A 51362-nucleotide genomic window follows, 5' to 3' on the forward strand; every position below is an offset into this window, starting at 1 on the left:
GTGCGTGGAGACACCGGATCAGCGAGCTCGTGCCCGGTACGCCCCCGGCGCAGTCCCACAGGCACGGGTGAAGTGCACGTAGAAGCTCGACTGCGACCCGAAGCCCGCGGCGTGCGCGATCTCCGAGGTCGTCATCGACGTCGTCGCGAGCAACCGCTGCGCCTCGGCCACCCGGCACCGAGTCAGGTACTCGACGATCGTGGTGCCGACGTCCTGTCGGAACACCGACATCGCGTAGTGCGGGTGCAGGTGTGCGGCCGCTGCGACGTCAGCGACCTCGATCGGTTCGCGGAACCGGTCGACCACGAACCGCACCATGTCGATCACCCGGTGCATGGCATCCGCGGTGCCGTGCCCGCCGCCAGGCCGCAGGTCCACGGCGTCGCGATGGTGCCGGAGCAGGCGACGCACGAGCGCCTGCGCCTCGAGGTTGGCGATGATCTCCGCACCGTCGTCCGCGAAGTCCCGCTGCCACGACCCGAGCATCGACTCGACGTCACGGCCGGCAGCTGCGGTCGGCACGACGACCGGGCGGTTCAGGAGCATCGCTCCGAGGTCGTGGTCGGGTAGTCCCCACGCCAGCACCTCGGCCAGGGGGATGTGCACCCAGCGGAACTCGCCGGTACCGGTGCCGTCACCCACGAGCTGGTGCGGGGTCCAGCCCCAGAACAGTGCGATCTCGCCCGCGTGCACGCTGACCGGCGCCCCGCCGAACCGGTAGTCCAGGTGCCCGTCGAGCACCAGGTTCATCTCGAGGTCGTCGTGCCGGTGGGAGGACGCCATGAGCGGGGCCGGGCCGCGGTGGCTCCAGTACGCCGCTTCCATCGTCTCCACGTCGAGCACGTTGCTGAGCCTACGTCAGCGAGCAACCTCCCCACACAGGACCTCCGTCAGGGGGTCGCTTCACGAGACCAGTAGTCGGCCCTGATGATCAGCAGTTCTCCGTCCACTTCTGCGCTCAGGTTGACGGTCCGCGGGTCCCACAGCGTCCCGCGTTGCCGCGCCTGGGGTGTCATCCCCAGGCTCGTTGCGAGATCCTCCGGGCTCGTTCCGTTGGGCGGTCGGACCGAGAGCACGGCCCAGCACCCACCAGAAGCGCACTCCTTCTCCTCCGCGATCAGCTCGCTGCCCGCTGGCAGTGAGACCGAGGCAGCGGGTGGTACATCCCCCTCGGTCGCGAACACGGACAGCGACACGAGGCGGACACCAGCGAGCAACGCGATGAGCGCAAGCGTCACCACGACCGTCACCACGACCGATCGCTTCCGTCTCCCCGTGGCCGTCACGAGCGCCACCCTACGGCTTCGGCGCAGCAGCCTGTCCTGGTACTCACTCGACGACGTGGAGCACTTCGATGCTGACGGGCACATTCCCAGAGCACGTCGTCCGGAGGAAGCTAGAGCGTCGCGCCTCGCGTCGCGAGGTCCACGCGGCGGCCGTCCTCGAGCACTGTCCGAACGTGCTGCACACCGTCGTCGAGGGTGCTCTGCCACGCCCACGGCTCACCTCCGAGGAGTGTCCGCGCGGCGACGTCCGCAACGAGATCGAGCTCGACGTCGAGGTCGCTCCACCGGTCCAGCTCGTCGGGCGTGAGGACGGAGCCGTACGGACGGACCGCGCCGACCGCCGGTGCCGTGCGGAGCCGCTCGAGGAGTGACTGCTGCCAACGCATCACCGAACCCTCCGAGCGTCGGCGACCGCGAGGTGACGGACGAGGTCGGCCGGATCAGTGCACATGGCCTCGAACAGTCGGTAGAGCGTCTCCGAACGTTCAGCCGGCCCCACGGCGTAGCAGGACTTGCCGAGACCGTAGGCGATCCCGGTCTCGATGTGCGCCGCTGCTCCGGCAGGGAGGACGAGCACGAACCGGTCGGCGGAACGGAGCGCTGCGAGGTCCTGTTCGAAGAGACTCCGGATGCCAGGTTCACCGAGCCGTGCTGCGTCGGCGCCACCGGGCACTGCGAAGGCCAACGCCTCGTCGTCGTACTGCGCTCGAACGAAGCTGTAGCACTGCGCGCCTGCACCGTCGAGCGCATCCACGACCTCGGCGACCGCGTCCCGGTTCCGCCAACTCCCTGCGACGAAGAAGTCCATCAGGCGAAAGTACTCGTCGGTAGCGTGGTGGGATGGTGTACACCCCGCACGAGCCGTACCGGACGAGCATGATCGCCGTGGACGGTGGGGCATCCATCTCCTGCGAGGAATCGGGCACCGCGGACGGCGTTCCCGCGCTCTGGCTCCACGGCGGGCCCGGAGGATCACTCGGCAGTGGCTGGTACCGCACGCACTTCGACCCCGCCCGCTACCGACTCGTGGGGATCGATCAGCGCGGAGCCGGGCGCAGCCGCACCCCGGAGGACGACCTCGCCGAGGCACTGGTCCGGCAGACCACGCAGCAGCTCATCGACGACATCGAGGCGGTCCGCACCACGCTCGGGATCGACGCCTGGGTCGTCGCGGGCATCTCGTGGGGAACCACACTCGCCCTCGCGTACGCGCAACGGCACCCCGAACGTGTTCGCGCGCTCGCGCTCGTGGCCGTCACCACGACCAGTCGCAGCGAGGTCGACTGGATCACGGAGGGCATCGGCCGCCTGTTCCCCGCGGAGTGGGACGAGTTCGAACGTGCGAGCCACCGGCGCCCCGACGAGCGCGTCGTGGACGCGTACGCCCGGCAACTCGCGTCGCCGGACGCCCGCGTCCGCGAAGCCGCGGCGGCGGCTTGGGATCATTGGGAGAACGTGCACGTCTCGCTCGACCATCCCGAGCTCCGTGGGCACGGACACGTCGGGCCGGCGCGACGCGAGGCGTTCGCACGGTTGGTGACGCACTACTGGAGCAACGATGCCTTCCTGCCCGGCGACCAAGCGGTCCTGGCACGCCTCGACCGGATCCGTCACATCCCCACCACGCTCATGCACGGACGGCGCGACGTCAGCGGTCCTGTCGTGACGGCATGGCGTCTCCACGCTGGCCTCCCGGAGAGCACGCTGACGATCGTGGAAGACGAAGGACACGGCGGTCCGGAGCAGAGCGACGTGCTCAGCCGAGCGCTCGACCAGCACGCCGACAGGACTTGGACCGCTCCGGAGGCGTCAGCCGTGATCTGACGACCGGTCCGAGGATCCTGGAACCCCACCGTCCGAAGCCGGAGGACCGCACACCCCCGCGCTTCCTACCGTCGACACATGACCAAGATCACCATCATCGGCGCCGGCGGCTTCGTCTTCCCCTTCCGCCTCATCGGCGACCTCGTCTCCTTCCCCGCCCTGCAGAATGCGACGTTGCACCTCATGGACCTCGACGCGGGCCGGGTCGCCCGCACCGCGACGGCCGCCCGCGAGCTCGTCGCCCACCACGGCCTCGGCGTCGAGGTCCTCGACACCACGGACCGGCGTGCGGCCCTGGCGGGTGCGGACGTCGTCATCATCACGTTCCAGGTCGGCGGCGTCGAGTCGTACAAGTGGGACGTCGAGATCCCGCGCAAGTACGGCATCGACCAGGCGGTCGGCGACACCGTCGGCCCGGGTGGCGTCTTCCGCTTCCTGCGGTCGGTGCGCGCGTACGAGGACATCGCCCGCGACGCGCTCGAGCTCTGCCCGGACGCCCAGTTCATCAACTACGCGAACCCGATGGCGATGGCCACGGCGTTCCTCAACGCGAAGGGGCTCCGGACGGTGGGGCTCTGCCACAGCGTGCAGGGCACGACCCGCATGCTGGCGCGCACGCTCGGCGTGCCGTACGACGAGGTCGAGTTCGTCAGCGCGGGCATCAACCACCAGGCGTGGATCCTCGAGTTCACGCGTCGCAACGGCGAGGACCTGTACCCGCGTCTGCGCGAGGTGATGACGGCGAAGCACCAGCGGGGCGTCGCGGCGTCCGACCTGCACGACGACGACGGCGACCACAGCGAGGCGGCTGCCGCGGCGAGCAACTACGAGGGCGGCAACGAGCAGGTCCGCACCCAGCTGATGCGCTCGTTCGGGTACTTCGAGACCGAGTCGAGCCACCACGCCAGCGAGTACGTGCCGTACTTCCGCAAGGACCCGGAGACGGTGCTCGAGTACATCCCGGAGCGCTGGGACTACTACGAGATCTGCCTGGCGCACGACGAGCAGGGCGACGTGGACACGCAGCTCGAGAAGCTCAAGGCCGACCTGACGCCGAGCGTCGAGTACGGCGCGAGCATCGTGAACGCGATCGTGACGGGCGTCCCCGCGGTGGTCTACGGCAACGTCCCGAACGCCACGGGGGTCATCCAGAACCTGCCGTCCGACGCCTGCGTCGAGGTCGCGTGCCTGGTCGACGGCAAGGGGGTGCAGCCGACGTCGTTCGGTGAGCTCCCGCCGCAGCTCGCCGCGATCAACCGCACGAACACGAACGTGCAGACCCTGGCGGTGCGCGCTGCGCTGACGGGCAACGTCGAGCACGTCCACCACGCGGTGGCTCTGGACCCGCTGACGGCGGCGCACCTGACGCTCGACCGCATCGCCGAGATGACCGACGAGCTCCTGCACGCCCACGCGGCGCTGCTCCCCGAGTCGTTGCGTCCGGCGGACGCGGTCACCGCGGCACCGGTGACCGACCGGGAGGCCCGCCCCGCGCTCGTCTGAACCGTCGCGCCCGACGTGGGGTCGGGTCCAGGACGCGACCCCACGTCGGACGCGCGGCGCCCCGTGTGCGCACCCCGCGCCTCCCGGCCGACCTGAACGGCACCACGACCTCAAAGGAGAGGACCATGCCGACCCGTCCATCCCCCCAGCTCGCCAGACGGGGGTTCCTCGCCCTCGCCGGCATCTCGCTGACCGGCGCACTGGCAGCGTGCGCCGGCGGCGGAACGACCGGCCGCGGCGGGACGAAGCACATCCGCCTGTCCACCTGGAACATCCCGACGGACATCACGAGCTACCAGGCGATCGCCGACGAGTTCGTCGCGGCGCACCCTGGCACGAGCGTCGCCGTCGAGGTGACCACCGGGCAGTTCCACCAGTGGTTCATCACCCGGCTCGCCGCCGACCTGGCGCCGGACGTCATCCGGATCACCCCGCAGCAGATCGGTCGGTACGCCGCGAACGGCAGCCTGGTCGACATCTCGGGGTCCGTCCCGGCGGACTACCGGCAGGACTACAGCGACCCGTTCTGGGCGATCGGCGCGCGGGACGACGGCGTGTACGGCGTCTTCCAGCACACCGACAACTTCATCACCTACTACAACCGCGACGTCATGGAGCAGATCGGCGTCACGCCACCGCAGGCCCTGGCCGACGCGTGGACGTGGGACGATTTCCTCGACGTCGCGCAGGAGGTCAAGCAGGTCACCGGCAAGTACGCGTTCGGGTACGGGTGGTCGTCGCCCGAGACGGCGTACCGGTGGCTTCCGCTGGTCCACCAGAACGGCGGCGCGTTCCTCGGCGAGGACGGTGCCACCCCGTCGATGGACACCCCGGAGGCGATCGACGCCCTGGCCTTCGGCCGGAAGTGGTACGCCGACGGACTCGCGACCACGGGCAACCTCAGCAAGAGCGGCGGCGGCGACGTCTCGCGGAACCTGTTCCTGACGGGGCAGATCGGCATGATGCTCAACAACCCGGAGTCGATCGCGCAGCTCGACACCGACATGCCGGACAACTGGGGCACGGCCCCGATGATCCGGAACGTCGGCGAGGCGAGCGACCTGGGCGGCAACGCCCTGGCCGTCACGAAGTCGAGCAAGCACCCGGAGCTCGCGGCCGAGCTCGTGGCGATGATCACGTCCCGGTCGAAGATGCAGCAGTTCTGCCACGACGGCAACTGGCTGCCCGCCCGGAAGTCCCTCGACGCGAAGGACATCGGGTACGCCGCGAACACCGACACGATGCAGCGGTTCATCGACCAGGGGACGACGATCCCGCTCTCGATGGTGAAGGCCGAGAGCGGCGAGTACTTCAGCTCGCTCAACGCGGTGTTCGCCGACTACCTCGACCTCTGCCTGCTCGGGCAACTGAGCCCGAAAGAGGCCTCGAACCAGATGATGGAGGCGATGCGCAGTGTCACTGCGAACTGAGACCGCGCCGGTCCGAACGACGGCGTCCACCGCCCCACCGACCGGCGGGCTCCCCGCTGGCGGCGGCGCCCGCCGGAGCCGGGGCCGCTTCGTCCCGTACGTGTTCATCGGCCCCGCGGCGCTGCTGTTCCTCGGCTTCTCGCTCATCCCGATCATCACGGCGATCGCGCTGAGCTTCCAGGACTCCAGCACCTCGCTCGGCGACGGCACCTGGGTCGGCGGGAAGAACTTCGTCGACATGGGCTCCGACCCACTCATCGGCACGGCGCTGCGGAACACGCTCGTGTTCACGCTCGGCACCGTGCCGACCTCGATGGCGATCGGGCTCGCCCTGGCGGTCGCCCTGAACCGGCCGCTGCCCGGGCGCTCGGTGTTCCGTGCCCTGTTCTTCGTGCCGATGGTCGCGGCCGGCGTCGTGGTGGGCGTCATCATGTCGTGGATCTTCAACGGCGACTACGGCGTCGTGAACAACCTGCTCGAAGCGCTCGGGATGGGGCGCGTGCCCTGGCTGACCGCTCCGGGGTGGGCGATGGCGACCCTGGTGGTCGTCGTGGTCTGGACCCGGATCGGCTTCTGCATGGTGATCTACCTCGGCGCGCTGCAGTCCGTGCCCGCCGAGCTCAAGGAGGCCGCGGCGATCGACGGCGCCTCGCGATGGGTCCGGTTCCGGACCATCACGTGGCCGCTGCTCCGCCCGACGACGTCGATCCTGCTCATCCTGAACGTCGTGTTCTCGTTGCAGGCCTTCGACGTCATCTACGTGATGACCGGCGGTGGCCCCGGCTTCTCGACGACCGTGCTGATCCAGTACGTGTTCCGGTCCGCGTTCATCGATGCCCGGATGGGCTACGCCGCGGCGCTCGGACTGGTGCTCGTCGCGATCCTGCTCGTGTTCACGCTGCTCCGGCAGCGCGCCAACCGCAAGGCGGAGGAGATGCTCTGATGGCCGTACTCGATGTCCGCGGTCCCCGCCGCCGTCCGGCTGGAGCCCGCTCCCGGCGCCGGCCTGGTCGTTGGGTGCTCGTCGCCGGGCTCACCGCCCTGGCGATCCTGATGGTGTTCCCGCTGTACTGGATGGTCGTCTCGGCACTCACCCCCGGCGGGCAGTCGCAGAGCGGCACGTTCTCGCTGTTCCCGACGCGGCCGACGTTCGAGAACTACACGCAGGTGTTCAGCACGCAGCCGGTCTGGCGGTGGCTCGGCAACTCGGCGCTCATCACCAGCGTCGGCACCGCGTTGAGCGTCGTCGTCTCGCTGATGGCCGGGTACGCCCTCGCCAAGTTCCGGTTCATCGGACGGGGCCTGCTGTACTCGGCGTTCCTCGTCACGATCATGATCCCCATCCAGGTCACCCTGGTGCCGAGCTTCCTGGTCGTCGCGAAGATCGGTCTGGTCGACTCCCCCTGGGCGGTGATCCTGCCGACCGTGTTCGACGTCGTCGGGATCTTCATCGCCCGGCAGTTCATGCTCGGGGTGCCGGACGCCCTGATGGAGGCCGCTCGGCTCGACGGCGCCGGAGAGTTCCAGACGTTCTTCCGCGTGGTGCTGCCCTCGTGCGGTCCCCTCATCGGTGTGCTCGTGATCCTCGGCTTCATGACGCGGTGGAACGACTTCCTCTGGCCGCTCGTCGTGCTGCAGGGCAACGAGAACCTGACCGTGCCGGTGGCCCTGTCGACGTTGACGAACAACCCGGCGTTCAGTTCACCGTGGGGTGCCGTCATGGCCATCGCGACCGTGACCGTGCTGCCGCTGCTCGTGGTGTTCCTGGCGTTCCAGCGCCAGTTCGTGCAGGGCATCGCGTCGACCGGGATCAAGTAGCGCGGCGGCGGGCGTTGGTCGCGGCGGCGGGCGTTGGTCGCGGCGGCGGTCGGAACCTTGCACGTGGACGCCGTCGGTTGATATGTTGGCGGCGATCCACGCGGGGGGGGACATGGGGGATCTGCAGGTCGACACGTCGGCGCTCGACGCCTTGACGCACGCCCTCACGCCGGTGCCCCAGGCCGTCCGCCTGGATCGATCGTTCCGTGATCCGCGTGAAGACGCCCTCGGGTCGGCGGACGTGGCCGGAGCTCTCGGTGATGCGGGCTCGACCGTGACGGACCGCGCCGAGGTACTCGCACAGTCCCTCACCGCGATCGGTCAGTACCCCTTCCAGGTCGCGACGCAGATCTCGGCGACCGAAGACGACCTCGCCGGACAGGCCGGTGGTCGCTGATGACGTGGACCACGACCGATCCGGGCGCCGGCGACACCGCCGCCGTCACGGCACTGGCGACGGCCCGACGCACCAGGGCCGACGAGCTCCGCGACGTCGAACGGACGCTGCGTGGTGTCGCGGGTGACGGTCAGAGCGCCGATTGGAAGGGTCGCGCCAAGGAGCCGTTCATGGCGAACATCGGCGACTTCACCGCGGACACGATGACGCTCCGCACCGCGCTCGACGAGCAGGCAGCAGCGCTCGAGCAGTACGCCAGCGACCTGCACGCCGTGCAACAGGAACAGCAGCGGCTCGAGACGGCCCGCGCATCGGCCGCCGAGGCACTGGCGACGGCGCAGTCGGCCCTCGACACGGCCCGTTCCGAATCGCGCGCAGCCGCATCCGACGACAGCGCGACACCCGAGTCGCGAGACGCGCTCCGCTCGGCGGCGAACCAGCACGAGGACTCGGTCTCCGCCGCGGTCACCACCAGCCGTGCGCTCGACCTCGAGTGGGACGCCCTCGTCGAGCAGCGTCGCACCGCGGACCGGAAGTGCTCCGACGCCCTGAGCGGCCGCGTCGCCAACGGACTCCCGCGCACCCTCTCGCAGTCGTCGATCGCCGGCGCCACTCCCCTGACCCTGCTCGCCCTGCTGCAGGGCATGACCGCCGACGAGGCCGCGGCCTTCCTCGAGAAGCACCCCGAGGTGGCCGAGACGATCGAGCAGGCTGATCCCGGTGCCGTCCGCGCCTGGTGGCAGTCCCTCGGCACGGGCGACGACTCGGTCCTCTCCCCTGAGCAACTGGCGCTCGTCGGTTCGATCCCGAGCGTGCTCGGAGCGCTGAACGGCGTCCCGCCGGCTGCTCGTGTCGCCGCCAACCGGAACCTCGCCGGCGACCGGCTCTCAACGGTGCAGTCGCGGCTCCAAGCCCTCCGCATCGCGCAGGGTCTGTCGAAGTCGCTCACCGGTCGGACGGACAAGAAGACCCAGGACGAGATCGACAGCCTGGCGCTCGAGGAGAAGTACCTCCTGCGCGTCGTGGCAGAGCCGCCGAAGACGCAGCTGTACCTCTACGACCCCGCCGAGAAGCGCATCATCGAGATGATCGGGACACCCTCGCCGGACACGAAGCACGTGATCACCTACGTGCCGGGGACCTTCAGCAACATGGAGTCCTTCTACGGCGGTGGCGTCCAGCAGGTGGCCGAGTACCTCCACGCCTACTCGCCCGACGACACCGTCGCCTTCGTCGCGAAGGACGGCGTGTTCCCGGGCGAGGAGACCGCGGGTCCGGCTGGCGTCAACGAGGCGAACCAGCCGGAGTTCGCGCTCGGCCCCGCCGAACGGCTCCGGCAGCTCGCCGCGGGCCTCGATGTGGACCCGGACCTCGCGAACGCCCGGACCACCGCGATCGGGCACAGCTGGGGTGTGGCGAACATCACCACGTCCGAGACCCTCGGCACGCAGTACAACCAGGTCGTCTCGCTGTCCGGAGCCGGGATGCCCGAGACCTGGAAGCCGAACCAGCTCACGACCTACACCGACTACTCGTACGTCGACATCCTCCAACTCGGTCAGGCGACCGGTCAGGTCTGGGACGGCAACAATCCCCGGTGGAACCCCGCCTTCGCCCATGGCGAGTACTACGGCCCGGCGCCGGATGACGTCAACCCGTACGATTTCAGCAACCTCATGGAACAGCACAACAAGGTTGCCCGCATCGAAGGGAACCAGGATGTCCTGGACGACCTGGTAGGAGAGATCTACCCGTGATCCGCCGCTCGCTCACCACCCTCACCGTCGGGGCGTCCATCGTCCTGGCCCTCACCGCTTGCGCCGGAGGACAACCCATGGCGGAATCACCGACACCGACGTCGAGCTCGAACCAGGCAGCAGCGCGATCCGACGCCGAGCGCCACACCGGCGAGGTCCAGCGGCGGATCGCCGACACCTTCGCGTCCTCCGCCGTGGCCTCGGAGACCACCCGCGACTGGGTGCTGCTCGCCTGCGCAGCCGATGCGGTCCAGTCGGCCGGCGGCATCACGCTCCGGCTCGCGAAGTCGGTGCCGGTCGACGAGGCGTACGAGTCGATCCGCGGAGCGTTCTCCGACGAGCCGTCGTTCACGACGAAGACGGACCAGACGTCGAAGGGTCTCGATCGGCTGTCCCTCAGCAACGGCGCCGGCGAACGCTACCTCGTGACGATCGACGATGACGGGGGGATCGTCCGCATCGCCTCGTTCTCGCCGTGCTTTCCCGGATCCCTGGCCGACCGGTGAGGTGTCCGCAGCCGCGCGAGTGACAGGACGGTCCAGAACGGTCATCGCGAGCCTCGTGATGTCCCTGCCCCTGTCACTCATCGCGTGCGCTGGAGGACCGTCGATGACCGAGACACCCGATTCGAGCACATCGCCCTCGATCACTCGCGCTGCTGCTGAGGAGCAGACGACGTCGATCCTGGACCGTGTCATCGCTTCATTCCCCGACGGCGCGGTCGCGAGCCGTCGAACGATCGACTGGACGCTGCTCGCGTGCTCGGACACCGAAGTCTCGGCTGCCGGCGGCGCATGGCTGACGCTGGCACGGGACGTGGACGTGGACGCCGCGTACGACGCGATGATCGCGGCTGTGCGCGACGACGGCTACACCGCGACCACGGACACGACCGGCAAGCGGGTGGAACGCTTGACGATCACCGGCGCGGACGACGACCAGTTCCTCATCACCGTCTACAACGACACGCAGAAGGTCCGGATCTCGTCGTTCTCACAGTGCTTCCAGGGGTCCCTCACCGACGGCTGAGCAGGGCCGTTCCGAGGGCGGCCCCCGGACCCGATCAGACCGCGGCGCGGAGCACAGCCCTCACGACCCGTGCGGGCTCGGGCAGCGGCTCGTTCGTCGCCGATGCTCGGAGGGAGTCGAGTGCGAGCGCAGCGAACCGCCGCGCCGCGCCGAGTCGCTCGGCCTGGTCGTCTCCCCGGAGCCCCCGCGCCGCGAACAGCACGAGGAGCAGGTCGTCGACGACGAAGTCCGGCCGCAGCCGTCCCACGGCCTTCGCTCGGAGCGACAGGGCAGCGATCGCGTGCAGGAGCTCGGCGCGGTGCCGGGCGAGCCGGTCGGACACCTGCCCGGCGGCAACGAGCGCATCGACGAAGCCCTGGTTGCGGGCGTTCAACTCGACGGTGCGCTCGACGACGGAGCGCAGGCCCAGCCAGGGGTCGGGGTGCGCGGCGCCCTCGAGGACGATGCTCCGACACAGCTCGAGCTCGTCCTCGAACGCGGCGTCGACCAGGTCCCGCCGCGTCGGGAAGCGTCGGTACAGCGTCGCCGGGCCGACCCCCGCGTGCCGGGCGACGTCGCGCATCGTCACGTCGAGACCGCGCGAGCCGAACAGGTCACGCGCCGCCTGCAGCACACGGTCGCGGTTCTCCTGCGCATCAGCCCGCAGGTGAGGCATCTGGGCGGTCATCCGTACCACTTTAGTCAAGTGGACGCAGGCGTCCGTTAGCGTCGCAGCATGCTCGCAGTCACCATCCAGTCCTTCGGACCGCCGGACGGCCTCGTCCCCACCGACCTCCCAGAACCCGTTGCAGCGCCCGGCCAGGTCGTCATCGACGTCGAGGCGATCGGCGTCGGCGGTGTCGACGCCGTCATCCGGCGCGGCACCCTCGGCCGCCCGGGGATCGACCCCGGGTACGTCCCCGGCAGCGAGGTGGCCGGTACGGTCGTCGCCGTCGGGAACGCCCTCGACGACGCGTGGCTCGGCCGGCGGGTGTGGGCGTTCACCGGGGTCGGCGGGGCCTACGCCGAGCGGGTCGTCGCGCGGATCGCCGACCTGACACCGCTCGACGACGGATTCGGCGCAGTGGAGGCCGTCGCCCTCGGGTCGGCGGCCCCGGTTGCGCGGTTTGCGCTCGCGCACGCGCACCTGGACGCCGGCGAACGGGTCCTGGTCCGCGGCGCCGCCGGCAGCATCGGGATCGCAGCGGTCGAGCTCGCCGTGCAGGCGGGGGCAGAAGCCGTCGCGGTGACGACCGGTTCGGCGGAGCGCGGCGAACGGCTGCGCGGACTCGGCGCGACGCACGTGCTCGACCGGCGGGGCCTCGGCGACGGCCCCGAGGCCTACGACGCCGTCATCGACATCGTCGGCGGCCCCGCGATGCCCGACTTCATCGACCGCCTGGCACCCAACGGGCGGCTCGTGATCGTCGGTGCCGTCGCTGGGATGCCGCCGGCGGACTTCGGAGGGCACCTGCTGCGCGCGTTCCAGCAGTCGCGGTCCGTCGCGACGTTCAGCCTCGACTCGGTGCCGCGCGGCGCGCTGGCCGCGGCCCGTCCGGAGCTGTTCCGCGCCGCCGCCGCAGGCGAGCTCACCCCGGTCGTCGACGACGTGCTGCCGCTCGCCGAGGCAGCGGAGGCGCACCGACGCATGGACGCGGGCCGGGTGTTCGGACGGATCGTCCTGACGCCCTGAACCTCGACCCAGGCCGGCTCGCGCGTCCCTGGCGTCATCGGGCGTACCAGCGCAGTGGACATGGGAAAGAAACGACGGGAGGCACGGTGCCAGCTGGCACCGTGCCTCCCGTCCGTCGTCCGTGTCAGCGGATGATCGAGATGTTGTCCGCCTGCGGGCCCTTCTTGCCGGGGCCCACGTCGTACTGCACGTGGTCGTTCTCCTCGAGCGACCGGTAGCCGGTCGTCGCGATGATGCTGGAGAAGTGGGCGAACAGGTCCTCGGACCCGTCGTCGGGGTGGATGAAGCCGTACCCCTTGGCGTGGTCGAACCACTTCACGGTGCCGGTCGGCATGGTCGACAGCACGGCGTCAGTGGATGCGCAGTTGCGCGACCATCGGGCAGGCGAACGGATCGCGGGCAGCGAGCCCGACGCGGTTCAGGTACCGGACGACGATGCCGTAGGAGCGCAGCAGGGTGGTCTCTGTGTAGGGCACTTCGAGTGTGTCGCAGTGGTCGCGGACGAGCAGGCGGGCCTGCTTCAGCGCCGGACGCGGCATCGACGGGAACAGGTGGTGCTCGACCTGGTAGTTCAGCCCGCCCATCAGGAACGAGACCCACCAGCCGCCGCGGATGTTGCGCGACGTGCGGACCTGGCGCGAGAAGAAGTCGACCTTGGCGTCGTGCGCGATCGTCGGCATGCCCTTGTGGTTCGGGGCGAACGAGGCGCCCATCATCACGCCGAACACGGCGAGCTGCACACCGAGGAACGCGCAGGCCATGCCGAACGGCAGGAACCAGAACACGACCGTCAGGTAGATGCCGAAGCGGGCGACGAGCAGCGCGGCCTCGAGCCAGCGGTGCTTCACGTCGGCCTTGGTGCCGTTGCCGGTGACGATGCTCTGCACGGCGTACCGGTGCAGGTTCAGGCCCTCGAGCGTCAGCAGGGGGAAGAACAACCAGCCCTGGAACCGCATGAACGTCGTCATGAGCGGGCCCTTGACCGCGGCGGCGTCCTCCGGCAGGAACTGGATGCCGTCGGGTGCGATGTCCGGGTCCTTGCCGACGGTGTTCGGGTTGCCGTGGTGGCGGGTGTGCTTGTTCATCCACCACGAGTAGCTGAGGCCGACCAGGAAGGTGCCGAGCCAGCGGCCGGCGTGGTCGTTCCACTTCTGCGAGGCGAAGACCTGGCGGTGCGCGGCCTCGTGCGACAGGAACGCGAACTGCGTGAAGATCACGCCGAGCGCGCCGGCGACGATCAGCTGGAACCACGAGTCACCGAGGAACGCGAACGCGACCCATGCGAGCGCGAAGGTGACGATGAGTGTGCCGAACAGCGACCAGTAGAACCCGGTGCGGCGGCGGAGGAGTCCGTTCTCCTTGACCTGCGCGAGCAGAGCGGAGTAGGTCGAGGTGCCCTTGGGGCTTCCTGTTCCTGGACGAGTACGTGTGTAGCCCGGAGCGAGCGGAGTGGTGGTCAAGTGGACCGACCTTCCGGTGCGGACCGGCCCTTCGACCGGTTCGTGGTAGTTCACGCGATTGCGCTTGGTGCGACCCTAGGGCCTGAAGGTGCGATTCCACCTGGCAATCAGCCTGCCCACTACGGTGATCGGATGGGCAAGGTCACGCTGCAGGACGTCGCCGTGCACGCCGGCGTCTCGATGAAGACCGTGTCCAACGTCGTGCGCGGCTACCAGCACGTCAGTCCGCCGATGCGCGACCGGGTGCAGGCCGCGATCGACGAGCTCGGGTACCGCCCGAACGTCTCCGGCCGGTCGCTCGCCACCGGCCGGTCGAACATGCTCGCGTTCGCGTTCCCCGACCTCCGGCGGCCGTACTTCGCCGAGCTCGCGCACGTGTTCTCCCGCGTCTGCGCGCAACGCGGGTACCAACTGCTGCTCGAGGAGACCCTCGGCGAGGCCGACGGCGAGCGCTCCGCTGTGCGCGGTCGCGAGGCCGGGGTGGTCGACGGCGTCGTCATCCACCCCCAGGTCCTGACCCCCGAGGCGATCGACCGGATCCGCGGGGACACCGCCGTGGTGTTCCTCGGCGAGGACGTCCGCCCCCAGTACTCCGACCAGGTGGTCATCGACAACGCGGCCGCGGCGGCGCAGGCCGTCGCGCACCTCGTCGCGCTCGGTCGCCGACGCATCGGCTTCTTCGGGCACGAGACCGGCCCGGAGTCCAGCACCTCTGGCGTGCGGCTCCACGGCTACCGGGCCGGGCTGGCAGCCGCCGGTCTGCCGGTCGACGACGCGCTCCTGGTCCCCCGCGAGGTCGGTGACGCCGCAGGTGCCGAGACCGCGTTCGGTCGGGCGCTCGATGCCGGGCTCCGGGTCGACGCACTGCTCTGCCGCGACGACCTCGCTGCCCTCGGGGTCCTGCGCGCGATGCGGTTGCGTGGGCTCGACGCTCCGCGGGACATCGCGGTGGTCGGGTGGGACGCGATGGGACTCGGTTCGAGCCTGGTGCCGAGCCTGACGTCGGTCGCGCCGGACACCGTCGCGCTGGCGGACACCGCCCTCGACCTGCTGCTCGAGCGGATGGACGGCTCGGAGGTACCGGGCCGGCTGGTCACGGTCGGGCACCGGCTGCTGGTGGGCGAGAGCGCGCCGTTCCCGGACGGCTCCGTCGACCGCGGGCAGGCGCAGGGCCAGGGCCGAGTCTCGGCCTGAGCGACACTCCTCGTGGCGATCCGCTCGAAGAGTGTCGCCCAGCGCGAGTCTCGGGGCCGCTCCTCCGCGCGTCAGCGCTCGCCCGGGTGCACGCTCCCCAGCAGCTCGACGACGACGGCACGCAGCGCCTCGGGCAGGTCGACGGTGCCGAGTTCGACGATCCGGTCGGCGCGCGGCAGGTCCTTCGACACGATCTCCCACGCGGTGAGCTTCTCGGCGTTGCCGGCCTGCGCGCGTTCGAGGGCGCGCCGGACCGCTTCGCGGGCGTCGACGCCGACCACCGGCGACCCGCTCAACGTGACGGCTCCGCCCGCAGTCGAGTCCACGGTCAGGTCGACCGAGAACCGGGCCTCGCCACGAGCGGACACGACCTGGCCGTCCGCGGGGGCGGCGAGGAACGTGATCCGCCAGTCGCGACGGGCCGGAACGACGTCGACTGCGCCCGTGGTGGCGTGCACGCGGAACTCGGCGAGCGCCGCGTCCCACGTCAGACGGGTCTCGGCACTGCGGCCGGTGTCGCCGGCGGGGTCCTCCTGGTCCTCGACCAGGGTGAACGACCCGGAGGCACCGGGGGCGACGAGGACCTCGAACGCGGTCGGGTTCGCGGTGGCGTCGAGTTGGTCCTCGGTGGCGAGGGGCAGCAACCCGCCCTCGCGCAGCAGCACGGGCACGGTGTCGAGGGTGCGGTGCAGGTCGACGAACCGGTCGCCGGCGTACACGGTGCCGGTGAACACGTCGGTCCAGGTCCCCGGCGGCAACCAGGCCCGTGCGGTCCCGTGCAGGGTGACGGGGTCGCGCGGTTCGACGATCGGGGCAACGAGGAGTTCTGACCCGAAGGCGTACGTGTTCGGCACCCGGTACGCCTCGTCGCGCCGTGGTTCCAGGTGGTACAGCGGGCGGACGAGCGCGGTGCCCTCGGCGGTCCGGTGGTTCATGGTGTGCAGGTACGGCACCAGGCGGTGACGGAAGCGCAGGGCCTCCCCCATCGCGGTGCGTGCCTCGGCCGGGAACACCCACGGTTCCTTGCGGATGAACGGGTTGTTGGCGGAGTGCAGGCGCGTGATCGGCGAGAACACCCCGAACTGCACCCAGCGCGTGGCGAGTTCGTCGTCGCGGACGCCACGGGTGTGGCCGCCGATGTCGTGACTCCACCAGGGGTAGCCGATGTTCGCGGCGGTGGCGGTGAACTCGGGCTGGAACGCCAGCGACGCCCAGGACACGACGGCGTCGCCGGAGAACCCGACGGCGTACCGCTGGCTGCCGGGGCCGGCGTAGCGCGAGAAGGTCATCCCCTGACCCCCGGAGCGCGCCGAGTCGAGCAGGTGGAAGTGGTTCAGCAGCCACAGCGGGTCGACGCCGGGCAGACCGCTCTCGCTGCCCTGCTGCCAGTCGATCCACCAGAAGTCGACGCCCTGCGCTTCGAGCGGTCGGTGCAGCTGGTCGAAGTACGCCTGCAGGAACCGTCGGTCGGTCGGTTCGAACGGGATCGGCTGCTCGGTCGCCGGGTCGATCCCCATCGCCGCGGCCACCGCGGGGTAGGCGTCCTCGAACGCCCGGACGCCGTCGGCGGGGTGCAGGTTGAGCGTCGTGCGCATCCCCCGCCGGTGCAGTTCCGCCAGGAAGGCCTGCGGGTCGGGGAACAGCGAGGGCTCCCACGAGTAGCCCGTCCAGCCGTCACCGAACTGCGGCGGAACGGAGTCGACGCGGTGCCAGTCCATGTCGATGACCGCGACCGAGAACGGCAGGCGTTCCTCGGCGAACCGGTCCACGAGTGCCAGGTACGAGGCATCGCTGTACGGGTGGTAGCGGCTCCACCAGTTGCCGAGAGCCCACCGGGGCAGTCGTGTGGGGGCGCCGGACACCTGGTGGAAGGCGCGGAGGGCTGCGTCGAAGTCGCGGCCGTGGGCGAACACCGTGACGTCACGGCGGCCGGGCACGCGCGTGCCGATCCAGCCGTCGTCCTCGAACAGGAACGACTCGCTGTCGTCCAGCGCGGTGATGCCGTCGCGGGCCAGGATGCCGGGCTCGAGCGGCATCCGGCCGTCGACGTCGTCGAGGGTACGGCCGGTGCCGCCGAGGTCGCGGGGCTCCTGCCCCCAGCGCCAGCGGTTCGCGTCCGGGCCGATGGTCTCGACGACCAGGCCGCTCGGGCTGAACGGACGGCCGTCGTACCGGAGCCGGGCCCGTTCGGTGGTGACGACGAGGCCACCTTCGCCGACGCGCTCCACGGTGAACCCTGGCACCGGCAACCGCCGCCGGATCGCGAACGTCGAGGCGCGGTCTTCGAACCCGCCGTCGTCGCTCCACTCGATCCGGAACGCGCCGGCGTCGAGGACGGTGATCCGCCAGTACTCGCCGGTGACGACGGCTGCGGGGTCGGCGACCGGGTCGGATCCGGGGAACGGCCGGATGGTCGGGAGTGCGGTGGTGGTCATGGTCACGTCGTACCCCTCAGCTCTTGACCGCGCCCTGCGTCACGCCGCTGATGACCCAGCGCTGCGCGAACAGGTAGACGATGATCGTCGGCGCCATGGCCATCAGGTACGAGGCGAAGGCGACGTTGTAGTTCGTGCCGAACTGGCTCTGGAAGATGTTCTGCACCACGGGCAGCGTCTGCAGGCTCGGGTCGGCGGTGATGAGCGACGGCATCATGAAGTCGTTCCACGACGCCAGGAACGCGAAGATCCCGACGGTGGCGTTCATCGGTCCGAGCAGCGGCAGGATGATCCGCCAGAAGATCTGCCACGTGCTCGCGCCGTCGATGCGGGCGCTCTCCTCGAGCTCGACGGGGATCGACCGGAGGTACGCCGAGTAGAGCAGCACGCTGAACGACAGTTGGAACATGGCGTGCAGGATGCCGACGCCGATCGGGTTGTCGAGGCCCATCTGGGCGGTGAGCTTGATCTGCGGCAGTGCCACGACCGGGAACGGCAGGAACATCGCCGCCAGCAGGTAGACGAACGACCACCGGAAGAACCGCTTGTGCCAGTTCCGGACGATCGCGTACGAGGCGAACGAGCTGAGCAGCAGGGTCGCGACGACGGTGAGCGCTGCGACGCCGAGCGACACCGAGAACGAGACGGGGAAGCGCGTGAGCTCCCAGGCCGACGCGAACGAGCCGGGGTTGAACGGGAACGGCAGCGACAGGGCGTTGCCGTCGACGGACTGTTCGCTCGTCTTGAACGCCATCGCGACGGTGACGTACAGCGGGATGAGCACCGTCAACGCGGCGAGTCCGAGCACGACGGTCAGGGTCCAGTTCGTGCCGCCGAGGCGTCGCCGGTGCCCGCGGCCCGGTCGTCGCGCGTCGCCGGTGGTCACCGCGCGGGTGTCGGTGGGTGGGCGGGTGTCGATGGCGGTCATGCGAGTCGCAGGTTCCTTCCGCGGGTCGCCGCGAGCTGCAGCACGGAGATGAGGACGGTGATGATGAAGAACACGGTCGCGTTCGCCATCTGGTAGGCGTAGTCGCCCCCGGTGAAGCCGCCGAAGATGGTCATCGCGACGCTGCTCGTCGCGCTCCCCGGCCCGCCGTTCGTCAGGCCGACGATGACGTCGTAGGCGCCGAGGTAGCCCTTCACTCCGAGCACGGTGTTGATGACGATGAAGCCGCCGAGCAGCGGGAGCGTGATCGCGCGCAACTGTTTCCAGCCGGTCGCGCCGTCGAGCGAGCTCGCTTCGTACAGCTCCTCGGGGATCGAGGTGAGCCCGGCGGTGTAGATGAGGAGGGCACCGGGCACGGTCTGCCAGGCGGAGACGATCACGATCGCGACCCAGGCCAGGTTCGGGTCGCCGAGGATGCTCTGCTCCAGCGGTCCGAACCCGACGCTCGTGGCCAGGGCCGGCACGGTGTTCGAGAACAGGAAGTTGAACACGTAGGCGACGATGATCCCGGAGATCACCATCGGGATCACGAAGATCGACCGGAGGCCCGCGGCGAACCGGATCTTCTTCGCCAGCGCGATCGCCAGTGCCAGCGCGATGACCTGCGTGACGATCACGGTGACGACGGCGAACCCGAGGGTGAAGCTGTACGACGCGAGGATCGCCGGGTCGGACACGAGCGCCCGGTAGTTCTCGAGCCCGAGGAAGTTCCACTGCCCGAAGCCGAGGTAGTCGGTGAAGCTGTAGAAGATGCCGACGCAGGCGGGTGCGACGACGAAGGCGGTGAACGCGATGAGGGCGGGCACGAGGAACAGGTAGTACATGCCCTCCGTCCGGTGGAGGGAGCCCGGGCGACGCGAACCGGCGGCGCGGTGCGTGCGGGCGGCCGCGGTGGCCGGCCCGGGCGTCGCCGGGTCGGTGTCGCGGGAGAGTGGGGTCTGCATGGTCATGGTGGCTCCTGGAGTCCTGGTCCGGCTCAGACCGTCGCCGAACGGCCGGCGAGACGCCGCCAGTCCGAGTCGAGCCGCTGCAGCATCGAGGTGAAGTCCCCGCTCCGGATCGCCGACTGCAGGTAGTTGCCGAGCGGGATCGAGGTGGGGATGAAGGTGCCGGCGCCCTGGTAGAACGCGGCGTCGTCGACGTACTGCTGCAGGCCGGCGAGTCGCTCGTCCTGCTGCGGCGGCGCGTCCTTGGTCGGCGAGTACGCCAGGTTGTCGCGGTTGTACGCGTCGATGACCTCGGGCTGCATGAGGAACTCGACGAGCTCCTTCGCCTCGTCCGGGTGCTGCGACGCGGTCGGGATCCACAGGCCGAGGTCGATGTTCACCCGCGCCTGCCGGTCGCCGGGATCGTTCGACACCGGCAGTGCGAACGTGCCGACCTCGAGGTCCTTGTTCACCAGCGCGATCTGTCCGAGCGCCCACGGCCCCTGCAGGTACATCGCGGCCTCGCCCTTGCCGAACGCCAGGTTCCCGTCGGCGTAGGCACGGGTGGCGTGGTCGGGGTTGAAGAACGTCGAGATGGTCTTCGCGCGCTCCATCGGCACCGCGAAGTCCTTCTCGAACGACACCGCGGAGTCCGGGCCGACGTCGGTGCCGAGGGCCTTCATCTTCGTGAAGAACGAGCCGGTGTCGACCAGGCTGCCCACGGAGTAGTCGAACAGCCCCTGCCAGAGCGTCCAGGTGTCGCGGTCCGTCGCGTAGATCGGGGTGATGTCGGCCTTCCGGAGCGTCCGGCACACCTCGACGAACTCGTCCCACGTCGTCGGCACGGGCAGGTCGTGGTCGGCGAAGATCCGCTTGTTGTAGATGACCCCGGCGGCAGCGAGCGAGTACGGCAGCACACTCGTGCGGTCCTCGAACCTCGCGTACTGGTTCGTCAGGGTGTCGATGTCCGGTCGGACCCGGGCCGCCGAGGGCAGGTCGCCGAGGTCGCTCAGCACACCGCGGGAGATGTAGCGCGCGAGTTCCAGGTTGTCGTTGAAGCAGCCGACGTCGGCCGGCTCGCCGCGGACGAACTGCGGCGCGATCGCCGTCGTGCTGTCGTGCACCACGGACAGCCCGGAGTGCCCCTGCTCGAACCGCCGCAGGAGCGCATCGAAGTAGGCGATGACCTCCTGCTTCTGCTCGTAGAACCGCAGCGTCGTCGCACCCCCTGCCGCGGCGCGCGGTGCCGCGCACCCCGCGAGCGCCATCGTGCCGAGCGCGATCCCGCCGGCTGCTCCGGCGAGGAACCCCCGCCGGCTCACGGCCGCGCTGATCGTTCCGGTCCTGCTTCCCACCATCGGGCAACTCCCTCGTGCGCGTCGTCGCGCAGGTCCTATTTACAGCGCTGTAAAACGGAAGTCAACGTTGTAATCGCACCTGACGGGGTACGCGCGCCCACGAGCGGACGGGAGGCGCGGGTCGCCCCCGCCCCGCGCCTCCCGTCCGCCGCTCGCCGGCCCGACCGCTTCGCGCACCGTGCGCACATCACCAACCGGTGCACCGTTGGTCGCTCCGTGCGCGCCTACGGCGCCGCACCGAGCACGCAACCCCGCACGGATCGGCCAAGGCTGCACGGTGCTCACCCGAACGACACGCCTGAGCGAACGCACAGAGCCGCCGCCAGGCACCATGGAGTGCATGCCAAGCACCACCTCCGCTCCCCCGCCCGGCCCCCGCACGACGACCTCGGAGGTCCGGCGGTGGGTGTTCTGGCCCGCCGCCGTCCTCGTGCTCGGTTTCGTGGCGTTCACGCTCGTCTCGCCGTCGAGTGCCGAGGCGATGTTCGTCGGCCTGCAGGACGGCATCGTCCGGAACTTCAGCTGGTACTACGTGCTCATCGCGGCGTTCTTCGTCGGCTTCTCGGTGTTCGTCGGCTTCAGCAAGTTCGGCGACATCAAGCTCGGCAAGGACCAGGACGAACCGGAGTTCTCGACGGGCTCGTGGTTCTCGCTGCTCTTCGCCGCCGGCATGGGCATCGGCCTCGTCTTCTACGGCGTCTCGGAACCCCTCAGCCACTTCGCCTCGCCGCGCCCCGGCGTCACCGGTTCGGAGAGCGAGCTCGCGCAGCAGGCCCTCACCCAGACGTTCCTGCACTGGGGTCTCCACGCGTGGGCGATCTACGTGGTGCTCGGCCTCGCGCTCGCGTACGCCATCCACCGCCGGGGCCGCCCCGTCTCGATCCGCTGGGCCCTCGAGCCGCTGCTCGGCAATCGTGTCCGCGGCGGCTGGGGCAACCTCATCGACGTCCTCGCCCTGGTCGGCACCGTGTTCGGCGTCGCGACCTCGCTCGGCCTCGGAGTGATCCAGATCGGCGCCGGGCTCGAGAAGGCGGGCATCGCCGACAGCGGCATCGTCAGCCAGATCGTCATCATCGCCGCGATCACCGCCGTCACCATCGTCTCGCTCGTCACCGGGGTGGCGAAGGGCATGAAGATCCTGTCGAACTTCAACCTGCTGCTCGCCGCCGCGCTGCTGCTGTTCGTGCTCATCGTCGGTCCGACCCAGTTCCTGCTCCGCGACTTCGTGCAGTCGATCGGTTCGTACCTGCAGAACGTCGTCGGCCTGTCCTTCAACGTCACCGCGCAGCAGGGTGCCGAGGGTGAGGCCTGGCAGGGTGCGTGGACCACGTTCTACTGGGGCTGGTGGATGTCGTGGGCGCCGTTCGTCGGTGTCTTCATCGCGCGCATCTCGAAGGGCCGCACCGTCCGCCAGTTCGTCTTCGGCGTCCTGCTCGTGCCGACCGTGCTCACGTTCCTGTGGTTCGCGGTCCTCGGCGGTGCGGCGATCCACCGCGAGACCGACGGCTCCGGCGGCCTGGTCGGCTCGGACGGTTCCGTCGACGTCGAGGGCTCGCTCTTCACGTTGCTCGGCGACCTGCCCGCCGGCACCGTCCTGGTGTTCGGCGCGATCCTGCTCATCGGCGTGTTCTTCGTGACCTCGTCGGACTCCGGCGCCCTCGTCATGGCGATGATCGCGTCCGGCGGTGACATCGAGCCGAAGAACTGGCTGCGGGTGTTCTTCGCGTTCGTCTCCGCCCTGCTCGCCGTCGCACTGCTGCTGAGTGGCGGACTGGACGCCCTGAAGACCGCGGCCATCACCACGGCCTTGCCCTTCAGCGTCGTGCTGCTGCTCACCTGTTGGTCGACGATCATCGCCTTCACCCGCGAGCGGCGTGCGTACGACAGGGCCGAGCGCGAGGTCCTGCTCGAACACGTCGGCGCGTACTACGGGCTCGAGGTCGAGGGGCCGTCAGAGCGCGCGCCGCGGTCCGCGTTCGGTCGGCCGTGGGCAGCCGTCAAGAAGCGGGTGCGCGGCGGGCAGGTGCCACACTCCGCCGCGACGGCCGTCGACGACTTCCCGATCCGGACGCAGACGGTGTCACCCGACCCCGCGGTCGACGCGAGCCTCGATGACGCGCCGGCTGCGGAGAGCGCGTCGCGCCCGACGGACGGATGACGACCGAGTCAGAGGTGCTTCTCCATGCAGTAGCTCGTCGGGTCGTCGGCGTACGGCCCGAACCGCGGGATCTGCCGGTACCCGAGCTTCTCGTACAGGGCGATCGCCGCGACCTGCGGCAAGCCCGTCTCCAGTTGCACCGTCGAGATGCTTCGGCCAGCGCATGCGCTTCGAGCGCCTGGAGCAGGGCACGGCCGACGCCGAGTCCTCGAGCGTCGTCGGTGACGAACATGCGCTTGACCTCACCGGTTCCGTCGCCCCGATCGACGAGCGCCGCCGTGCCGACGGCCACACCACCCTCGCGAGCGACGAACAGCGAGACCCCCTCGGACTCCAGGGCGTCGACGTCGAGGCCGTGGTAGTTCTCGGCCGGGTACAGGGCCAGGGCGAAGGCGTCCCCCTGGCGGAGCAGGCTGAGGACGTCGTCGCTGCGAGGGCTCTCGATCTGGATGGAAGGCACGGCCGATCGTACGAGTTCAGTTGGCCACTGGGCGTCGTCCCGCCGAGGACTGGAACCGCACCAGGTACCCGTCCGGATCCTGCACGAGGAACTGGTCCACGCCGGCCTGCTCGCTCCCGACGTCGTACCACTTCGTCTCGGGCTGCATGAAGAGTTCGATCCCGGCACGGAGCAGGGCGGCGGCCAGCGCGCGGCTGTCGGGCACGGTGATCTGGAAGTTCACGCCTCGGCCGAGCGGGCGCTCGAGCGGACCGGTGATCCAGTTCCGACCGACCCCGGCCTGTTCGAGCATCAGGTGTGCGGTGCCGAGGGCGATGTACGCGAAGCACTCCTCGGGCCGCGAGTAGCGGACCTCGAAGCCGCACCGGCCGCACCAGAACACGAGGCTCCGGTCCAGGTCGGCGACGAGGAGTTCGGGGACGAGTGCGGGCTCGGGGGTCGTGGTCACCGCACCATCGTGGCATCGGAGCGCCGCGGCACCCGCTCGGCGGGAGTCAGATGCCGGGACAGGAATACGTCGATGTGGCATCGTGCGAGGATTCGTCGACCACGTCGACGAAGGGCCAGATCATGACCACCGCGCGCACGTTCCACCTGATCAGCACGCTGCTGCTGGCCGTCGGGTTCCTCGGCGTCGGCGCGCTGATGGCCGACGTCTACTACGGACCGGAGGGTGGGGGTGCCAACATCGGCCTCGGGCTCGTGATGCCACTGTGCCTCGGCTCCGGCGTCGTCGGCATCGCGATGGGGATCGCGGCCCTCGTGACGACGTGGTCGGCCGGCCGCGCCGCACGCTCGCGCCAGCCCGTCCGTTGATGCGGTGCCCGAACTGCCTGGTGCGAGGTTGCACGCATGGTGCGGCCCTGATGCGTCGCACCATGCGGTCAACCTCGCACCGAGCGGGCTCCCACCGCGATCAGCGGGCAGCCAGGCTTCCGGTCACCAACCCGGCACCGCCACCCGCACCGCGCTGATCCGCCCCGCACGCGTCTGCGCCGTGGTCGCCGGGTCGTAGCTGTCCGCCGTCGCCAGGTAGAGCGTGCGGCCGTCCTCGCCCCCGAGCGCGCAGTCGATCGCACACAGCCCCGGGGCATCGATCCGGTCCGTGACCTCGCCGCCCTCGAGCACCCGGAGGAACTCCCCCGTGTCGACCGAGCAGACCCAGACGGCGCCGTCGCGGTCGACCGTGCTGCCGTCCGGCGTGACACCACCGGGCAGCGCTGCCCACTCGCGCCGTCCGGTCAGCGAACCATCGGGCTCGATGTCGAACGCGGTGAGCCGGCCGCCCCACGTCTCACTCACCACCAGGGTCCGGGTGCCGGGCAGGACGTTCGCGCTGTTCGGGAACACCAGCCCCTCGGCGACGAGACGGAACGAGCCGTCCTGCTCGATCACCCAGAGCGGGCCGGGGCGGAGCTCCTCGCCGCCGTAGAGGTCGTAGCCGAAGGCCCCGATGTAGGTCCGGCCGGTCGCGTCGTCGACGACGAGGTCGTTCAGGAGCGACGACTCCTCGCCGGACAGGTCGGCGAACACCGATGCCTCGCCGTGGTCGTCGACGGCGACGACCGTGCGGGACTCCATCGAGCTGACGATCAGTCGCCCGTCGGCGAGCCAGCCGAGCCCCGACGACTGGCCCTCGACCGTGGCCTCGAGACGCGGAGCCGCGGTCGAGGTCGGGTCCATCGAGAAGACCTCGCCGGTGTGCATGTCCGAGTACCAGAGCCGCCCGTCGTGCCAGCGGTTGCCCTCGGGGAAGCGGATGTCGGTGACGACTTCGGTCGCGGAGTCCAGAGTGATGCGCACGGGCCCCAGCCTGCCAGCCGCACCCCCGCGCCACCCGGTGGTCTGGCACGATCGAGGCATGCCCCTCGACGGAACTCCCCTGGAACGGCTCGGCTTCCTGACGATCGGGTCGTTCGACCCCGCCCGGCCATCGCAGGGCCACGAGGACACGCTCCGGGTCATCGAGCGCGCGGAGGCGCTCGGCTTCGACAGCGCGTGGCTGCGCCACCGGCACCTGCAGCACGGCATCTCCTCCCCCGTCGCGGTGATGGCCGCGGCGTCGCAGCGGACCTCGCGGATCGAGCTCGGCACCGCCGTCACCCCGATCGGCGCCGAGAACCCCTTCCGGCTCGCCGAGGACCTCGGCACCGTCGACGTGCTGCTGGGCGGACGCCTGAACCCCGGCTTCTCGGTCGGTACCCCGATGAACTTCGACCTCTACAAGGACGCGATCTACCCCGACACCGCCGAGCACGAGGACCTCGGCAACGACCGGCTCCTGCGCTTCCGTGACCTCGTGCGCGGAGACGCGGTGACCGGCACCGGGACCGGGACCGGCACCGTCGAACGCCGAGGGATCGAGGAGTTCGCGAGCACCGTCCAGCCCCACAGCGCCGGCCTCGCCGACCGCATCTGGTACGGCACCGGCAGCACGAAGTCGGCGGTCTGGGCCGGCGAGAACGGCTTCCACCTGCTGACGTCGAGCGTCACCCGCAGCGAGAACGGCACGGACTTCGCCACCAACCAGCGGGCCCAGATCGACGCCTACCTCGACGTCCACCCCGACCGCAGCGCTGCGCGCGTCTCGCAGGGGCTGGTCGTCATCCCGACCGACACGGCGACCCGCGAGCAGGAGGCCCGCTACCGCGCCTACGTCGAGAGCCGCTCGGGGCGCGTGGGCGTGCCGATGGGGCCCGGCGGGATGCTCTTCGCCGCCGACCTCGTGGGCACTTCGGCGGAGATCGCGGACCGGTTGCGCGCCGACGCCGGCTACCAGGCGGTCACCGAGGTCGCCTTCGCGCTGCCGTTCTCGTTCGAGCCGGACGACTACGCGCAGATCACCACGGACATCGCGGAGCACCTGGGTCCGCAACTCGGCTGGGCGCCGCGACCGGCGGCCTGAGAACGGCGCCAGACCGCCGGACGGGAGGCACGGTGCCAGCTCGCGCCGTGCCTCCCGTCCGCCTCGGGGTCGCGCCCAGGGCGCGTGATCAGTCCTGCTGGTCCGCCTCCACCGCATCCTGCAACCGCTCGAGCACGTCCGGCACCGCCGAGCGCACCCGGCTCCAGCTCGGGATGAACGGCTTGTCGTCCGGGCGTGCGCTGAAGGCGCCGCCGGCGTCGAGGATCGCCTTGGTGAAGAGCTCGACGGCCGCTTCTTCGGCGTGCTGGTCGAAGCCGAGCCCGCTCATCTCGGCTTCGTGCCGGTAGACCTCGACGATGTCGAGGGCGTTCCGGTAGTACGTCGCCTTGAGCACGCGGAACGAGTCCGAGGTGAGCGGGACGCCCATCGTCGCGAGCTTCCGCAGCAGCGACTGCACGATGTCGTTGCCCATCCGTGCGAGTCCGCCGGTGCCGTCGGCCTCGGCGAGGGGCTGGTGCTTGTGGTCGTAGGCGTCGGCGATCTCCACCTGGCACACCTGCCGGGTCGCGTAGTCGCGGTAGACCTCGGACAGCATGCCGATCTCGAGGCCCCAGTCCCCCGGGATCTTCAGCCCGTTCAGCACGTGCGCGCGCATCGCGAACTCGCCGGACAGCGGGTACCGGAAGCTGCTGAGGTACTCCAGGTACTCGGACTCCCCGTAGACCTGGCGGAGCGACCGGAGCAGCGGGCCGACGAGCAGCCGTCCGACGCGGCCGTTGATCCGGCCGTCGGCGACGCGGGCGTAGTAGCCCTTCGAGAACTCGTAGTCGAACGCCGGGTTCGCGACCGGGTAGAACAGCCGCGCGAGCATGCCCCGCTCGTACGTGGTGATGTCGCAGTCGTGCAGCGCGATGCACTCCGCACGCTCCGACGCGAGCGCGTAGCCCGTGCAGTACCAGACGTTCCGGCCCTTGCCCGGCTCCCCCGGTGCCAGCCCCTCGCGCTCCAGCTCGGCGTCGAGTTCCCGCAGGCGCGGCCCGTCGTTCCACAGGATGCGGTGCCGCTGCGGCAGCCGGGCGAAGAACTCCCGCGCGTGCTCGAACTGCGAGCGGTCGGCGCGGTCCAGGCCGATCACGATCTCGCTGAGCCAGTCGGCCTCGGCCAGCTCGTCGACGATCCGTGAGAGCGCCGGGCGTTCGAGCTCCGAGTACAGCGCCGGCAGGATCAGGCTCATCGGCCGCTTCTCGGCGAACCCGCGCAGGTCGTCCTCGATGCTCGCAGTGCTGCGGCGGCCGAGGTCGTGGAACGTCGTGATGACGCCGTTCTGGTGGAAGTCGCTCATCGGTGGCTCCTGAGGTGCTGTTCGCGGTGCTGTTCGAGGTGGTGTCCGAGGTGGTGTTCGAGGCCTTCGCTCCAGCCGAGCGGGCCGGGGTGCGTCGTTCGGTACACGCGCTCGGGGCGGTCGTCGGCAAGCGGCCCGGGTGCCGGGCCGTGGCCGCGCACGACGACCGCCAGGTCGACGGCGTCGAGCAACGCGGTGTCGTTCGGGCCGTCGCCGAGCCCGATGGTGCGCGGCACGGTGCCGGTGCGGCGTTCGTGGTCGGCGACGAGCAGGCGGACCGCGGTGCCCTTGTCGCGCCCGGCGGGCAGGACGTGCCAGAAGCGGCCGCCGCGCACGAGGTCGAGGCCGGCCGCGGCGAGCGCCGCGCGGAACGCGCCCGCGCGGTCGTCGTCCTCGGCGTGCCAGAGCAAGACCTCGGAGGCCTCGCGCTGCCGTGCGGCTCCGGCTGCTTCGAGGTCGAGTCCGGTCCAGGCGGCGACGACCTCGTCAGTCTCGCCGCCGAAGGTCGCGAAGTGCAGGTCCAGGTCCGCTCGGATGCGGCCGAGGTCCTGGCGGAGGCGCTCGAGATCGGCGTTCGCGGGGCCGGCTCCGGCTCCGGCTCCGGCTCCGGCTCCGGCTCCGGCTCCGGTCATCACGTTGCCGTCCGGTCCGACGACGATCGCACCGTTCTCCGCGACGAACGCCTGCCCGTCCAGACCGGTTCGCCGCTGCAGGGCGGTGATCTCAGCCCGGGTCTTGCTGCTGCAGAACACCACGGGCACGCCGTCCGCGCGCAGGTGCTCGAGCATCGGCAGGGCAGCGTCGAACGAGTAGTCGTGGTGGTCGAGGAACGTCCCGTCGAGGTCCGTGACGACCATCAGGTCGGGTGGTGGCATCGTGCTCCGCTCGCGGCTGGCTGGGCTGCGGGCGACGATGCCCCGGACCACCCTGCCATGCGTGGGAGTCCGGTTGGTGAACAGCGCAACCCGTGACTTTCCACGCACATGTCGGAAAAGTCGTATGGTGGATGCGTGCAGAGCAGCGCTTCGGAACGAGCCACCGACCCCCGACCGGCACGGACGCGTGCCGCCATCGTGCGAGCGGTCGAGCGCCTCGTCGCGGAGCCGGCCGCGGAGATCTCGGTCAACGCGATCTCCCGGACCGCTGGCGTGAGCCGTAGCGCCTTCTACGCCCAGTTCGCGGATCTCGACGAGCTCGCCGTCTCGATGCTCGTCGACACGTTCCGCGACATCGGACTCGACGACCTCCGGGGCCGGGCCGACGCCGACATCGACCCGCGCACGCTGGCGACCGCGTCGACCCGACGGTTGATCGCACACATCGGTGCTCGGTCGGCCTTCTACCGGGCGTCCCTCGATTGGCGGCTCTCCGGACGCGTGCACGAGAGCGTCGTCGCTGCGTACGCGCAACAGGTCCTCGCCACGATGCAGACGCTCGACCACCCGGGCGTGCCCCGCGCGAACGCTGAGGACACCGCCCTGTTCATCGCCGGTGGTGCGATCGCGATGCTGACGGCCTGGCTCCGCGACGACGCTCCGGCTGGGCAGGACGCGATGGCCGAACGACTGGTCGCCGTCATGCCCGAGTGGCTGGTCGGCAGCGACTGACCCCTGACTTCTCCGCTGCCCGAGCGGAGCTCGCGCGCTCCCGCGCGCCGACGTCGACGATGACGAGAGGAACCACCATGAGCAGGACGTACGTGGTCACCGGAGCTGCCTCCGGGATCGGCAAGGCCACCGCAGAACGACTCGAAGCCGACGGGCACCGCGTGATCGGTGTCGACATCAAGGACGCGGACGTCGTCGCGGACCTCAGTACCGGCGAGGGCCGCACCGCGCTCGTGCACGAGGTCGAGCAGCGCTCCGGTGGCCGGGTCGACGGCGTGATCGCCGTCGCCGGGCTCGTCGCGGCGAGTCCCGTGACGGTCGGGGTCAACTACTTCGGCGCGACGGCCACGCTCGAGGGACTCCGCCCGCTCCTCGCCGGCTCCGACGCCCCGCGCGCCGTGGTCGTCGCGTCCCTCGCAGCCCTCGAAGAGGTCGACGAAGGCCTGTACGAGCGGCTCCTCGCGGACGACGAGCCAGGCGCACGACGGGAGGCCGAGCGCATCGGGACGGCGACGAACGCCGCAGGGTCGAGCGCCATCTACTCCACCACCAAGAAGGCGATCGCACAGTGGGTCCGCACCCACGCGAAGGACCCGGAGTGGGCCGGCGCCGGCATCGCACTGAACGCGATCGCGCCCGGGGTCATCGAGACGCCGATGACGGCCGCAGCGTTGCAGAGCGCCGAGGGCCGCGCCGCCCTCGACGCGGGAGCCCCGTCTCCCCTGAACGGTCCCGCCGCGCCGCCCGCCGCCCCGGCAGCACTCCTGGTGTGGCTCGCCAGCGCCGAGAACACACACGTCACCGGACAGATCGTCTTCATCGACGGCGGCGCCGAGAGCATCCGACGCCCCGAACGCGTCTGACCCCCACCACGAGACGAGCAGGAGACACGACATGGCACGACTCGACGACAAGGTCGCGATCATCACCGGCGCAGCGAGCGGCATGGGCCTCGCCGGAGCCCAGCTGTTCGCCCGGGAGGGCGCGACCGTCATCATGACCGACGTCAGCGAAGCCGCCCTGCAGCGGGAAGCGGCCACGATCCGCGACGAAGGAGGTCATGTCACCGCGATCACGCTCGACGTCACGTCGCCGGAATCGTGGAACGGCGTCGTCGAACGGGTGGTCGCCGACCACGGACGCGTCGACGTGCTCGTCAACAACGCGGGTATCCACATCGCCAAGGGCATCCTCGAAGCCGAGCTCGACGACTGGAACACGGTCATGGCGGTGAACACCACCGGCGTGTGGCTCGGCATGAAGTCGGTCATCCCGCACATGCAGCGGCAGGGCGGCGGATCGATCGTCAACGTGTCGTCCATCGCCGCGATCGTCGGCGGTGTCTCCGACGCCGGCGGTGCGGCGTACTCCGCGTCGAAGGGTGCCGTCCGGTCGCTCACGAAGCACGCCGCGCAGTGGTTCGCCGGAGACGGTGTCCGCGTCAACTCGATCCACCCCGGCTCCGTCTACACCGGCCTCGCGGCCGCTGCGGGCATGACGAAGGAGACGATGGCCGAGCAGCTCGGCGGCGAGGTGCCCCTGCCGCCGCACGTCGGCGAACCGACGGACATCGGGTACGGCATGGTCTACCTCGCCTCCGACGAGGCGAAGTACGTCACCGGCGAGGAACTCGTCATCGACGGCGGTTGGACCACCCACTAGCCGGTGCCGAACGGACGCGGCCACGTGAGCGCGCTCCTGCGCGCGTGGACCGGGCCCGGGACGCGATCCGTGACGGACGGGAGGCCCGGTGCCAGCTGGCACCGGGCCTCCCGTCCCGCTCGTGGGGACGTCTACCGAGACGCGCCGTCCAGAGATCCGTCCTGACGACCGGCTGCGCGCTCGATCGGCGAAGGATCGCCGAGCAGCCGCCGGGTCCAGTCCGCGAGGGCAGCGGTCGCGGTCCTCGAGATCGCTGCGTCGGGCATCATGCTCGTGAACCCGTGGAAGGCACCGGGCCAGACGTGCAGCTCCGCGTCGACCCCCGCTTCCCAGAGTCGGCTGGCGAAGGCGACGTCCTCGTCGCGGAAGACCTCGGCGCTGCCGCAGTCGATGTAGGTCTTCGGCAGGGCGGACAGGTCTGCAGCACGAGCCGGAGCGGCGTACTCCGAGACGTCGGGCGCGGCGCGGCGTGGTCCGAGGTACGCGTCCCACGCGAAGCGGTTCATCTGGCGGTCCGCGACGCCGACGCCGTCGATCTGTCGGGTCGAGACGGTGTCGTCACGGTCGTCGAGCATGGGCGACACGAGGATCTGCGCCATCAGGCTCGGACCCTGCCGGTCGCGTGCGAGCAGGGCCGTCCCCACGGCGAGTCCGCCGCCGGCGCTCTGCCCCGCGACGACGATCCGTGCCGGGTCGATGCCGAGCTCGTCGGCGTGCTCTGCGACCCAGACGAGACCGGCGTAGCAGTCCTCCACCGGGTACGGATCGGGGTACTCGGGTGCGAGGCGGTAGTCGACGCTGACGAGGACCACGTCGTGGTCGAGCAGCCAGTCGTCGAACGAGTCGAGGTTCCCGAGGTGGTGGCCGAACATCATGCCCCCGCCGTGGATCGAGTAGACGGCTGCGGTCGCACCGGTCGCACCGGTCGCACCGGTCGCACCGGTGCGCTCGGCGCGGTCGATGATCGCGAGGTCGATGGGGTCGCCGAGGTGCCCCGGCACGGTGACGGTCCGCCGCTGGTACCCGCGGGACCGCAGGCGCTCGTCGAGGACGTCCTCGGGCACGTCGAGCTGTCGCATACGGGGCAGCATCTCCGCGGTGAGGGTGAACGGGCCTCGGGCCTCGAGCGCCGTCAGGAAGGTCGCGAGTTCGGGGTCGAACGGCGGGCGGGCGATGGGGTCGGACACGGGCGCACTCCTTCGATGAAGAAGTGGCGACTCCCGTGAGACGCGTGTGCGGTCCAGCCTGCCGGAGCAGCGCGGGATTTTTTCCCTCTGCCTCCGACAGTAACGCATGCGACGCTGCGCCTCGCGCTCAGGACAGTCCTTCCCCACCGCCCGCCCGACGCGTACAGTCCGCTGCACGGTACGGCTGGTGGACGGGGAACGCGATGCGACTGATCACGGGGACGACACTGGTCGTTGCGCTTGCCGCAGCCACGATGGTCGGCCTGGCGTCGCCAGCGGCCGCGGCCGGGTCGGGAACGATCGCCGTGCAGCTCGCAGCGCCGGACGGCACCGCGATCCGGCTGGCGGACGTCGAACTCGCGGCGATCGGCACCGACGCCGTCGTCGGGAACGCCACCACCGATGCCGACGGTACCGCGACGTTCACCGGCATCCCCGCCCCGGACACCGTGACGGTCACCACACGGCAACTCCCGCCGCGCGGAACGCAGACCTACGCCCCCGGACTCCGCTCCGACATCGAGATCCTCGGCGGCACGACGGTCGCGGTCACCGTGCCGCTCGTGATCGGTGCCACCGTGCAGGGCGGTGTGGTCGGTCCGACGGGACCCGCCGCCGGGCGCCTGATGTACGCCTGGAACGAGGACACCTCGCAGGTGTTCCGGACGACCTCGGACAGCACGGGCCAGTACCGGTTCGTCGGGTTGAGCACCGGGAAGTACCGCATCGAGGCGTACGCCAGCGGCACGGCATCGCCCGCCGTGTGGAAGACCCGGGTGTACCAGCAGCGAGGGACCCTCCCTGCTTCGCAGGTGACGTTGTCGAGGCACTACGCACACAGTGACTACGACCTGGCCGTCTTCGCGGCCTCGGCGTCCCGCGGCCCGTCGGCGCAGCTGAGCGGCGCAAGCGTCATGGTGACGAACGCGACGACCGGCACGACGTTCTCGACCCGGTTCTCGACGCTGCTCGACAGCGAACAGACGGCGCAGTTCCAGATCCCCTCCGGGCAGTACCTGGTGGAGCTCCGGACAGTGGCGACGACCACATCGCCGGCACGTGTGCTGTGGCTCGGCCGTCCGGGCGGCGTGTACCGGTACGTGGCCGACCGGGCGCAGGCCGTCCCGGTCACAGTCGTGTTCGGTGGGTTCAACGGCTGGGGTGGGGCGGTGCCAGGAACGTCCGTGGCCGTGCCCGCTTCGACCGCAGCCACGTCGTGATCCACATGGCGACGCTCCGGGGTGACCGAAGCGGAAACGAGCGGAAGCGCCCTCGCTGACCGCCCGGCGACCGATCGGCTTCCGAGCGGTGCCGTCCTGTCCGTCTGGAACTCGTTCCGGCGCAGCGTTGCGAGGGGGCGGGGACTAGCCGAGGGTGGTCCGTCCGGCGAGGACGGCGAGGGCGACCTCGGCGAGCGGGAGCTGGTTCCGCCGCGCGTGGTCGCGCAGCAGGGAGAATGCGGTCGCGGTGTCCACCCCGTTCCGGTTCGCGATCCACCCCTTCGCCTGCTCGATGACGGTACGGCTGTCGAGTGCTGCTTGCAGTTGCCCCTGCGTCGTCACCGCGTCGTCGATGGTGCGCTGCTGCATGAGCGAGACCGCTGCTATGTCGGCGAGTGCCCGCGCAGCGATGAGGTCGTCCTCGTCGAACGCGCCGGCGGACTCGCCGAACAGGTTGAGCGATCCGATGACGGTCGTCCGGAGCCGCAGCGGGATCGAGTGGACGGCTGTGTACCCGGCGTCAGCCGCGGCCCGGCAGAAGTGCGGCCATCGCGGCTCGGCCACTCGGACGTCGGGGATCGAGACCACGCTCCCCGTCCGTGCTGCCTCGAGACAGGGCCCGTCGCCGACTTCGAGCTGCAGGAGCTCGAGCAGTCCGCTGTGGTGGCCCACCGAGGCGGTGATCTGCAACCGGTGGTCCGAGCCGAACAACATCAGCCCGGCAGCGTGGACGTCGAACAACGCCGCCGACTCGTCCACCAGGTGCTGCAGTCGGCCGGTGAGGTCCTCTGAGCTGGTGGCACTGCCGACCAGCCCGATGATGGTCTGCAACAGTCTTCGTTCGCGGTCGGCGCCCACGGGGTCACTCCAGATGCTGTGATCAGAAGTGGCCAGTCGTGCCCTGCTCCAGCAGTCGAAGACCGCGTGACACCACCGTACGGCCAGGGGATGCGAACACACCCGGCGGCACGGTGGCCCCCGCTGCATGCTCGTGCGGAACACCGGCCCCTGGTGCGAACGGCCTGCCGGGTCGCGGTCAGCGGCGCTCCTGGACGGCGAGCGCGCCCATGGCACTGTCCAGCACCTGGTCGAACGGCACGGACTGGTCGGAAGCGAACCAGCTCGCACGAGCGGCCTGCATGCAGGCGAACGCTGCTCCGACGATGGCGGATGCTCGCGGATCCCCGTCATCGGACTCGTCCGAGCCGATCCGGTTCGCGACACGTCCGATGAGGAGCTGCTGGATCCGCTGCATCTTCTCGAGGTAGCCGGCGGAGAGCTGCGGAGTGCTCCGCACGATCGCTTCCATGGCATCGTTCCGGGCGCGCTGGTGGTCGTCCTGGACGTAGTCGAGGGTGATGTCGAACACCCGTCGCAGGGACTCCCACACCGGCTCGTCGGCGGGGCGCTGATCGAGCGCTTCGGCCATCCGGTCGCCGAAGAGGTCGTACTTGCCGATGACGAGGTCGTCCTTCGAGGGGAAGTACCGGAAGAACGTGCGCTTGGACATGCCCGCTGCCGCCGCGATCTCATCGACGGTCGTCTCCTCGTACCCGTGCTCGAGGAAGAGATCCTGCGCAACGACGGTCAGCTCGGTCTGCGCGATCCGACGAGTGCGCTCGCGCATCGTGATCGGTCGGGATTCGCTCATACCGTCAGCATAACCTCAGGCGGCATACTTGACACCCGGTGTCATTCAAGGCGTAGGGTGCACCTGTCGTCACTGAGACGCTACGATCGAAGGAGCATCATGAGCAAGGTCTGGTTCGTCACGGGAGCCTCGAAGGGTTTCGGCCGAGAGTTCGTGCTCGCCGCGCTCCAGCGCGGAGACAAGGTCGCCGCCACCGCCCGCAACACCGACACCCTGAACGACCTGGTCGAGCAGTACGGCGACGCCGTGCTCCCCCTCCAGCTCGACGTCACCGACCGCGACCAGGTCGCCGCCGCTGTGAAGGCGGCGCACGAGACCTTCGGGTCGCTCGACGTCGTCATCAACAACGCAGGCTACGGCCTCTTCGGCACCGTCGAGGAGATCACCGAGCAGCAGCTCCGGGATCAGCTCGAGACGAACCTGTTCGGCGTCCTCCACGTCACCCAGGCCGTCCTGCCGATTCTCCGCGAGCAGGGCTCGGGCCACATCATCCAGATCTCCACCATCGGCGGCGTCGCCGCGTTCCCGAGCCTCGGCGGCTACCACGCCTCGAAGTGGGCGCTGGAAGGTCTCACCGAGTCGCTGTCGCAGGAGGTCGCCGGCTTCGGCATCAAGGTGACCCTCGTCGAGCCCGGCGGGTTCAACACCGACTGGGCCGGCAGTTCCGCCGTGTTCGCCGACACGCTGCCGCAGTACCAGCCGCTGCACGACGCCATGGCCGAGCAGATGTCCGGCACCGCCAGCCCCGAGCCGGTCGGGTTCGGGTCCGCGATCCTCAAGGTGGTCGATGCCGAGAAGGCGCCGCTCCGGGTGTTCTTCGGCGAGCGGCCCACCCAGATCGCGCCGCACATCTACCAGCAGCGCCTGGCGGAGTGGGCAGAGTGGGCTCCCGTCTCCCGCGAGGCCGAGGGCAAGTAACACCCCACTGGGAGGAGGGGCCGGTCATCACCAGCCGACCCCTCCTCCCGTCTTCCGTCCACGCAGCACGTCTCCGAGAAAGCGGCCCCTCATGGCTCCCTTGAACATCGCGATCATCGTCGGCAGCACCCGCCCCGGCCGCAACGGCGCAGCCGTCGCCGCCTGGGTCCACGGCCGATCCACCGGACGGGACGGCGCAACCTACGAGGTCGTCGACCTCGAAGACACCGGCTTGCCACTCCTCGACGAAGGCATCCCCGCGCTCGTCGGCCAGTACGAGCACCAGCACACCAAGGTCTGGGCCGCCACCGTCGCCCGGTTCGACGGGTTCGTGTTCGTCACCCCCGAGTACAACCACAGCACCTCACCCGCTCTGCTGAACGCGCTCGACTACGTCTACGGCGAGTGGAACAACAAGGCCGTCGGGTTCGTCAGCTACGGCACCAGCTACGGCGTCCGCGCCGTCGAGCACCTCCGCGGCGTCGCCGGCGAACTGCAGATGGCCGACATCCGCAACCAGGTCCGCTTCGCCCTGCCCAGCGACTTCCCCGACCGCGTCTTCACCCCCGGCCCCGAGCACGACGGCCAAGCCGAGGACCTCTTCGATCAGCTCGAACTCTGGGCCGGCGCACTCCGCACCATCCGCTCCTGAACCGAGCAACCACAGCCGCGATCGGAAGCCGGACGGCGCCGTGTCAGATCGTGCTGGCGTCGAGGACGAACCGGTACCGAACGTCACTCCGCAGCATCCGCGTGTACGAGTCGTTGATGTCCGTCGCGGCGACGGTCTCGATCTCCGCGCCCAGCCCGTGCTCGGCGCAGAAGTCGAGCATCTCCTGGGTCTCGGCGATGCCGCCGATCATGGAGCCGGCCAGCGCCCGGTTGCCGGCGATCAGGGAGAACGCGTGCAGTGGCAGCGGCTCGTCGGGGATGCCGACCATGACCATGGTCCCCTCGGCGTGCAGGAGCCCGAGGTACGCGCCGAGGTCGATCGGGGCCGACACCGTCGACAGGATGAGGTCGAAGCGGCCGGCGAGTTCGGTGAAGGTCGCGGCGTCCGACGTCGCACGGTAGTCCGCCGCACCGAGGCGCAGCCCGTCCTCACGCTTGCCGAGCGTCTGGGACAGCACCGTGATTTCGGCGCCCATGGCGTGGGCGATCTTCACCGCCATGTGGCCGACCCCGCCGAGTCCGACGACCGCGACCTTCTTGCCGGGGCCGGCGTTCCAGCGCTGCAGCGGCGAGTACGTGGTGATGCCCGCGCAGAGCAGCGGTGCCGCGACGTCGAGGGGAAGCGCGTCCGGGATCCGCAGCACGAAGGCCTCGGTGACGACGACCTGCTTCGCGTACCCGCCGTAGGTGACCCTGCCGTCGCGACCGATCGCGTTGTACGTGTCGGTGGCACCACGGAGGCACTGCTGCTCCTGGCCCGCGAGACAGCGCTCGCACTCCCCGCACGAGTCGACCAGGCACCCCACACCGACACGGTCGCCGACCTGGTGCGCCGTGACCTCGGAGCCGACAGCGGCCACGATCCCGGCGATCTCGTGCCCAGGGACCATCGGGTACATCCCGGGGCCCCACTCGTCGCGCGTCAGGTGGATGTCGGTGTGGCACAGGCCGGTGAAGCGGACGTCGATGAGGACGTCGTGTGCACCGAGTTCTCGGAGCTCGACCGACGACGGTTCCAAGAGCGCTCCGGCGGCGGGGGCGGCGTAGGCGGGGACGATCGGCATGGGTGGTTCTCCTCGACGGTGGTGCCGGAGCAGGCTCAGCCCTGCTCCACGAACCCCTCAACACTCACTCGGAACGACTGCCCGAGCCAGACTCCCCTGCTGCGTACGTCCGCCGCGGGTACCACTGACAGTGGTGGGACAACCGGAACGATCAGCCACATACTGGATCGATGAGCTCCTCCACGTCTGCAGCTCCGCTGGTGACGGCGGATGAGGACGAAGGGCAGGAGCTGGGACGCTTCCTCGCCGCGAAGCGAGCCCAGATCCGCCCGGACGACGTCGGAATGCCAGGAGGCGGGCGTCGACGGGTTCCAGGACTGCGCCGCGAAGAAGTCGCCATGCTCGCAGGCGTCTCGCCCGCGTACTACACCCGACTGGAGCAAGGCGATGCCGGGCGGGTGTCCGACGAGGTCGTCGGCGCACTGTCCCAAGCCCTGCGCCTGACGCCCGCCGAGGCGGAGCATCTCTTCCGCCTCGTGAACCCGCGAGCCGAGGCCCGGAGGAACACCTGCAGCAACGCGGCGGTCCGGCCGGAGCTGCAATCGCTGCTCGACGCACTCGGAGGGGTTCCGGCGATGATCGTCGGCCGACGGTCGGACATCCTGGCGTGGAACACCCTCGGATCGCTCGTGTTCGGCGACCTCGAGCGCCTCCCCCGCTCGGAGCGCAACTGGGCGCGGCTGGTGTTCCTCCACCCGGAGTACCGGAACCTCTTCATCGACTGGCACCAGAAGGCAGCCGATGTCGTCGGACAGCTCCGAGTGGACGCCGGCTTCCACCCGACCGACCCACACCTCGCCGCCCTCGTCGGCGAACTCGCCGTCACGAGCCCGACGTTCGCCCGACTCTGGGCGCGACACGAGATCCGGGAACGCTGTCACAGCATCCAGCAACTCGACCACCCCGAGGTCGGCCAGCTCGAACTGCAGGTCGAATCGTTCCGCGTCGCAGGGGAAGAGGACAAGAGTCTCGTCACCTACCGAGCCACGGCAGAGTCGTCGACGCACGCGGCGCTGCGGCAGCTGCGCGCGGCAACCGGAGCGTGAGTCCGGCCACCTCGACGACGTGCTCTTGGTGGAGGTGGAAGTAGAGGTCAACCCATCAACGGACGGGAGGACCGGCGCCAGCTGGCACCGGGCCTCCCGTCCGTCCGTGGTCGCGCTGCAGATCCCCGACCGCGTATCCGGGGCTCGTCGCGACCGAACACGTTGCTCGACAAAGCGTTCCATCTCTGACATGTTAACCACTGAACTGTTGGACTTCACCGTTCAGAGAGGCACAGTCGGTTGCGCAGGAACCGGAACGTCGACAGCTCTCACCCGCTGCGGCGTGAGGAGACGACGTGACGAAGCGACAGCTCACGGTGACAGCTGGCCTGGTCTTGCTGGCCATGCTCCTGACCGTGCTGATCGGAGTGTTCGACGCTCGTCGACGTGTCGTCGCCGTGGAAGGCAACGACCTCCGCGCTGGCCAGAGCGCGTGGGTGACCGCGACGCTCGACGAACTCCGGCGTGCCAGGAGCGCGTTCGAACCGGGAACGAAGGTGTTCGTGGACCTCGAGGAGAAGATCCGCGCCGTTGCGATCCTGTCGGGACGGTGGGTGGATGTTCCGCTGAATGACGGGCACGCGCTGACCGGGCGTCCTGGCGAGGCCCTCGTGGGCGCTGACGTCGCCGTCCGCGGCGACGACATCGTCGTCGGCGACGGCGCGACGTACACCGTGGTGGGACGCCTTGGCGTGCGGGCGGGCAGCCTGCTGTCCGGTGATGTGGTCCTCGCCGATCCGTCGCAGTTCTCGGGGTCACCACAGCGGCTACTCCTGGACGGCCCGAACAGTGTCCGCCACTACAACGCACAGTTCCCTGGCCGAAGCGTCGAGATCATCGACGACGGCACGAACCGCAGGACGAACGTCGACGCCGTGTCGCCGGTCCTGGTCGCGCTCAGCGCGCTCGTCGTCGTGCTCATCGCCGTGGTCGCAGGTCTTCAGGCTGGACGATGGGAACTCCGCACCGCCGCCGTCCGCTTCACCACCGGGTTCCGGCCGCTGAACTCCCTTCGCAGCGCGGCCGCCAGAGTCGCTGTGATCGGCACCGCCGCCTGTACGACCGCCCTCGCGGGCGCGGCGGTCGTCAGGCAGACCACCACCCTCGACCTCGACGTCACCGCCGCAGTCGTGGCGGTCGGGAGCGTTGTGTTCGCCGTGTCCGTCGCTTCGTTCTGGCAGGGAAGCCGTCGATGGAACTGCTGAACGACCTCCGGTCCAACTGGCCGATCATCGTCGCCAAGATCGTCCTGCTCGTGATGCTCGCACTCTGCTGGTACAACGTGGCGTCGTTCACCCAGTCCACATCGCAGGCCGTGGCCCAGGGACTGTCCGCTGATGCCGACGTCGACCTCTACACGGTGGTCGACGATCTCGACCCGGATGCTTTCGAGGCGATCCGGCGAGACCAGCACGCGCTCGACGAAGTCGCGTCGTTCGTCGATCGCATCGACGACGAGCCCGGATTCGACTTCATCTCCTCGTACGACCAGCCCGTCACCGTGCAGGACTTCCGCGGCGACGACCGCTTCGACGTCGGTTACGGCACCGAGTACACACTCAACGGGAAGTACCAGGACGAGTCCGGACGGAGCGTCCAGGACATCAAGTCCATCCAGCTCAACGAGACCGCGTACGAGTTCGCGGGGCTCTCCGTGCAGGACGGCAAGCCGATCGAGTGGGCCACCGTCGGTTGGGGTTCCGGCCGGATCCCGGTACTACTCGGCAACGAGTACCGCGGCGTGTACGAGCTCGGACAACACCTCACCGGAGCGGTCATCCTGCAGGAGCAGGAGCTCGAGGTCGTCGGTTTCCTCGAACCGGACAGCGCCATGTACTTCCGCGGTGAATCGAACCACTACCTCGACGACACCGTCATCGTGCCCTACCCGCCGACACTCGCCGGACTCGACCGAGCAGCACTCGATCGGTTGGATCCCGAGCTGTTCGGGCGCCTGGTGTTCCAGGTACTCAACGCCGACCTCGCCGTCGATCGCAGCCTCGATTTCAGTGGCGTCGTCGCGCGACTCGACGAGATCGGAGACGACACCGGCTTCCGGTCGTACACGTTGCTCGGAGTTCCGGCCTACCTCGTGCAGCTCTCCCTCGTCCGCCAGCTCATCCAGGACAACCTGGTGCTCGTCACCGCGCTGCTCGTCGTCCTCACCGCGGGCGTGGGCATCATCACGGCCTTCCTCCGCCGGCTCCTGCATCACCGTCGAGCGCCAGTAGCGCGGGTGCACCATCTCCTCGGAAAGAGCCCGAACCACACGAACCGACTGTTCCGCGCAAGCCGCCTGGCCGAGTACACCGCCGCGCTCGGGCTGTTCCTCGCGATGAGCGCGCTGCTCCCCAACGACAGCGCGACGGCTCGACTCTGCGCCGGCACCGTCCTCCTGCTCTGGTGCGTGGTGGACGGCGCTGTCAGCCGACGAGCCGTCCGTATCGAAATGACCACCCAACGCCGAAGAGGTACCCCACGATGATCGCGCTGCGCGACGTCTCGAAGACGATCACCGAGCCCGACGGATCGACCCGAACACTGTTCGACCGACTCGACTTCGACCTTCGCGACGACGATCGGTCAGTAGCCATCACTGGGCGCAGCGGATCCGGCAAGAGCACGCTGCTCCGGATCCTCGCCGGCCTCGACACCGACTTCGGCGGGACCTACGAGCATGACGGGCACGTGCTCGAGCGCACCACATCCAGGATGGCGGCGCACCGGCTCCGTCACATCGGCATCGTCACCCAGGATCACAACTTGCTCGGCGACCGCAGCGTGCTCGACAACGTCCGGCTCGGAGTTCCCGCTCGCGCTGACTCGGCCGCCCGAGCACATGACGCCCTCGAGGCGGTCGGCATCAGTCACCTTGTCGCCAAGCGCCCACGACGACTCTCGGGAGGAGAAGCGCAGCGCGTTGCGATCGCTCGAGCCATCGCGAAGCGCCCCGCCGTCGTCCTCGCCGATGAGCCCACCGGGGCACTCGACGAGACGACCGAAGACGACGTGCTCGCCCTCTTCGACCAGCTGCAGCGCGCAGGGACCACGTTCGTGATCGTCACCCACAGTGAGCGCGTCGCACAGCGATGCGGACGTCGACTCCAGCTGCAACGCGGGCAGCTCATCGAGTTCGGTTCGTGATCGCACCAGGAGCGAACGAGACGGGAGGTGGGCCCCACCCGCCGATACCAGCGCACCGCGCCAGCGGGGCGTCCGCAGTGCGGTCGCGTGCGTCCTGACGGATCGCGGAACGCGAGCACCTGCGGCGGTCGACGCTCGTTGGTCCTCCGCAGCAGCTCAGCGTCACTAGGCTTCTCCGGATGTCTTCCAACCCGTTCGGCGAAGTCCCCGTCCTGCCGGTTGCCGTTCCCTTCGGTGTCGTCGTGTTCGTCGTCCAGCTGGCGCTCCTGCGCAGGGGACGGCGCTTCACGTGGCCGCGTGTTGCCGTCACCGCCGCGATCGCCGTCTACGCCGCGGGGATCCTCGCGAACACGGTCTTCCCGATCTTCCTTCACCCGAACTCGAGCAACGAGCCGTGGGCACCGGCGCTGGCGCTGATCCCGTTCCACGACTACGAGCTCGCGGACGCGCTCACCAACGTGGCGGTGTTCGTGCCACTGGGCGTCCTCCTGCAGCTCCTCATGCGGCGTCCGCGGTGGTGGAAGGCGCTGCTCACCTCCGCGGCCGTCAGCCTGACGATCGAGCTCCTGCAACTCGCCGCGCAGAAGCTGTTATCCGGTGGTCACGTCGCTGACGTCAACGACTTCATCTGGAACACCCTCGGTGGAGTCATCGGCTACGCGATCATCGTGTTGCTGACACGTGTCCCGATCGTCGCCGCGCTCGTGAACCAGTTCCGCTGACGCTCGACCGCCGGGGCAACACGCACCGCTTGAACTGCAGAGCGCCGTGCACTTGCGGATCCCGGTCGGACAAGGTCGTGGCCCATGTCATCCTTCGCGATGATCTTCGTGGGCATCCCAGCGAGCACTGCGAGCGATGGCTTCGTCCGCCCGGCGATTGGCCCCTGCCCGTTGCGCAAGGCCCATCACCGTGGCGCACGCTGCAGCACCAGCAGCGAAGAGGCATCCCTCGAGAATGCGGCCCACGTCTCCGTGGGCAGAAGCGATGAGGGCGATCGCGACCCCGGCGAGTCCGAGGAACGGAAGCCCCAGAATCGCGAAGAGTCCTACCAACCACTTCACGCCTCGATGGTACGTCCGCGAGCGGGAGCCGGCCGGCCCACGGTTGGTCGAAGGACGTGGGTCTCGGGAGCCGATCGGCTACCGGACGCGTTGGTTCTGCAGCGCACCGCACTCCCGTTCCTCAGGTTCGGCAGCAGGTTCGCCAAGGCGCTGTCCACGCCCGTGAAGGTGAGATGCTCCTCGACGGACTCGACGCAGACCACTTTGTCCGTCAGCCGGCGCACGATCCGGCGAAGGTCTCCGGGGCTGCGAGCGAGCCGGTCCATCGAGTGCACCAGCACTGTGTCCCCATCGCGGACGAACCCGATCCTCACCTCGAGCTGCGGACGGATGCCGTCCTTCCCGGACGCCTTGTCATCGAACACCCGATCCAACGCGACGCCGTCGAGCTGCCGCACATTGCTCTGTTCCAGCGTGCGGTGGTCCGGAACGAAGGTCGACGCAACCACAATTCAGCCATCTCCCCCCTAGCGCCCAGACGGCCCTGCCGATGCCGGACGTGCCTCACATTCCGACTAACCGGTCCAATGGCTCATGGCCGCACGCACTACGTGCGACAGTACGAAGCTCCAAACGGCAATCAACCCCACGGCCACAACAACACCGACACCCGCAAGCAAGCCCACCGCAGCGAGGATTCGACGAGGGGTTTGCGCCTGCTCCGGCGCAGAAACCACTGACCCGGGCGACTCAGCAACGAGGCGCTCGAGCCGTTCCACGGGCTGGTCCTCAGCACCAGGCCCCCCATCGGTCCCCATGACAGTCACCTTCACCCCCAACCTGTGGATCTGTCAAGAGAAGAGCAAGAGAGGTGACGCAGAGGCCAGGGCGACTGGCATACGTCGTCCCGCCCGCAGAAGTGGACAGGGCGACTTTCAATTCAGGGGCGGAAGAAGAAATCCGGTAGCCGATCGCGTTGCGAGACGAGGCGGACCCTCGAAGTCGGCGGATCCTCGCGCCATGAACGCTCTACTCATCGGGTACGCCCGCGTTTCAACCTACGAACAGGACCTCACCGCTCAGCGAGTCGCGCTTGAACGGCTTGGAGTCCTCCCGCCCAACATCCACACCGATCATGGCCTGACTGGCACGGACAGATCTCGACCAGGGCTGCGCGAAGCGCTCGCATCTTGTCGTGACGGGGACACTCTCGTAATCGGGAAGCTCGACCGGCTCGCACGAAGCCTCCGCGACGCGAAGGACATCGTCGACGAGCTCACTGCGAAGAACGTCAAGCTGAACATCGGCGGTTCCGTCCACGACCCGAACGATCCCGTCGGCCGGCTGCTGTTCAACGTCCTCGCCATGGTGGCCGAGTTCGAATCCGACCTGATCCGAGCCCGAACACGGGAAGGGATGCCGATCGCGAAAGCCAAGGGCCATCTCCGCGGCCGGCAACCCAAACTCAGCAACGCGCAACAACGCCACCTCCTCGAGGTCCAGCAAGCCGGCACGCACTCGGTCGCTGAACTCGCCGAGCTGTTCGGTATCGGACGAGCCACTGTCTACCGCTGCATCGAACGACAAGCACACCCCAACCGCTAACCCCTCAGCTCCGCTCTCAAACGCAGGCCTTCGAGAGCGGAGCCTCACCTCCGACCGGAACCGTAACGGACGCGGCCAGACAGTTTCGAGCAAGCTCGTCCGCTGGGTAGCGTGCTTGGGAGCGGAAACGGAGCCCCGATGTCTGGACAGCAAGTCGAGATGGTCACCATGGGGTGCTTTGTGATCGTCGCCGGCATTGGCGTGATTACAACCTCACGCGGACTTGCGCGCGCCATCTCTGAGGCATCCTGGGAAGGTTCGGAGTACCGTTCCGGCCGCGACTCGCGCGCATGGGCATGATCGGTGCTGGCGCGATCGGAGTCGTGATCGGCGCGACTGTCATCGTTCTGGCACTCACAGTTGCCGCCTCCTGACCTGTGGCCGCTTGACGATCGACGCCGGACAGCTACGCCTCACTGCCATCAAGTCGACCTGGTTGGGTGGAGTCCCTGTGGATCCCCGGACTCATCGCTGGGCCGGCAATCGTTGCGGTAGCGGTCGCCGCGTTGGTGCGTCCGGTGCCGATCGCGCAGTATTTCGTTGACGCCCAGCAGAGCTGCCGCGGTCCGAAGCGTGCGATGACTCCGGGGCTCGTGCGTGTTCTCGCTGGAGGGCTGGCGATGATTGGCATCGTCTGGATCCTCCTGTCGATCTTCGGTCACCCCGAGTGACCAGAGAGTCGAAGGCGGGACCAGACGGAGTCCGGTGGTCGATCCGTCAGCGGGCCGGCTTCCTTCGGAACGCCACCACCAACGCGGCGACACCGCATACGGCAATGATCGATCCCATGACGCCGAGGAACGCGCCGGAGTCGCTGAAGCCAACTATGGCCATCGCGATGCCCGCCGCCAGCAGGACGACCCCGGCGATGACCAGCGTCGTCTTCGAACGTTGAGAAGCATTCGGGTTGCTCATCGGCTCAACTTAGCTCCTCGCGGCACCAACTGACCGTCTGGATAGCCGATCCCTTGTCGGAACGCCGAGCACTCAGCTTTGGCGGTCATTCGGTACGGTCAGGGACGTGGGTGTCCTCTTCCTTGCGGTTGGTGCGGTGATCTGCATCGCCTGGGGCTGTGCCCTCATGCTTTTCCCGGGCCCGATCGCACGCTCTGCGCGGAAGGTCGAAGGAGCGTTCTGGGGACGCCAGATCACTCCGGAGCTGACGCGGTTCATCGGATGCGGATTCTTCCTCGGAGGCCTCATCGCAGCAGTGACGCTGGTCGTCGGACTCCTCAGACACTGACTCGTCAGGTGCCCGCTCGAGGATCGGCTATCGAGGCGCTGCCTGACGCCGTCCGACTGCAACGGTGCAAAGCACTGGCGGGAACCCGGTCCCCGGATTCCCGCCAGTGAGCACCGCTTGCGGCGCTTGTTACTTGCTCTTCTTGTGCGAGGCCTGCGTGGTGCTGGGGTGCGACTTCGCGTACCTCGACGTCACGAACTTGCCAGTGATCGAGCTTCGCGACGAACCGCCGCTGCTCTTGCCGGACTTGGCCATGACTCCGCGCTCCTTCCTGCCGTGAATGAGCGGACGGTCCACCCTCTCCGACGTCGCTATGGTCACTCAGGAATCGCGCATGTTGTACTGTGACACGCCGTGCACCACTACATGTAGTGGTTGCTGGTGTCAACGTTGGTTCGCGTAGGACTTCCGCTGATACTCAGAAGCCTCCGGCGGGGCGCACCTGATAGTGCTCTTCGAGCGCGGTGACCTCGTCCGCGGTGAGCTCGATGTCGACGGCCGCGGCAGCGTCGTCAAGGTGATGCCGCTTGGTTGCGCCGATGATGGGTGCACTCACGACGGGGTTGTTGAGGACCCAGGCCATCGCGATCTGCGCCATCGGGACGTGGCGGGCTTCGGCGATCTGATGCACTGCGTCGATGACGGGGCGGTCACGCTCCGTGTCGGCGAAGAAGCTGTTCCCGACGGGGTCGTCGGAGGAGCGCTTGGTCTGCTCGCCGGCGGGGCGGGCGACGCGGCCCTTGGCGAGGGGGCTGTAGGGGATGCTGCCGACACCCTGGTCGGCGAGGAGGCCGAACATCTCCCGCTCTTCCTCGCGGTAGAGCAGGGAGTACTGGTCCTGCATCGACACGAACCGGGTCCAGCCGTGCAGGTCCGCGGCGTGCTGCATGTTGGCGAACTGCCACGTCCACATCGCGGACGCACCGATGTAGCGGGCCTTCCCGGCCTTGACGACGTCGTGGAGCGCTTCCATCGTCTCCTCGATCGGGGTCTCCGGGTCGAAGCGGTGGATCTGGTACAGGTCGACGTAGTCGGTGCCGAGCCGGGTCAGCGATGCGTCAATCTGCTGCATGATCGCCTTCCGCGACAGCCCGGCGACGTGCAGGCCCGGACCGGTGCCGGGCTTGTCGGAAAAGTGCGCCTTGGTCGCGAGCACGATTTCGTCCCGGTTGGCGAACTGGCGGATCGCTTCACCGACGATGCGCTCGGAGTCGCCGTAGGAGTAGACGTTCGCGGTGTCCCAAAAGGTGATGCCGAGGTCGAGGGCCTGCCGGAAGTACGGCAGTGCGTCGTCCTTCGGGAGGGACCACTGCAGGTGGCCGCTGGCGGGGTCGCCGAAGCTCATGCAGCCGAGCGCGATGCTGCTGACCTTCAGTCCGGAGTTACCGAGGCGGGTGTACTTCACGGGTGATTCCTTTCGATGGGCGCGACGATCAGCGGCAGGTACTGCCGGGACGTTGAGCGGGTGCAGTGCTGGGCGGCGAGTCGGCCGCTGTCACTGGGTCGCGGTGGGCGCTGCGGTCGGGGTGTTGCTGGCGGCCCAGCTCGCGAGGACACGGAGGCGTTCCTCCGACACGGAGGCGGGTTCGGTGACGTAGGTGATGATCGTGACGTCCGGTTCGCTAGCGAGTGTGAGCGCTTCACCGGTGACCTCGATCTCCCCGACGACCGGGTTATGGAGGGTCTTGGTGGCGCTGGTGTGCAGGCGGACGTTGTAAGAAGCCCACCAGGTCCGGAACGCGTCGCTGCGGGTCGTCAGCTCACCGATCAGATCGGTCAGGGACCGGTCGAACGGCGTACGGCCGGCCTCAATGCGGAACGCGGCGACCATGTCACGGGCGACGCGTTCCCAGTCGGCGTAGAACTCCTGCGACGAGGGGTCCAGGAAGACGTATCGGGCGATGTTCGCCGGCGCCTTCCCATCGGTCATCAGGCCTGGCATGAGGGCGGCGCCGAGCTGGTTCATCGCGATGATGTCGGTGCGGCCGTTCCGGGCGTAGGCGGGCAGATCGCTCATCCCGTCGAGGAGCCGCTGCACACGGACGCTGGCCCGGTTCCTGGCGGGGGTGCGCTTCGGGGCAGGGCGGGTGAGGGCGTTCTCGGCGTTCGCGGCGCGGGCGAGGTCGAACAGGTGCTGCTCCTCGGATTCGTCGAGCTGCAGCGCGCGGGCGACGGCGTAGAGGACGGACTCGGAGACGCCGGCGAGCTTGCCGCGTTCCATCCGGTTGTAGTACTCCGCGCTGACCCCGGCGAGCGTCGCGACCTCTTCACGGCGGAGCCCCTTGACGCGCCGCCCGGTCATCGACGCGGTGAGGCCGACCGCGTCGGGGGTGATCCGGGCGCGGCGAGTGCGGAGGAAGTCGCTGGCCTCGGTTTCGGTGTCCATGCCGTCAGCGTAGGCCGGGGTCTCGCTGACGAAACAGACACTGCCAGTACACCGAACAGCGCTGCCTGTCGCCCCTGCGAGGAACCCGGTTCCATGAGGTCATCGGCAGCACCACCGCGATCCGCTCCGCGAAAGGAATCCCTCATGAGCACCATCCCGACCGTCACCTTGAACACCGGCGCGACGATGCCGCAGCTCGGCTTCGGCGTCTTCCAGATCCCTGCCGAGGACACCGAACAGGCCGTCATCGACGCGATCGCGGCCGGCTACCGCCTCATCGACACCGCCGCCTCCTACGGCAACGAAGAGGCCGTCGGCCGCGGCATCGCCAAGAGCGGTGTTGCCCGTGAGGAGCTGTTCATCACGACGAAGCTGTGGATCCAGCGCCGCGGCGAGGAAGGCGCCCGCGAGGCCATCGACACGTCGCTGCAGAAGCTCGGCCTGGACTACGTCGACCTGTTCCTCATCCACCAGCCGCTCGGCGACTACTACGGCGAGTGGCGCGCCCTCGAGCAGGCCCACAAGGACGGCAAGGCCCGTGCGATCGGCGTCAGCAACTTCGCCTCTGACCGACTCGTGGACCTCATCGCTTTCGCTGACGTCGTACCCGCGGTGAACCAGATGGAGACCAACCCGTTCCACCAGCAGGTCGACTACCAGCAGCTGCTGCAGGGCGAGGGTGTGCAGCTCGAGGCGTGGGCGCCGTTCGCGGAGGGCAAGAACGACCTCTTCACCAACCCCGTCCTGTCCGATATTGGTGAGGCCCACGGCAAGTCCGTCGCGCAGGTCGTCCTCCGCTGGCTCGTCCAGCGCGGCGTCGTCGTCGTGTCGAAGTCCGTCAAGCCCGAGCGGATGCAGCAGAACCTCGACGTCGTCGACTTCGAGCTCACCGACGAGCAGATGGCGAAGATCGCCGAGCTCGAAGCAGGCGAGTCCCAGTTCTTCTCCCACGTCGACCCCGACATGGTCCGCTGGCTCACCGGCCGCGCCGAGGCGTAAGCCATCATGCCCGCCCAGCAGCCCACCCGCAGGCAACTCCTGCGGGCCGCCGCGGCCGGCGCGATCAGCGCCACCGCGGCGGGGCTGCTGGCCGCCTGCACCACCCCCGACCGTGAATGCCACACCGTGACCACACCCACCACCCCCGCACGAAGCGACTCCACCGCGACGCTGCTGGTGTACTTCTCCCGCGCAGGGGAGAACTACTGGAACGGCGACCGCCGCACCCTCGACGTCGGCAACACCGAGATCCTCGCGAACCTCATCCGCGACCGCATCGACTGCGACGTGTACCGGATCGAAGCCGCCGAGGCGTACTCGGACCGGTACGACCCCACCGTGGCGCGAAACGTCGACGAACAGAACAACGACGCCCGCCCCACGATCGCGCAGCCCCTTCCCGACCTCAGCCGGTACGAGCGAGTCCTGCTCGGCAGCCCCATCTGGAACGTGCAGCCGCCGATGATCATGGCGACCTTCGCCGAGGCTGCGGATCTCACCGGCAAGGACGTCCACCCGTTCGTGACCTACGCCGTCAGCGGCCTCGGGAACACCGCATCGTTCTACCGCGAGCTGAACACCCGAGCCCGGTTCCACGACGGTCTCGCCGTCCGCGGTGAAGAGGTCCGCGACACCTCCGCCGGCTCCGACGTCGACCGGTGGCTCCGCGCCGCCGGCTCGGCCTGAAAGGCACCCCCATGACCGACCAGCTCACTGTCCTCGTCGTCGGCGCCACCGGCAGCGTCGGAGGCCACGTCGTCCAGACCGCCATCGACGCCAGCCACCGAACCCGTGCCCTTGCTCGGAAGAAGCACCGTGCGCAGGGTCTCGCCCAAGGCGCTGAGATCGTCCTCGGCGACCTCACCGACGCATCGACCCTCCGCGACGCCGTCGCCGGCATCGACGCGGTGATCTTCACGCACGGCGACAACAGCAACGCCGAAGCCGTCAACTACGGCGCCGTCCGGAACGTCCTCGACGCCCTCGATGGCCGGCCCGTCCGCATCGCGCTGATGACCACCATCGGAGTCACCGCGCTCCGCGACAGCTCCGAGTGGAAGCGGCGCGGTGAACGCCTCGTCCGCGCCAGCGGCAACGACTACACGATCGTCCGACCCGGCTGGTTCGACTACAACGACGACGACCAACTCCGGATCGCACCCCGCCAGGGCGACACCCACCAAAGCGGCACGCCCGCCGACGGAGTCATCGCCCGACACCAGATCGCCCGCGTCCTCGTCGAAAGCCTCACCACCCCCACCGCCCTGCGGAAGACGTTCGAGCTCGTCGCCGAGCACGGACCCGAGCAGGACGACCTCACACCGGTGTTCGACGCCATCCCGTCCGACCCCGACGACACTCTCGACGGTGCCGGGGACATGGCGAACCTGCCGCTGCTGTCGGAGCCGACCAACGTTCGCGCAGATCTCGACGGAGCCCGCCGTCACTGACCATCCCAGGCCTGCGGCCTCACCGGCACTCTCAGTGGTCCTCCCGCTCTGCGTCACGCCGTCCGGTAGGCCATCCGTCAGCGGGCGCGGCGTCGGTCAAGCAGCTTCTGCAACCAGCTGCGCTCACCCTTCGGTCGTGTGATGCCGATGTAGTCGAGGAAGCCGCGCAGAGTCATGACCAGAGCGTACGGCGGCGTCTCGTTAGCCAATCTTCAATTGGGAAGGGCTCCGACAACATGCACGGCCCTCGAACAGGTCACATTTCCCACAACAAATATCACGATGTGATAACGGGGTACGGGATCCCCATCCGTTCGCCGGAGGGCGCCGAATAGCTTGCAACAGCCGGGAATCACCCGGAGCGCTCACCAGCCGCACACTGCTGGTTCTCCACCCTGCACCAGGGTATGTTCGGCGCGCACACAGCAGCCGCGCCGAGCGCGACACCTCAGCAAAGGAATGTTCACCATGCGCAAGAGCCTGAAGACCTCCATCACCCTCGCCACGACCGGCGCCCTCGTGCTCGGCGGTGCCGCGTTCGGCATCTCCTCCGCCCAGGCCGCCACCCCGACCATCCACACGGTCTCGTCGTCGTCGTCGAAGATCCCCGCACCCGTCGCCTCCGTCCCCGAGGTCCTCGGT

At 69.3% G+C, this 51362-nt stretch carries 54 protein-coding genes and 1 pseudogene; 29 read left to right on the plus strand and 26 right to left on the minus strand.

All coding sequences use genetic code 11. The annotated features are described in order from the left end of the window. Window positions 1–18: 18 nt before the first annotated feature. The 4 genes from OGL88_RS14375 to OGL88_RS14390 form a co-directional block, all read right to left on the minus strand. Window positions 19–843: a helix-turn-helix domain-containing protein gene (locus tag OGL88_RS14375; RefSeq protein WP_194648031.1), complete on the minus strand. Its 825-nt coding sequence runs from the start codon at window positions 841–843 to the stop codon at window positions 19–21. A gap of 47 nt (window positions 844–890) precedes the next feature. After that, on the minus strand, window positions 891–1286 hold the full coding sequence (locus tag OGL88_RS14380; protein WP_263091863.1) for a hypothetical protein: 396 nt from the start codon (window positions 1284–1286) through the stop codon (window positions 891–893). A gap of 110 nt (window positions 1287–1396) precedes the next feature. Further along, the gene (locus OGL88_RS14385) at window positions 1397–1672 is read right to left on the minus strand and encodes a hypothetical protein (protein WP_263091864.1); all 276 of its coding nucleotides are present in this window, start codon (window positions 1670–1672) and stop codon (window positions 1397–1399) included. Next, a complete protein-coding gene (locus OGL88_RS14390; RefSeq protein WP_263091866.1) occupies window positions 1672–2094 on the minus strand; it encodes a hypothetical protein in 423 nt (140 codons plus the stop codon). Before OGL88_RS14390 ends, OGL88_RS14385 begins: the two co-directional genes overlap by 1 nt. A 32-nt stretch (window positions 2095–2126) precedes the next feature. Between OGL88_RS14390 and OGL88_RS14395 the strand changes: the two genes are divergently transcribed. The 9 genes from OGL88_RS14395 (at window position 2127) to OGL88_RS14435 (ending at window position 11044) form a co-directional block, all read left to right on the plus strand. Beyond that, window positions 2127–3110 (plus strand): alpha/beta fold hydrolase, encoded by a 984-nt coding sequence (locus OGL88_RS14395; protein ID WP_263091867.1) that lies wholly within the window; start codon window positions 2127–2129, stop codon window positions 3108–3110. 78 nt (window positions 3111–3188) lie between these two features. Next, window positions 3189–4613, plus strand: a complete 1425-nt coding sequence (gene melA / locus OGL88_RS14400) for an alpha-galactosidase (protein WP_263091868.1) — start codon at window positions 3189–3191, stop codon at window positions 4611–4613. A 125-nt stretch (window positions 4614–4738) separates the two neighbouring features. Then, window positions 4739–6043, plus strand: coding sequence for an ABC transporter substrate-binding protein (locus OGL88_RS14405; protein WP_263091870.1), 1305 nt, complete (start codon window positions 4739–4741; stop codon window positions 6041–6043). Then, complete coding sequence (locus OGL88_RS14410) at window positions 6027–6986, plus strand: carbohydrate ABC transporter permease (RefSeq protein ID WP_131847670.1); 960 nt, start codon at window positions 6027–6029, stop codon at window positions 6984–6986. The genes OGL88_RS14405 and OGL88_RS14410 overlap by 17 nt, the downstream gene beginning before the upstream one ends. After that, window positions 6986–7861 carry a carbohydrate ABC transporter permease gene (locus tag OGL88_RS14415; RefSeq protein WP_263091871.1) on the plus strand — a complete coding sequence of 292 codons (876 nt, stop codon included), beginning with the start codon at window positions 6986–6988 and terminating at the stop codon, window positions 7859–7861. The genes OGL88_RS14410 and OGL88_RS14415 overlap by 1 nt, the downstream gene beginning before the upstream one ends. 112 nt (window positions 7862–7973) lie before the next feature. Then, on the plus strand, window positions 7974–8258 hold the full coding sequence (locus OGL88_RS14420; RefSeq protein WP_263091872.1) for a hypothetical protein: 285 nt from the start codon (window positions 7974–7976) through the stop codon (window positions 8256–8258). Next, complete coding sequence (locus OGL88_RS14425) at window positions 8258–10015, plus strand: hypothetical protein (RefSeq protein ID WP_263091873.1); 1758 nt, start codon at window positions 8258–8260, stop codon at window positions 10013–10015. The genes OGL88_RS14420 and OGL88_RS14425 overlap by 1 nt, the downstream gene beginning before the upstream one ends. A 77-nt stretch (window positions 10016–10092) precedes the next feature. Next, entirely contained in the window at window positions 10093–10521 is a 429-nt protein-coding gene (locus OGL88_RS14430) for a hypothetical protein (protein ID WP_263091874.1), read from the plus strand. Between the two features lie 103 nt (window positions 10522–10624). Next, on the plus strand, window positions 10625–11044 hold the full coding sequence (locus tag OGL88_RS14435) for a hypothetical protein (protein ID WP_263091875.1): 420 nt from the start codon (window positions 10625–10627) through the stop codon (window positions 11042–11044). 34 nt (window positions 11045–11078) lie between these two features. Here OGL88_RS14435 and OGL88_RS14440 read toward each other — a convergent pair whose 3' ends face one another. After that, on the minus strand, window positions 11079–11711 hold the full coding sequence (locus OGL88_RS14440; RefSeq protein ID WP_263091877.1) for a TetR/AcrR family transcriptional regulator: 633 nt from the start codon (window positions 11709–11711) through the stop codon (window positions 11079–11081). Between the two features lie 48 nt (window positions 11712–11759). Between OGL88_RS14440 and OGL88_RS14445 the strand changes: the two genes are divergently transcribed. Beyond that, window positions 11760–12716, plus strand: coding sequence for a zinc-binding dehydrogenase (locus OGL88_RS14445; protein ID WP_263091879.1), 957 nt, complete (start codon window positions 11760–11762; stop codon window positions 12714–12716). A gap of 124 nt (window positions 12717–12840) precedes the next feature. Here OGL88_RS14445 and OGL88_RS14450 read toward each other — a convergent pair whose 3' ends face one another. Together OGL88_RS14450 and OGL88_RS14455 are read right to left on the minus strand one after the other, a co-directional pair. After that, window positions 12841–13050: a cold-shock protein gene (locus OGL88_RS14450; protein WP_111086735.1), complete on the minus strand. Its 210-nt coding sequence runs from the start codon at window positions 13048–13050 to the stop codon at window positions 12841–12843. Window positions 13051–13066: 16 nt separating this feature from the next. Next, window positions 13067–14176 (minus strand): fatty acid desaturase family protein, encoded by a 1110-nt coding sequence (locus OGL88_RS14455; RefSeq protein ID WP_263091880.1) that lies wholly within the window; start codon window positions 14174–14176, stop codon window positions 13067–13069. A 132-nt stretch (window positions 14177–14308) separates the two neighbouring features. Here OGL88_RS14455 and OGL88_RS14460 point away from each other — a divergent pair, with 132 nt between their 5' ends. Beyond that, complete coding sequence (locus OGL88_RS14460; RefSeq protein ID WP_123673542.1) at window positions 14309–15370, plus strand: LacI family DNA-binding transcriptional regulator; 1062 nt, start codon at window positions 14309–14311, stop codon at window positions 15368–15370. Between the two features lie 71 nt (window positions 15371–15441). Here OGL88_RS14460 and OGL88_RS14465 read toward each other — a convergent pair whose 3' ends face one another. Genes OGL88_RS14465 through OGL88_RS14480 form a run of 4 tightly spaced genes read right to left on the minus strand, consistent with a single transcriptional unit; the run spans window position 15442 to window position 20999 of the window. Continuing rightward, window positions 15442–17805 carry a glycoside hydrolase family 31 protein gene (locus OGL88_RS14465; protein ID WP_263091881.1) on the minus strand — a complete coding sequence of 788 codons (2364 nt, stop codon included), beginning with the start codon at window positions 17803–17805 and terminating at the stop codon, window positions 15442–15444. A 16-nt stretch (window positions 17806–17821) separates the two neighbouring features. Continuing rightward, the gene (locus OGL88_RS14470; RefSeq protein WP_263091882.1) at window positions 17822–18733 is read right to left on the minus strand and encodes a carbohydrate ABC transporter permease; all 912 of its coding nucleotides are present in this window, start codon (window positions 18731–18733) and stop codon (window positions 17822–17824) included. Then, window positions 18730–19701, minus strand: coding sequence for a carbohydrate ABC transporter permease (locus OGL88_RS14475; RefSeq protein ID WP_263091883.1), 972 nt, complete (start codon window positions 19699–19701; stop codon window positions 18730–18732). The genes OGL88_RS14470 and OGL88_RS14475 overlap by 4 nt, the downstream gene beginning before the upstream one ends. Before the next feature lie 26 nt (window positions 19702–19727). Next, on the minus strand, window positions 19728–20999 hold the full coding sequence (locus tag OGL88_RS14480; protein ID WP_263091884.1) for an ABC transporter substrate-binding protein: 1272 nt from the start codon (window positions 20997–20999) through the stop codon (window positions 19728–19730). Between the two features lie 376 nt (window positions 21000–21375). On the opposite strand from OGL88_RS14480, the gene OGL88_RS14485 reads away from it, so the two are divergent. Beyond that, window positions 21376–23193, plus strand: a complete 1818-nt coding sequence (locus tag OGL88_RS14485; RefSeq protein ID WP_263091885.1) for a BCCT family transporter — start codon at window positions 21376–21378, stop codon at window positions 23191–23193. 8 nt (window positions 23194–23201) lie between these two features. Here OGL88_RS14485 and OGL88_RS14490 read toward each other — a convergent pair whose 3' ends face one another. The 3 genes and pseudogenes from OGL88_RS14490 to OGL88_RS14500 form a co-directional block, all read right to left on the minus strand. Next, window positions 23202–23333, minus strand: a complete 132-nt coding sequence (locus OGL88_RS14490; protein WP_263091919.1) for a hypothetical protein — start codon at window positions 23331–23333, stop codon at window positions 23202–23204. A gap of 59 nt (window positions 23334–23392) precedes the next feature. Next, a pseudogene (locus OGL88_RS18100) lies at window positions 23393–23653 on the minus strand (GNAT family N-acetyltransferase); the annotation flags it as partial. A 16-nt stretch (window positions 23654–23669) separates the two neighbouring features. Further along, window positions 23670–24101, minus strand: a complete 432-nt coding sequence (locus OGL88_RS14500; protein WP_263091886.1) for a bleomycin resistance protein — start codon at window positions 24099–24101, stop codon at window positions 23670–23672. Window positions 24102–24223: 122 nt separating this feature from the next. Between OGL88_RS14500 and OGL88_RS14505 the strand changes: the two genes are divergently transcribed. Further along, window positions 24224–24469, plus strand: a complete 246-nt coding sequence (locus tag OGL88_RS14505; RefSeq protein WP_263091887.1) for a hypothetical protein — start codon at window positions 24224–24226, stop codon at window positions 24467–24469. Between the two features lie 123 nt (window positions 24470–24592). Here OGL88_RS14505 and OGL88_RS14510 read toward each other — a convergent pair whose 3' ends face one another. Next, window positions 24593–25456 (minus strand): SMP-30/gluconolactonase/LRE family protein, encoded by an 864-nt coding sequence (locus OGL88_RS14510; protein WP_263091888.1) that lies wholly within the window; start codon window positions 25454–25456, stop codon window positions 24593–24595. A 58-nt stretch (window positions 25457–25514) separates the two neighbouring features. Here OGL88_RS14510 and OGL88_RS14515 point away from each other — a divergent pair, with 58 nt between their 5' ends. After that, window positions 25515–26558 (plus strand): LLM class flavin-dependent oxidoreductase, encoded by a 1044-nt coding sequence (locus OGL88_RS14515; RefSeq protein ID WP_263091889.1) that lies wholly within the window; start codon window positions 25515–25517, stop codon window positions 26556–26558. Window positions 26559–26646: 88 nt separating this feature from the next. Here OGL88_RS14515 and OGL88_RS14520 read toward each other — a convergent pair whose 3' ends face one another. Together OGL88_RS14520 and OGL88_RS14525 are read right to left on the minus strand one after the other, a co-directional pair. Further along, window positions 26647–27861 (minus strand): glycosyl transferase, encoded by a 1215-nt coding sequence (locus OGL88_RS14520; protein WP_123939447.1) that lies wholly within the window; start codon window positions 27859–27861, stop codon window positions 26647–26649. Further along, window positions 27858–28736 (minus strand): HAD-IIB family hydrolase, encoded by an 879-nt coding sequence (locus tag OGL88_RS14525; RefSeq protein WP_263091890.1) that lies wholly within the window; start codon window positions 28734–28736, stop codon window positions 27858–27860. The genes OGL88_RS14520 and OGL88_RS14525 overlap by 4 nt, the downstream gene beginning before the upstream one ends. Before the next feature lie 135 nt (window positions 28737–28871). Here OGL88_RS14525 and OGL88_RS14530 point away from each other — a divergent pair, with 135 nt between their 5' ends. The 3 genes from OGL88_RS14530 (at window position 28872) to OGL88_RS14540 (ending at window position 31130) form a co-directional block, all read left to right on the plus strand. Further along, the gene (locus tag OGL88_RS14530) at window positions 28872–29468 is read left to right on the plus strand and encodes a TetR/AcrR family transcriptional regulator (RefSeq protein WP_263091891.1); all 597 of its coding nucleotides are present in this window, start codon (window positions 28872–28874) and stop codon (window positions 29466–29468) included. Window positions 29469–29545: 77 nt separating this feature from the next. Beyond that, a complete protein-coding gene (locus OGL88_RS14535) occupies window positions 29546–30331 on the plus strand; it encodes an SDR family oxidoreductase (protein ID WP_263091892.1) in 786 nt (261 codons plus the stop codon). Between the two features lie 31 nt (window positions 30332–30362). Beyond that, window positions 30363–31130, plus strand: coding sequence for an SDR family NAD(P)-dependent oxidoreductase (locus tag OGL88_RS14540; protein ID WP_263091894.1), 768 nt, complete (start codon window positions 30363–30365; stop codon window positions 31128–31130). 131 nt (window positions 31131–31261) lie between these two features. Here OGL88_RS14540 and OGL88_RS14545 read toward each other — a convergent pair whose 3' ends face one another. Beyond that, window positions 31262–32317 (minus strand): alpha/beta hydrolase, encoded by a 1056-nt coding sequence (locus tag OGL88_RS14545; protein ID WP_263091895.1) that lies wholly within the window; start codon window positions 32315–32317, stop codon window positions 31262–31264. Window positions 32318–32520: 203 nt separating this feature from the next. Here OGL88_RS14545 and OGL88_RS14550 point away from each other — a divergent pair, with 203 nt between their 5' ends. Then, on the plus strand, window positions 32521–33537 hold the full coding sequence (locus tag OGL88_RS14550; protein ID WP_263091896.1) for a carboxypeptidase-like regulatory domain-containing protein: 1017 nt from the start codon (window positions 32521–32523) through the stop codon (window positions 33535–33537). Between the two features lie 144 nt (window positions 33538–33681). Here OGL88_RS14550 and OGL88_RS14555 read toward each other — a convergent pair whose 3' ends face one another. Further along, window positions 33682–34368 (minus strand): GAF and ANTAR domain-containing protein, encoded by a 687-nt coding sequence (locus OGL88_RS14555; protein ID WP_263091897.1) that lies wholly within the window; start codon window positions 34366–34368, stop codon window positions 33682–33684. Between the two features lie 205 nt (window positions 34369–34573). Further along, window positions 34574–35188: a TetR family transcriptional regulator gene (locus OGL88_RS14560; RefSeq protein WP_263091898.1), complete on the minus strand. Its 615-nt coding sequence runs from the start codon at window positions 35186–35188 to the stop codon at window positions 34574–34576. A gap of 99 nt (window positions 35189–35287) precedes the next feature. On the opposite strand from OGL88_RS14560, the gene OGL88_RS14565 reads away from it, so the two are divergent. Together OGL88_RS14565 and OGL88_RS14570 are read left to right on the plus strand one after the other, a co-directional pair. Further along, the gene (locus OGL88_RS14565; RefSeq protein ID WP_263091900.1) at window positions 35288–36106 is read left to right on the plus strand and encodes an SDR family oxidoreductase; all 819 of its coding nucleotides are present in this window, start codon (window positions 35288–35290) and stop codon (window positions 36104–36106) included. Between the two features lie 91 nt (window positions 36107–36197). Continuing rightward, a complete protein-coding gene (locus tag OGL88_RS14570) occupies window positions 36198–36758 on the plus strand; it encodes an NADPH-dependent FMN reductase (RefSeq protein WP_263091901.1) in 561 nt (186 codons plus the stop codon). A 43-nt stretch (window positions 36759–36801) separates the two neighbouring features. Here the strand turns inward: OGL88_RS14570 and OGL88_RS14575 are convergent, their stop codons facing one another. Further along, window positions 36802–37842: an NAD(P)-dependent alcohol dehydrogenase gene (locus OGL88_RS14575; RefSeq protein ID WP_263091903.1), complete on the minus strand. Its 1041-nt coding sequence runs from the start codon at window positions 37840–37842 to the stop codon at window positions 36802–36804. A 170-nt stretch (window positions 37843–38012) separates the two neighbouring features. On the opposite strand from OGL88_RS14575, the gene OGL88_RS14580 reads away from it, so the two are divergent. The 5 genes from OGL88_RS14580 (at window position 38013) to OGL88_RS14600 (ending at window position 42754) form a co-directional block, all read left to right on the plus strand. Continuing rightward, window positions 38013–38888, plus strand: coding sequence for a helix-turn-helix transcriptional regulator (locus OGL88_RS14580; RefSeq protein ID WP_263091904.1), 876 nt, complete (start codon window positions 38013–38015; stop codon window positions 38886–38888). 503 nt (window positions 38889–39391) lie between these two features. Then, window positions 39392–40093, plus strand: coding sequence for a hypothetical protein (locus OGL88_RS14585; protein WP_263091905.1), 702 nt, complete (start codon window positions 39392–39394; stop codon window positions 40091–40093). Continuing rightward, window positions 40081–41373, plus strand: coding sequence for a hypothetical protein (locus tag OGL88_RS14590; protein ID WP_263091906.1), 1293 nt, complete (start codon window positions 40081–40083; stop codon window positions 41371–41373). Before OGL88_RS14585 ends, OGL88_RS14590 begins: the two co-directional genes overlap by 13 nt. Beyond that, window positions 41370–42032, plus strand: a complete 663-nt coding sequence (locus OGL88_RS14595) for an ABC transporter ATP-binding protein (RefSeq protein ID WP_263091907.1) — start codon at window positions 41370–41372, stop codon at window positions 42030–42032. The genes OGL88_RS14590 and OGL88_RS14595 overlap by 4 nt, the downstream gene beginning before the upstream one ends. 179 nt (window positions 42033–42211) lie before the next feature. Beyond that, the gene (locus tag OGL88_RS14600; protein ID WP_263091908.1) at window positions 42212–42754 is read left to right on the plus strand and encodes a VanZ family protein; all 543 of its coding nucleotides are present in this window, start codon (window positions 42212–42214) and stop codon (window positions 42752–42754) included. 87 nt (window positions 42755–42841) lie between these two features. Here OGL88_RS14600 and OGL88_RS14605 read toward each other — a convergent pair whose 3' ends face one another. Continuing rightward, window positions 42842–43096, minus strand: a complete 255-nt coding sequence (locus tag OGL88_RS14605; RefSeq protein WP_263091909.1) for a hypothetical protein — start codon at window positions 43094–43096, stop codon at window positions 42842–42844. Continuing rightward, complete coding sequence (locus tag OGL88_RS17895; protein WP_263091910.1) at window positions 43093–43545, minus strand: recombinase family protein; 453 nt, start codon at window positions 43543–43545, stop codon at window positions 43093–43095. The genes OGL88_RS14605 and OGL88_RS17895 overlap by 4 nt, the downstream gene beginning before the upstream one ends. Window positions 43546–44056: 511 nt before the next feature. Here OGL88_RS17895 and OGL88_RS14615 point away from each other — a divergent pair. Next, a complete protein-coding gene (locus OGL88_RS14615) occupies window positions 44057–44641 on the plus strand; it encodes a recombinase family protein (RefSeq protein WP_263091911.1) in 585 nt (194 codons plus the stop codon). A gap of 717 nt (window positions 44642–45358) precedes the next feature. On the opposite strand, the gene OGL88_RS14620 is transcribed toward OGL88_RS14615, so the two are convergent. From OGL88_RS14620 to OGL88_RS14630, 3 genes are all read right to left on the minus strand, one after another. Beyond that, complete coding sequence (locus OGL88_RS14620) at window positions 45359–45556, minus strand: hypothetical protein (protein ID WP_263091912.1); 198 nt, start codon at window positions 45554–45556, stop codon at window positions 45359–45361. Window positions 45557–46302: 746 nt separating this feature from the next. Beyond that, the gene (locus OGL88_RS14625; protein ID WP_205464319.1) at window positions 46303–47289 is read right to left on the minus strand and encodes an aldo/keto reductase; all 987 of its coding nucleotides are present in this window, start codon (window positions 47287–47289) and stop codon (window positions 46303–46305) included. A 90-nt stretch (window positions 47290–47379) separates the two neighbouring features. Beyond that, window positions 47380–48270: a helix-turn-helix domain-containing protein gene (locus OGL88_RS14630; protein ID WP_263091913.1), complete on the minus strand. Its 891-nt coding sequence runs from the start codon at window positions 48268–48270 to the stop codon at window positions 47380–47382. Between the two features lie 144 nt (window positions 48271–48414). Between OGL88_RS14630 and OGL88_RS14635 the strand changes: the two genes are divergently transcribed. From OGL88_RS14635 to OGL88_RS14645, 3 genes are read left to right on the plus strand one after another with little or no spacing between them, the layout of a single operon-like run. Next, window positions 48415–49269: an aldo/keto reductase gene (locus tag OGL88_RS14635; RefSeq protein ID WP_263091915.1), complete on the plus strand. Its 855-nt coding sequence runs from the start codon at window positions 48415–48417 to the stop codon at window positions 49267–49269. A gap of 6 nt (window positions 49270–49275) precedes the next feature. Next, complete coding sequence (locus tag OGL88_RS14640; RefSeq protein ID WP_263091917.1) at window positions 49276–49956, plus strand: flavodoxin; 681 nt, start codon at window positions 49276–49278, stop codon at window positions 49954–49956. 11 nt (window positions 49957–49967) lie between these two features. Then, complete coding sequence (locus OGL88_RS14645; protein WP_205464315.1) at window positions 49968–50720, plus strand: SDR family oxidoreductase; 753 nt, start codon at window positions 49968–49970, stop codon at window positions 50718–50720. The last annotated feature ends 642 nt before the right edge of the window (window positions 50721–51362 follow it).

The sequence above is a fragment of the Curtobacterium sp. RIT-PI-V genome (assembly GCF_025642935.1).
Lineage (GTDB): Bacteria > Actinomycetota > Actinomycetes > Actinomycetales > Microbacteriaceae > Curtobacterium.

Coding starts and splice junctions, on each gene's coding strand:
- OGL88_RS14385 (WP_263091864.1), bottom strand. CDS start 1,672: ATGCGTTGGCAGCAGTCACTCCTCGAGCGGCTCCGCACGGCACCGGCG.
- OGL88_RS14390 (WP_263091866.1), bottom strand. CDS start 2,094: ATGGACTTCTTCGTCGCAGGGAGTTGGCGGAACCGGGACGCGGTCGCC.
- OGL88_RS14395 (WP_263091867.1), top strand. CDS start 2,127: ATGGTGTACACCCCGCACGAGCCGTACCGGACGAGCATGATCGCCGTG.
- melA (WP_263091868.1), top strand. CDS start 3,189: ATGACCAAGATCACCATCATCGGCGCCGGCGGCTTCGTCTTCCCCTTC.
- OGL88_RS14405 (WP_263091870.1), top strand. CDS start 4,739: ATGCCGACCCGTCCATCCCCCCAGCTCGCCAGACGGGGGTTCCTCGCC.
- OGL88_RS14415 (WP_263091871.1), top strand. CDS start 6,986: ATGGCCGTACTCGATGTCCGCGGTCCCCGCCGCCGTCCGGCTGGAGCC.
- OGL88_RS14420 (WP_263091872.1), top strand. CDS start 7,974: ATGGGGGATCTGCAGGTCGACACGTCGGCGCTCGACGCCTTGACGCAC.
- OGL88_RS14425 (WP_263091873.1), top strand. CDS start 8,258: ATGACGTGGACCACGACCGATCCGGGCGCCGGCGACACCGCCGCCGTC.
- OGL88_RS14430 (WP_263091874.1), top strand. CDS start 10,093: ATGGCGGAATCACCGACACCGACGTCGAGCTCGAACCAGGCAGCAGCG.
- OGL88_RS14435 (WP_263091875.1), top strand. CDS start 10,625: ATGACCGAGACACCCGATTCGAGCACATCGCCCTCGATCACTCGCGCT.
- OGL88_RS14440 (WP_263091877.1), bottom strand. CDS start 11,711: ATGACCGCCCAGATGCCTCACCTGCGGGCTGATGCGCAGGAGAACCGC.
- OGL88_RS14445 (WP_263091879.1), top strand. CDS start 11,760: ATGCTCGCAGTCACCATCCAGTCCTTCGGACCGCCGGACGGCCTCGTC.
- OGL88_RS14450 (WP_111086735.1), bottom strand. CDS start 13,050: ATGCCGACCGGCACCGTGAAGTGGTTCGACCACGCCAAGGGGTACGGC.
- OGL88_RS14460 (WP_123673542.1), top strand. CDS start 14,309: ATGGGCAAGGTCACGCTGCAGGACGTCGCCGTGCACGCCGGCGTCTCG.
- OGL88_RS14465 (WP_263091881.1), bottom strand. CDS start 17,805: ATGACCACCACCGCACTCCCGACCATCCGGCCGTTCCCCGGATCCGAC.
- OGL88_RS14470 (WP_263091882.1), bottom strand. CDS start 18,733: ATGACCGCCATCGACACCCGCCCACCCACCGACACCCGCGCGGTGACC.
- OGL88_RS14475 (WP_263091883.1), bottom strand. CDS start 19,701: ATGACCATGCAGACCCCACTCTCCCGCGACACCGACCCGGCGACGCCC.
- OGL88_RS14485 (WP_263091885.1), top strand. CDS start 21,376: ATGCCAAGCACCACCTCCGCTCCCCCGCCCGGCCCCCGCACGACGACC.
- OGL88_RS14505 (WP_263091887.1), top strand. CDS start 24,224: ATGACCACCGCGCGCACGTTCCACCTGATCAGCACGCTGCTGCTGGCC.
- OGL88_RS14515 (WP_263091889.1), top strand. CDS start 25,515: ATGCCCCTCGACGGAACTCCCCTGGAACGGCTCGGCTTCCTGACGATC.
- OGL88_RS14520 (WP_123939447.1), bottom strand. CDS start 27,861: ATGAGCGACTTCCACCAGAACGGCGTCATCACGACGTTCCACGACCTC.
- OGL88_RS14525 (WP_263091890.1), bottom strand. CDS start 28,736: ATGCCACCACCCGACCTGATGGTCGTCACGGACCTCGACGGGACGTTC.
- OGL88_RS14535 (WP_263091892.1), top strand. CDS start 29,546: ATGAGCAGGACGTACGTGGTCACCGGAGCTGCCTCCGGGATCGGCAAG.
- OGL88_RS14540 (WP_263091894.1), top strand. CDS start 30,363: ATGGCACGACTCGACGACAAGGTCGCGATCATCACCGGCGCAGCGAGC.
- OGL88_RS14550 (WP_263091896.1), top strand. CDS start 32,521: ATGCGACTGATCACGGGGACGACACTGGTCGTTGCGCTTGCCGCAGCC.
- OGL88_RS14560 (WP_263091898.1), bottom strand. CDS start 35,188: ATGAGCGAATCCCGACCGATCACGATGCGCGAGCGCACTCGTCGGATC.
- OGL88_RS14565 (WP_263091900.1), top strand. CDS start 35,288: ATGAGCAAGGTCTGGTTCGTCACGGGAGCCTCGAAGGGTTTCGGCCGA.
- OGL88_RS14570 (WP_263091901.1), top strand. CDS start 36,198: ATGGCTCCCTTGAACATCGCGATCATCGTCGGCAGCACCCGCCCCGGC.
- OGL88_RS14575 (WP_263091903.1), bottom strand. CDS start 37,842: ATGCCGATCGTCCCCGCCTACGCCGCCCCCGCCGCCGGAGCGCTCTTG.
- OGL88_RS14580 (WP_263091904.1), top strand. CDS start 38,013: ATGAGCTCCTCCACGTCTGCAGCTCCGCTGGTGACGGCGGATGAGGAC.
- OGL88_RS14590 (WP_263091906.1), top strand. CDS start 40,081: ATGGAACTGCTGAACGACCTCCGGTCCAACTGGCCGATCATCGTCGCC.
- OGL88_RS14595 (WP_263091907.1), top strand. CDS start 41,370: ATGATCGCGCTGCGCGACGTCTCGAAGACGATCACCGAGCCCGACGGA.
- OGL88_RS14600 (WP_263091908.1), top strand. CDS start 42,212: ATGTCTTCCAACCCGTTCGGCGAAGTCCCCGTCCTGCCGGTTGCCGTT.
- OGL88_RS14615 (WP_263091911.1), top strand. CDS start 44,057: ATGAACGCTCTACTCATCGGGTACGCCCGCGTTTCAACCTACGAACAG.
- OGL88_RS14620 (WP_263091912.1), bottom strand. CDS start 45,556: ATGAGCAACCCGAATGCTTCTCAACGTTCGAAGACGACGCTGGTCATC.
- OGL88_RS14630 (WP_263091913.1), bottom strand. CDS start 48,270: ATGGACACCGAAACCGAGGCCAGCGACTTCCTCCGCACTCGCCGCGCC.
- OGL88_RS14635 (WP_263091915.1), top strand. CDS start 48,415: ATGAGCACCATCCCGACCGTCACCTTGAACACCGGCGCGACGATGCCG.
- OGL88_RS14640 (WP_263091917.1), top strand. CDS start 49,276: ATGCCCGCCCAGCAGCCCACCCGCAGGCAACTCCTGCGGGCCGCCGCG.
- OGL88_RS14645 (WP_205464315.1), top strand. CDS start 49,968: ATGACCGACCAGCTCACTGTCCTCGTCGTCGGCGCCACCGGCAGCGTC.